General features: G+C 47.9%; 48 protein-coding genes and 1 other RNA gene (2 of these 49 cut by a window edge). 47 read left to right on the top strand and 2 right to left on the bottom strand.

Annotated features, from left to right (window positions below; translation table 11 throughout):
- The 17 genes from AC2TF5_RS20005 to AC2TF5_RS19925 form a co-directional block, all read left to right on the top strand.
- A protein-coding gene (locus AC2TF5_RS20005) for a hypothetical protein (protein ID WP_491298901.1) crosses the window boundary here: on the top strand, nucleotides 1-300 show its 3' portion. It extends 108 nt beyond the left edge of the window; only the last 300 of its 408 coding nucleotides appear in the window; the start codon falls outside the window, past its left edge; the stop codon is at nucleotides 298-300.
- Nucleotides 301-387: 87 nt separating this feature from the next.
- Nucleotides 388-2,205: a translation elongation factor 4 gene (gene lepA, locus AC2TF5_RS20000; RefSeq protein WP_491298900.1), complete on the top strand. Its 1,818-nt coding sequence runs from the start codon at nucleotides 388-390 to the stop codon at nucleotides 2,203-2,205.
- 151 nt (nucleotides 2,206-2,356) lie between these two features.
- Nucleotides 2,357-3,538, top strand: a complete 1,182-nt coding sequence (hemW, locus tag AC2TF5_RS19995) for a radical SAM family heme chaperone HemW (protein ID WP_491298899.1) — start codon at nucleotides 2,357-2,359, stop codon at nucleotides 3,536-3,538.
- A gap of 74 nt (nucleotides 3,539-3,612) precedes the next feature.
- Nucleotides 3,613-4,074: an N-acetyltransferase gene (locus tag AC2TF5_RS19990; RefSeq protein ID WP_491298898.1), complete on the top strand. Its 462-nt coding sequence runs from the start codon at nucleotides 3,613-3,615 to the stop codon at nucleotides 4,072-4,074.
- Nucleotides 4,075-4,215: 141 nt separating this feature from the next.
- Nucleotides 4,216-4,782 carry a hypothetical protein gene (locus AC2TF5_RS19985; RefSeq protein WP_491298897.1) on the top strand — a complete coding sequence of 189 codons (567 nt, stop codon included), beginning with the start codon at nucleotides 4,216-4,218 and terminating at the stop codon, nucleotides 4,780-4,782.
- A 156-nt stretch (nucleotides 4,783-4,938) separates the two neighbouring features.
- Nucleotides 4,939-5,973, top strand: coding sequence for a heat-inducible transcriptional repressor HrcA (gene hrcA, locus AC2TF5_RS19980; protein WP_491298896.1), 1,035 nt, complete (start codon nucleotides 4,939-4,941; stop codon nucleotides 5,971-5,973).
- Between the two features lie 13 nt (nucleotides 5,974-5,986).
- A complete protein-coding gene (locus AC2TF5_RS19975) occupies nucleotides 5,987-7,534 on the top strand; it encodes a TCP-1/cpn60 chaperonin family protein (protein WP_491298895.1) in 1,548 nt (515 codons plus the stop codon).
- Between the two features lie 54 nt (nucleotides 7,535-7,588).
- A complete protein-coding gene (grpE, locus tag AC2TF5_RS19970; protein ID WP_491298894.1) occupies nucleotides 7,589-8,203 on the top strand; it encodes a nucleotide exchange factor GrpE in 615 nt (204 codons plus the stop codon).
- Nucleotides 8,204-8,297: 94 nt separating this feature from the next.
- Nucleotides 8,298-10,136 (top strand): molecular chaperone DnaK, encoded by a 1,839-nt coding sequence (gene dnaK / locus AC2TF5_RS19965; RefSeq protein WP_491298893.1) that lies wholly within the window; start codon nucleotides 8,298-8,300, stop codon nucleotides 10,134-10,136.
- A gap of 108 nt (nucleotides 10,137-10,244) precedes the next feature.
- Entirely contained in the window at nucleotides 10,245-11,366 is a 1,122-nt protein-coding gene (gene dnaJ, locus AC2TF5_RS19960) for a molecular chaperone DnaJ (RefSeq protein ID WP_277883733.1), read from the top strand.
- A gap of 205 nt (nucleotides 11,367-11,571) precedes the next feature.
- Nucleotides 11,572-11,943, top strand: a complete 372-nt coding sequence (locus AC2TF5_RS19955) for a hypothetical protein (RefSeq protein ID WP_491302951.1) — start codon at nucleotides 11,572-11,574, stop codon at nucleotides 11,941-11,943.
- A 33-nt stretch (nucleotides 11,944-11,976) separates the two neighbouring features.
- Entirely contained in the window at nucleotides 11,977-12,177 is a 201-nt protein-coding gene (locus AC2TF5_RS19950) for a YfhD family protein (RefSeq protein WP_491298892.1), read from the top strand.
- A 173-nt stretch (nucleotides 12,178-12,350) separates the two neighbouring features.
- A complete protein-coding gene (prmA, locus tag AC2TF5_RS19945) occupies nucleotides 12,351-13,325 on the top strand; it encodes a 50S ribosomal protein L11 methyltransferase (protein WP_491298891.1) in 975 nt (324 codons plus the stop codon).
- A gap of 2 nt (nucleotides 13,326-13,327) precedes the next feature.
- A complete protein-coding gene (locus tag AC2TF5_RS19940; protein ID WP_491298890.1) occupies nucleotides 13,328-14,011 on the top strand; it encodes a site-2 protease family protein in 684 nt (227 codons plus the stop codon).
- A gap of 94 nt (nucleotides 14,012-14,105) precedes the next feature.
- On the top strand, nucleotides 14,106-14,876 hold the full coding sequence (locus AC2TF5_RS19935) for a 16S rRNA (uracil(1498)-N(3))-methyltransferase (RefSeq protein WP_491302950.1): 771 nt from the start codon (nucleotides 14,106-14,108) through the stop codon (nucleotides 14,874-14,876).
- Between the two features lie 2 nt (nucleotides 14,877-14,878).
- Nucleotides 14,879-16,222 (top strand): tRNA (N(6)-L-threonylcarbamoyladenosine(37)-C(2))-methylthiotransferase MtaB, encoded by a 1,344-nt coding sequence (gene mtaB, locus AC2TF5_RS19930; RefSeq protein WP_491298889.1) that lies wholly within the window; start codon nucleotides 14,879-14,881, stop codon nucleotides 16,220-16,222.
- A 91-nt stretch (nucleotides 16,223-16,313) separates the two neighbouring features.
- On the top strand, nucleotides 16,314-16,745 hold the full coding sequence (locus tag AC2TF5_RS19925) for an NUDIX hydrolase (RefSeq protein WP_491298888.1): 432 nt from the start codon (nucleotides 16,314-16,316) through the stop codon (nucleotides 16,743-16,745).
- Here the strand turns inward: AC2TF5_RS19925 and AC2TF5_RS19920 are convergent.
- Complete coding sequence (locus AC2TF5_RS19920; RefSeq protein ID WP_491298887.1) at nucleotides 16,742-17,716, bottom strand: Na/Pi cotransporter family protein; 975 nt, start codon at nucleotides 17,714-17,716, stop codon at nucleotides 16,742-16,744. The genes AC2TF5_RS19925 and AC2TF5_RS19920 overlap by 4 nt on opposite strands.
- A gap of 223 nt (nucleotides 17,717-17,939) precedes the next feature.
- Between AC2TF5_RS19920 and AC2TF5_RS19915 the strand changes: the two genes are divergently transcribed.
- From AC2TF5_RS19915 to rnpB, 30 genes are all read left to right on the top strand, one after another.
- The gene (locus AC2TF5_RS19915) at nucleotides 17,940-19,313 is read left to right on the top strand and encodes a class I SAM-dependent rRNA methyltransferase (RefSeq protein WP_491298886.1); all 1,374 of its coding nucleotides are present in this window, start codon (nucleotides 17,940-17,942) and stop codon (nucleotides 19,311-19,313) included.
- Between the two features lie 354 nt (nucleotides 19,314-19,667).
- Complete coding sequence (gene addB, locus AC2TF5_RS19910) at nucleotides 19,668-23,186, top strand: helicase-exonuclease AddAB subunit AddB (protein WP_491298885.1); 3,519 nt, start codon at nucleotides 19,668-19,670, stop codon at nucleotides 23,184-23,186.
- An 8-nt stretch (nucleotides 23,187-23,194) separates the two neighbouring features.
- Nucleotides 23,195-27,313 carry a helicase-exonuclease AddAB subunit AddA gene (addA, locus tag AC2TF5_RS19905; RefSeq protein ID WP_491302949.1) on the top strand — a complete coding sequence of 1,373 codons (4,119 nt, stop codon included), beginning with the start codon at nucleotides 23,195-23,197 and terminating at the stop codon, nucleotides 27,311-27,313.
- A gap of 92 nt (nucleotides 27,314-27,405) precedes the next feature.
- Nucleotides 27,406-28,584 (top strand): metallophosphoesterase family protein, encoded by a 1,179-nt coding sequence (locus AC2TF5_RS19900; RefSeq protein WP_491298884.1) that lies wholly within the window; start codon nucleotides 27,406-27,408, stop codon nucleotides 28,582-28,584.
- Nucleotides 28,581-32,033, top strand: coding sequence for an AAA family ATPase (locus tag AC2TF5_RS19895; protein WP_491298883.1), 3,453 nt, complete (start codon nucleotides 28,581-28,583; stop codon nucleotides 32,031-32,033). Before AC2TF5_RS19900 ends, AC2TF5_RS19895 begins: the two co-directional genes overlap by 4 nt.
- 254 nt (nucleotides 32,034-32,287) lie before the next feature.
- The gene (locus AC2TF5_RS19890; RefSeq protein ID WP_208915101.1) at nucleotides 32,288-32,650 is read left to right on the top strand and encodes a histidine triad nucleotide-binding protein; all 363 of its coding nucleotides are present in this window, start codon (nucleotides 32,288-32,290) and stop codon (nucleotides 32,648-32,650) included.
- Nucleotides 32,651-32,813: 163 nt separating this feature from the next.
- On the top strand, nucleotides 32,814-32,987 hold the full coding sequence (gene rpsU, locus AC2TF5_RS19885) for a 30S ribosomal protein S21 (RefSeq protein WP_005547957.1): 174 nt from the start codon (nucleotides 32,814-32,816) through the stop codon (nucleotides 32,985-32,987).
- Between the two features lie 16 nt (nucleotides 32,988-33,003).
- Entirely contained in the window at nucleotides 33,004-33,444 is a 441-nt protein-coding gene (locus AC2TF5_RS19880; RefSeq protein WP_208915100.1) for a GatB/YqeY domain-containing protein, read from the top strand.
- A gap of 207 nt (nucleotides 33,445-33,651) precedes the next feature.
- Nucleotides 33,652-35,016, top strand: a complete 1,365-nt coding sequence (locus tag AC2TF5_RS19875) for an NfeD family protein (protein ID WP_491298882.1) — start codon at nucleotides 33,652-33,654, stop codon at nucleotides 35,014-35,016.
- A 92-nt stretch (nucleotides 35,017-35,108) separates the two neighbouring features.
- Nucleotides 35,109-36,113: a flotillin-like protein FloA gene (gene floA, locus AC2TF5_RS19870; protein WP_491298881.1), complete on the top strand. Its 1,005-nt coding sequence runs from the start codon at nucleotides 35,109-35,111 to the stop codon at nucleotides 36,111-36,113.
- An 18-nt stretch (nucleotides 36,114-36,131) separates the two neighbouring features.
- Nucleotides 36,132-36,752, top strand: a complete 621-nt coding sequence (locus AC2TF5_RS19865) for a YqfB family membrane protein (protein ID WP_491298880.1) — start codon at nucleotides 36,132-36,134, stop codon at nucleotides 36,750-36,752.
- A 240-nt stretch (nucleotides 36,753-36,992) separates the two neighbouring features.
- The gene (gene yqfC / locus AC2TF5_RS19860) at nucleotides 36,993-37,286 is read left to right on the top strand and encodes a sporulation protein YqfC (RefSeq protein ID WP_491298879.1); all 294 of its coding nucleotides are present in this window, start codon (nucleotides 36,993-36,995) and stop codon (nucleotides 37,284-37,286) included.
- Nucleotides 37,283-38,476: a sporulation protein YqfD gene (gene yqfD / locus AC2TF5_RS19855; RefSeq protein WP_491298878.1), complete on the top strand. Its 1,194-nt coding sequence runs from the start codon at nucleotides 37,283-37,285 to the stop codon at nucleotides 38,474-38,476. The genes yqfC and yqfD overlap by 4 nt, the downstream gene beginning before the upstream one ends.
- Before the next feature lie 7 nt (nucleotides 38,477-38,483).
- Nucleotides 38,484-39,455, top strand: a complete 972-nt coding sequence (locus tag AC2TF5_RS19850; protein WP_491298877.1) for a PhoH family protein — start codon at nucleotides 38,484-38,486, stop codon at nucleotides 39,453-39,455.
- Between the two features lie 14 nt (nucleotides 39,456-39,469).
- Nucleotides 39,470-41,770 carry an HD family phosphohydrolase gene (locus AC2TF5_RS19845; RefSeq protein WP_491298876.1) on the top strand — a complete coding sequence of 767 codons (2,301 nt, stop codon included), beginning with the start codon at nucleotides 39,470-39,472 and terminating at the stop codon, nucleotides 41,768-41,770.
- Between the two features lie 2 nt (nucleotides 41,771-41,772).
- Nucleotides 41,773-42,270, top strand: a complete 498-nt coding sequence (ybeY, locus tag AC2TF5_RS19840) for an rRNA maturation RNase YbeY (RefSeq protein WP_491298875.1) — start codon at nucleotides 41,773-41,775, stop codon at nucleotides 42,268-42,270.
- Complete coding sequence (locus AC2TF5_RS19835) at nucleotides 42,270-42,671, top strand: diacylglycerol kinase family protein (RefSeq protein ID WP_491298874.1); 402 nt, start codon at nucleotides 42,270-42,272, stop codon at nucleotides 42,669-42,671. The genes ybeY and AC2TF5_RS19835 overlap by 1 nt, the downstream gene beginning before the upstream one ends.
- A 41-nt stretch (nucleotides 42,672-42,712) precedes the next feature.
- Nucleotides 42,713-43,120 (top strand): cytidine deaminase, encoded by a 408-nt coding sequence (locus tag AC2TF5_RS19830; RefSeq protein ID WP_491298873.1) that lies wholly within the window; start codon nucleotides 42,713-42,715, stop codon nucleotides 43,118-43,120.
- 66 nt (nucleotides 43,121-43,186) lie between these two features.
- Nucleotides 43,187-44,089, top strand: a complete 903-nt coding sequence (era, locus tag AC2TF5_RS19825) for a GTPase Era (RefSeq protein WP_491298872.1) — start codon at nucleotides 43,187-43,189, stop codon at nucleotides 44,087-44,089.
- A 156-nt stretch (nucleotides 44,090-44,245) separates the two neighbouring features.
- Nucleotides 44,246-44,386 (top strand): YqzL family protein, encoded by a 141-nt coding sequence (locus AC2TF5_RS19820; protein ID WP_208915088.1) that lies wholly within the window; start codon nucleotides 44,246-44,248, stop codon nucleotides 44,384-44,386.
- A gap of 36 nt (nucleotides 44,387-44,422) precedes the next feature.
- Nucleotides 44,423-45,178, top strand: coding sequence for a DNA repair protein RecO (gene recO, locus AC2TF5_RS19815; protein ID WP_491298871.1), 756 nt, complete (start codon nucleotides 44,423-44,425; stop codon nucleotides 45,176-45,178).
- A gap of 332 nt (nucleotides 45,179-45,510) precedes the next feature.
- Nucleotides 45,511-46,398, top strand: a complete 888-nt coding sequence (gene glyQ, locus AC2TF5_RS19810) for a glycine--tRNA ligase subunit alpha (RefSeq protein WP_208915086.1) — start codon at nucleotides 45,511-45,513, stop codon at nucleotides 46,396-46,398.
- Complete coding sequence (gene glyS, locus AC2TF5_RS19805) at nucleotides 46,391-48,466, top strand: glycine--tRNA ligase subunit beta (RefSeq protein ID WP_491298870.1); 2,076 nt, start codon at nucleotides 46,391-46,393, stop codon at nucleotides 48,464-48,466. The genes glyQ and glyS overlap by 8 nt, the downstream gene beginning before the upstream one ends.
- 244 nt (nucleotides 48,467-48,710) lie before the next feature.
- Nucleotides 48,711-49,184, top strand: coding sequence for a YaiI/YqxD family protein (locus AC2TF5_RS19800; RefSeq protein ID WP_491298869.1), 474 nt, complete (start codon nucleotides 48,711-48,713; stop codon nucleotides 49,182-49,184).
- A 40-nt stretch (nucleotides 49,185-49,224) separates the two neighbouring features.
- Nucleotides 49,225-51,042 carry a DNA primase gene (dnaG, locus tag AC2TF5_RS19795; protein WP_491298868.1) on the top strand — a complete coding sequence of 606 codons (1,818 nt, stop codon included), beginning with the start codon at nucleotides 49,225-49,227 and terminating at the stop codon, nucleotides 51,040-51,042.
- 41 nt (nucleotides 51,043-51,083) lie between these two features.
- Nucleotides 51,084-52,217 carry an RNA polymerase sigma factor RpoD gene (rpoD, locus tag AC2TF5_RS19790; RefSeq protein ID WP_491298867.1) on the top strand — a complete coding sequence of 378 codons (1,134 nt, stop codon included), beginning with the start codon at nucleotides 51,084-51,086 and terminating at the stop codon, nucleotides 52,215-52,217.
- Nucleotides 52,218-52,326: 109 nt separating this feature from the next.
- The gene (locus AC2TF5_RS19785; protein WP_491298866.1) at nucleotides 52,327-52,989 is read left to right on the top strand and encodes a hypothetical protein; all 663 of its coding nucleotides are present in this window, start codon (nucleotides 52,327-52,329) and stop codon (nucleotides 52,987-52,989) included.
- Complete coding sequence (locus AC2TF5_RS19780) at nucleotides 52,986-53,750, top strand: tRNA (adenine(22)-N(1))-methyltransferase (RefSeq protein WP_491298865.1); 765 nt, start codon at nucleotides 52,986-52,988, stop codon at nucleotides 53,748-53,750. Before AC2TF5_RS19785 ends, AC2TF5_RS19780 begins: the two co-directional genes overlap by 4 nt.
- Complete coding sequence (locus tag AC2TF5_RS19775; protein ID WP_491298864.1) at nucleotides 53,726-54,841, top strand: Nif3-like dinuclear metal center hexameric protein; 1,116 nt, start codon at nucleotides 53,726-53,728, stop codon at nucleotides 54,839-54,841. Before AC2TF5_RS19780 ends, AC2TF5_RS19775 begins: the two co-directional genes overlap by 25 nt.
- A gap of 132 nt (nucleotides 54,842-54,973) precedes the next feature.
- An RNA gene (gene rnpB / locus AC2TF5_RS19770) (RNase P RNA component class A) lies at nucleotides 54,974-55,377 on the top strand.
- A gap of 412 nt (nucleotides 55,378-55,789) precedes the next feature.
- Here the strand turns inward: rnpB and AC2TF5_RS19765 are convergent.
- A protein-coding gene (locus AC2TF5_RS19765; protein WP_491298863.1) for a S8 family peptidase crosses the window boundary here: on the bottom strand, nucleotides 55,790-57,671 show its 3' portion. 53 nt of this gene lie beyond the right edge of the window; only the last 1,882 of its 1,935 coding nucleotides appear in the window; its start codon lies beyond the right edge, outside the window; its stop codon occupies nucleotides 55,790-55,792.

Below are 57,671 nucleotides of genomic sequence, written 5' to 3'. Positions count from 1 at the left end.
CCTATGTCCGGGCAGGTTCAGCAGGCTCAGCAAGGTCAGGGCGACCTTCCGGTTCTTGATCATAAAGCGCAAGATGCAGCCTCCCAAGCATCGGCAGGGGAAACTATTGAACAGGTGGATGACCGTTATACAAAGGAGGAACAGCCGAAATTTGAACCAACCCCGCGTGACATTTTGCTGCCGGAAAGTTCAAAGCCGCCTGCAGATGTACTTGCCGACAAAACGGCGGGGCTCCTTCAGCAGCTCTCGAATCAAAGCATCCGCTGGGTAGTTTCCATGTTCGGTTCTATCACGGATTAAATGTAAAAAGTACTTGCCATTGCTGTGTGCACAACCAACTGTTATAATAAATTGATTCAAACATCTGGTGGTTGTTGGGGGTAAGGCATGACTGACGTACAAGTAAGACAACAAAAAATTCGTAATTTCTGTATCATTGCACATATAGACCATGGAAAATCGACATTGGCAGACCGTATATTGGAGTTCACGGGTGCGTTGACTACTCGTGAAATGCAAGAGCAGGTTCTTGACCAAATGGACCTAGAGCGGGAGCGGGGGATCACAATCAAGCTGCAGGCTGTTCATCTGAACTACCGTGCGGATGATGGTGAGGATTATATTTTGAATCTTATCGACACCCCGGGGCACGTTGACTTTACGTATGAGGTATCACGGAGTTTGGCGGCTTGTGAAGGCGCGCTACTCGTCGTAGATGCCGCTCAGGGCATCGAAGCCCAGACGCTGGCTAACGTGTATTTGGCCCTGGGCAATAACCTTGAAATCCTACCGGTCATCAACAAAATCGACCTTCCGAGTGCAGATCCTGATCGCGTGAAGCAAGAAGTCGAAGATGTTATCGGTCTCGATACGAGTGAAGCCGTCCTGGCTTCTGCAAAAGCAGGTATCGGGATTAAAGAGATTTTGGAACAGGTTGTCAAGCAGGTGCCAGCACCTACTGGTAATTCCGAGGAGCCGCTTAAAGCGCTTATCTTCGATTCGCACTATGACCCGTACAAAGGGGTTATTGTTTACGTTCGCGTTATTGATGGCAGCATTAAAGCCGGATCCAAGATCAAGATGATGGCTACCGGAAAATCATTCGAGGTCATCGAAGTTGGCGCGTTCAAGCCGCGAATGACTATCGTGGATGAGCTGCAGGTGGGCGATGTAGGATTTATCGTGGCAGGTATCAAGCATGTAGGAGATACTCAGGTCGGTGACACGGTTACCGATGCCAAAAAACCTACGGCTGAACCGCTTCCTGGTTATCGTAAAATCAACCCGATGGTGTTCTGTGGGCTGTATCCGATCGAAACATCAGATTACAACGATTTGCGTGAAGCACTTGAAAAGCTTCAGCTTAACGATGCGTCGCTCAGTTTCGAGCCGGAGACTTCCAGTGCATTGGGCTTTGGGTTCCGCTGCGGATTTTTGGGCCTGCTGCATATGGATGTTATCCAGGAACGTATCGAGCGTGAATTTAATATTCCGCTGATTACGACGGCACCAAGCGTTATTTACCGTATCACCTTAACGAACGGGGAGCAGATTCAGATCGATAACCCGTCGCATTATCCTGAGGTTGGTAAGGTCGATTATGTGGAAGAGCCTTATGTCAAGGCAGCCATCATTGTGCCTAACGACTTTGTGGGTACGATTATGGAACTGTGTCAGAATAAACGCGGTGAGTTCATCAACATGGAATATCTTGATACGACACGCGTTACGATTACGTATGAGATACCGCTCTCAGAAATCGTGTACGATTTCTTTGATCAGTTGAAGTCCAGTACGAGAGGCTATGCTTCGTTTGACTATGAACTGTCTGGATATCGTACTTCAAATCTGGTCAAAATGGACATTTTGCTCAATTCAGAGCAGGTGGATGCTTTGTCCTTCATCGTGCACCGTGATCGCGCATTTCATCGCGGCCGGGCTATATGTGAAAAGCTACGGGAGCTTATCCCGCGTCAGATGTTCGAGGTGCCGATTCAGGCATCTGTCGGAACGAAGATTGTGGCCCGTGAAACCGTTAAGGCAATGCGTAAAAACGTTCTTGCCAAATGCTACGGCGGCGACATCTCGCGTAAACGGAAACTGCTTGAGAAGCAGAAGGAAGGTAAGAAGCGGATGAAGCAGGTCGGAAGTGTTGAGGTACCGCAGGAAGCGTTCATGGCGGTTCTCAAAATCGACGACAACTAAGGTTTTTTCGAATGCTGAACAGATACAGAGGGATTACGAGAGGAAAGCCGATCAGGCTTTCCTTTTCTTTCATGATTAAGAAGTTTTAAAATTATGATATAAAGTATTAAGCTAACAGCTTATGAGCAGGGCTAAGCAAGGGAGGTTCTTTATGACGACGCCATTTATAGACGGAAACAGCAAGCGTACTGAGGCTGTATATATTCATATTCCGTTTTGCACGAATAAATGTTTTTACTGTGATTTTAATTCGTATGTTCTAAAGGGTCAGCCTGTCATGGATTATTTGCAGGCGCTTGAACGCGAAATGGAAATGACCGTTAAGGCATCTCCACCGGGAGTGATCAAGAGTATCTTTGTGGGGGGCGGCACCCCAACGGTTTTGAAGCCGAAGGAAATGGAGTATTTTCTGAAGACTGTACGTGATCATTTTCCTGAATGGGATAATAACATTGAATTTTCCATGGAGGCCAATCCTGGAACGACGGATCTGGAGAAACTGTCTGTCATGCGAGAAGGCGGTGTAAATCGTATCAGCTTTGGCGTACAGGCGTTTCAGAACGATCTGCTGACTGGTATAGGCCGAATTCATAATACGGATGACGTTTACCGCAGTCTTGAAAATGCGAAAAAAGCCGGGTTTGACAATATGTCGATTGATCTTATGTTTGGGTTGCCGAACCAGACGGTGGACATGCTGTCGGAGAGTGTTACAAAGGCTCTGGAACTGGGATTGCCCCATTACTCCATATACAGTTTGAAGGTAGAAGAGAACACGCTGTTCCATACCTTGTACCAGAGAAATCAGCTGCCTCTTCCGGATGAAGAAGCTGAGCTGAATATGTACCTTCTGCTTATGAACCGGATGAAAGAGGCGGGTTACAAACAGTATGAAATCAGTAACTTTGCCAAACCTGGCTTTGAAAGTAAGCATAATATGACCTATTGGCTAAATGAGGACTACTACGGTCTTGGGGCAGGCGCCCATGGTTATGTTGGTCGTCAGCGCCATATGAACATTAAAGGAGTCAATCCTTATGTTGAAGCTGTAAAAAGCGGTCTTCCGCGTCTCGATAGCTACGATATTTCCCCTGAGGAAGCGATGGAGGATTTCCTGATGGTCGGCTTACGGGTGCTTGACGGTATTTCCCGCAGTCGCTTTGAGCAGCAGTTTAACACTTCGCTGGACGTTGTCTTTGCGCGTCCGCTTCATAAGATGGTTAATGCAGGATTGCTGGATGCGACAGATGATGGCTATAAACTGAGTGAACAGGGAATATTGTTCGGAAATGAAGTATTTGCTGAATTTATAGGCAGTTTGTCAGGTAATTAATCTATTGAACTTCTATACGCTCTGTTGTATATTTATTCATAATATAACGGAGCGTATAAAGGGGAGAAAGAGAAATGCCGGCCGTATGCAGAAAAGCGAGAGTAGAGGATGTAGAACCTCTGTACCAGATGATTCAGGGATATGCGGAAAAAGGAATCATGCTGCCCCGGTCGCGGAATGTGCTGGAGAAGCAGATTGAAGAGTTTGTCGTAGCCGAATGGGACGGAACGGTCATTGGCTGCGGATCTTTATGCCAGCTTGGAAGTGATCTCGTAGAGATACGTTCTCTTGGCATTTCCGAAGGTTATAAAGGTAAGGGAATCGGCTCCATGCTGGTGGATTCTCTTATGGCCGAGGCCAAACGGAGAGAAATCCCGAAGGTGATGGCTTTGACATATGAGGTTTCTTTTTTTATTAAAAACGGCTTTGCCGTGGTGGAAAAAGAGATTTTCCCGGAGAAGGTGTGGACGGACTGTATTCACTGCAAAAAACAGCATGCTTGTGATGAAATAGCAGTTTTGAAAGTAATGAACTGACTGTTTCGAATCAAATAAAGTAACTGATTATTGCAAATAAAGGGCTGTTCAGTATTACGGGCAGTCCTTTTTTCATGGATGCGACTAACAACTTGCATCCGTCATCTGGTGGAATAACTTTATACATAAGGGGGGCTAATTATGAAAACAAAGATTTTTACATGGTCATTGGCATTGATGTTTCTAGTTTCATGGTTGAGTATCCCAGTTACGAACGCTCAGTCTTTAAAACCCCAGGATATTTTTAAGAAGAAGTATCCCAATGAAACCATAAGATTGATCAAAACGGCGGACGTGAACTCAGACAAGAAACAGGAATCTTTTATTTTGACGAACTCTGGCAATTTTTATTTGATTAATTCCAAAGGTATTATTGTGTTGATCAATACAGGGATTTCAGACGAAGAAGGTTATGAAGATTACAATATCCAGATTTACTCGGTTACTGCTAAAGAGAAGCATGTTGCCCTTACCGCCACTTATTTCCCTTCAAACACTCAAATGTATGTTTATCGTTACAAAGACGGAACATTAAAACAAGTTCTTAAAGTAATGGGCGATATTGATGTTCAAATTGATAAACAGGGTAAAGTATATCAGCTTTGGAAAAATTATAAACCTGAAGGTGGATGGAACTCGGCGGTAGGGATATTTACTTGGAACCCGAAAACAAATAAATACGTGGGCTCAGGTAAATACGTTCTTTAGTGTTGTAGCTCACGGGTCAAAATAGCTGTTCTTAAGATGCCGAACTGACTTGACAATACTCTGGTCGGTTTGGTATTTTTGTTATAGCGGTTAGCACTCGATGATGATGAGTGCTAACGACATGGAAAAACATGCAGTCAGCAAGGAGGGAGCGACATGTTAACAGATCGTCAACGCATGATTTTGAGTGCGATCGTCGATGACTATATCCGTTCGGCAGAGCCGGTTGGATCAAGGAGCATTTCTAAACGCGGAGATGTGGGCTACAGCCCTGCGACGATTCGTAATGAGATGGCTGATTTGGAGGACCTTGGTTTTTTGGAACAGCCTCACACTTCAGCAGGACGTATTCCTTCGCATAAGGGATATCGTTACTATGTAGATCACCTTACGTCGTCGTTTTCATTGAATCCTTCCGAACTGCAGATGATGAAAGCATTTTTTGCCGAGAAGCTGAATGTCATGGAGCAAATGATTCAGCATGCGGCCGGTATTTTGTCACAGATGACGAATTACACTTCCATCCTACTGGGACCGGAAGTTTTTCATACGTCTTTGCGTCATTTCCAACTTCTTCCTTTGGACGATAATACAGCCGTAGCTATTATTGTAACGAGCACCGGGCAGGTAGAGAACAAAACCGTTAGTATTCCGCCAGGTGTATCCGTATCGGAAATGGAGCAAGTGGTCAACCTTTTGAACAGTAAATTGGCAAATGTGCCTCTGTACAAGTTAAAGACCCGTCTGTACTCCGAATTAGGTCAGGAAATGCAGCGGCACATCGATCACTATGAGGAATTAATGAGTGTGCTTGAAGTTGCATTGGATAGTAAGGAACAGGACCAGAAGGTGTATTTGAGTGGAACAACCAATATGCTCAATCAACCGGAGTTCAAAGATGTGGATAAGGTACGAAACATTTTTGAACTGCTCGAGCAAACACCGACTCTAATGAAAATGATGACACCAACGCCGGGAGAGACTGGCATTCAGGTGCGCATCGGTACGGAGAACGACCACGAAGCCATTGCGAATTGCAGCTTGATCACAGCAACCTATTCCGCTAATGGCAAAGCGCTTGGAACAATCGGTATATTAGGGCCTACACGAATGGAATACGCCCGTGTGATCGGGATATTGAATATCCTTTCGCATGATCTGACAAGATTACTGTCACACTGGTATAAATAAGGGAGTGAGAGTGATGAGCCAAGGACAACAGCCGCATGGGGATGGCGATGAACGCCATTCCACGCTGATTAACAACAGCAATGCGGTTCGGGCTGTCACATCTGCCGTTGAGGGAACACTTGGCCCCAAAGGGCTTGATGTCATGCTGGTTGGGACCCGCGGCGAGGTTGTGATCACGAACGATGGGGTAACCATTTTGGATAAAATGGATGTAACTCATCCGGCAGCACGCCTTCTCATTCAAGTGGCTCGTGCCCAGCAAGAGAAAATCGGGGACGGTACTACAACCGCCACCGTACTTGCAGGAGCATTGGTTCAAGAAGGCGTAGCGCAAATTGTCCGAGGTGTTCCGGCATCGAAGGTCGTGGAGGGTATGAGACAAGGCGTTGATATGGCGCTTCGTTTTCTATCCGATCGGGTACGGGTAATTGATGGTCTGGACGACCCTTTGCTGGAACGAACGGCTTTTGTAGCCGGACGTGAACGGCGGGATATGGTGGATCTGGTCATGCAGGCCGCTTATAAAGCGGGAATTGACCGTTTAAGGGACCCATCTTATTCACTTGCCAGCAGTATTATCGCACTTGAAAAAGCGGAGAATGAGGTGTTCGAGGGAATACTGCTTCGGCAGAAGCCTTTGTTCACCCGGGAACTGCAGGAGTATAACGATGCAAAAGTGCTTGTGCTGCTGGATTCTCTGGAACCCGATGAGCTGGATGAAGAGGTACTGACCACTGAAGCTGGATTCGCCAGATATATGGATCTGCGTAAAGTGTTTGCTTCTGACTTGGCGCGTCTGTCGGAATTGTCTGTTAAACTAATTCTGTTGGAAAAAGGAATTCATCCAGACGCCGAGCAGTTTTGTCTGGATCACGGAATTATGGTCGTTCCCCGTGTATCACGGGCCGATATTCGCCGAGTCTGCGACATGACAGGGGCCGTACCGGTGCGCCGAACGGCGCTACATAAAGACCCTGAACAATTAGTGCCGATTCTAGGCTATACTCCTCGAGCCGTATATGATGAAACTTTGGAGCGTGTTCGTCTCCAAGGTAGCGATGCTGGAGAGCGTGTTGTTACCGTTATTGTCGGTGCCAGCACGTCGGAGGTTGTCGGTGAGGCAGCACGTATCGCCTGTGACGCAGCTTCAGCTCTTCAAGCCGCGGTGGCTGGTGGAGTGCTGCCTGGAGGCGGGACAAGCGAACTGGCTGTTTCCTACGAGTTGGAGCGTCACAGGGAAGTCCAAAAAGGTATGGAAGCATTCGGTATAGAAGCCGTTTCTACAGCATTGCGACGACCGATGTCACAAATATTGGTGAATGCTGGATATAACCCTTTGGAGAAAATGGAGGCAGTACGTGCTGCACAGATTTCCCTGGGGACAGATTCCATGGGAATTGACTGCGATACCGGCGTGGTTATCAACTATGAGGACCAAGGGATCGTAGATCCTGCTCCTGTTAAGCTTCATGGACTCCGTGCGGCAGGGGAAGTGGCATCAGCTGTTCTTCGCATTCACCATGTAATTAAGATGAGGGAGACAGGCAGTTCCGAAGAGTAATACGGGACTAACACACAAATATGAGTTTATGAATATTAGGAGGTGGAAGGCATCTTGAATAAAGACGAAGTAAACACAGTACAAGATCCAGTAAACGAAGAAAATATGGAACAAACTCATCATGCCGCATCGGAATCCGGTGAACATCCGGAGGTGCAGGAGTTTTCTAACGAAGAGAATGTTTCCCGAGAGGTTGATTCCTCAGAAGAGGGTGGCCTTCAGGTTGAAATAGAGAAGCTAAGAAATGAAATGTCGGAACATCAGCAGCGCACCCTTCGTGTCCAAGCTGATTATGACAACTTCCGTAGACGCACCCAAAAAGAAAAGGAAGAGTTGGCTAAATATGCTTCTTCCAAGTTGGTTACCGAGCTCTTGCCGGTATTCGACAACTTTGAGCGCGCATTAGCCGCTTCAGAGGATAATCCGGAATTTGAGTCATTCTCAAAAGGTGTAAGCATGATCTTCCGTCAGCTTGAAACGGTGTTGAATACGGAAGGCCTAACAGCTATGAACAGTGTTGGTCAACCGTTCAATCCTGAATTTCATCAAGCAATCATGCAGGTGGAGAGCGATGATTATGAGGAAGGTATCGTCGTTGAGGAAGTTCAAAAAGGCTATATGCTGAAAGACAAGGTGCTTCGACCGGCTATGGTTAAGGTAAGCATGTAATAGGCTTTATCCATTGTCGACTTTAAATAAATCATAACTGTAATGAACCACACACCCTTTTCAGTGTGTGAAATATGAAGGAGGATATTATCTCATGAGCAAAGTAATCGGTATTGACTTAGGTACTACCAACTCTTGTGTAGCGGTAATGGAGGGCGGCGAAGCTGTTGTCATTCCGAACCCGGAAGGCGCACGCACAACCCCATCGGTTGTAGGTTTTAAGAAAGACGGCGAACGCGTTGTCGGTGACACAGCGAAGCGTCAAGCGATCACCAACCCTGACCGTACAATCAGCTCGATTAAGCGTCATATGGGTACGAACCATAAAGAAACGATTGATGGCAAAGAATTTACACCTCAGGAAATTTCCGCTATCGTGCTGCAAAAGCTGAAATCGGATGCCGAGGCTTATTTGGGCCAAACCGTAACTCAAGCCGTTATTACCGTTCCTGCATACTTTAATGACAGCCAGCGTCAAGCAACAAAAGATGCCGGTAAAATCGCTGGACTTGAAGTACTGCGTATTGTCAACGAGCCAACAGCAGCAGCACTTGCTTACGGCATGGAGAAATCCGAAGATCAAACGATCCTCGTATATGACCTTGGTGGCGGTACGTTTGACGTATCCATCTTGGAACTCGGCGATGGCTTCTTCGAAGTTAAAGCTACAAGTGGTGACAACAGCCTCGGCGGTGATGACTTCGACCAAGTAATCATTGACTATCTGGTTGCCGAATTCAAAAAAGACCAAGGCATTGACCTGAGTAAAGATAAAGCTGCAGTTCAGCGTTTGAAAGATGCTGCTGAGAAAGCGAAGAAAGAGTTATCCGGTATTTTGACAACAACCATTTCCCTTCCGTTCATCACTGTGGCTGACGGCGTGCCTCAGCACTTGGAAGTAAACCTGACTCGTGCGAAGTTCGAAGAATTGTCCGCGTCCCTCGTGGAACGTACACTCGGACCAACTCGTCAAGCTCTTAGCGATTCAGGTATGACACCTAACGATATTCACAAAATTGTACTTGTAGGTGGATCCACTCGTATCCCTGCTGTTCAAGAAGCGATCAAGAAATTGACCGGTAAAGAGCCTCATAAAGGTGTTAACCCGGACGAAGTGGTTGCCCTTGGTGCAGCTGTTCAAGCTGGCGTTTTGACAGGGGATGTAAAAGACGTCGTTCTGCTTGACGTAACTCCGCTCTCCCTGGGTATCGAAACGGCTGGTGGTGTTTTCACCAAAATGATCGAACGTAACACAACGATTCCTACAAGTAAGTCCCAAGTGTTCTCGACTTATGCAGACAGCCAGCCTAGCGTTGAAATTCACGTTCTGCAAGGTGAGCGTCAAATGGCAGCGGGCAACAAAACTCTCGGACGTTTCATGCTGGGAGATATTCCTCCAGCACCGCGCGGTGTACCGCAAATCGAAGTTACTTTCGACATCGATGCCAACGGTATTGTAAACGTGTCTGCAACGGACAAAGGCACAGGTAAGAGTCAAAAGATTACCATTACTTCTTCGAGTGGTCTGAGCGATGAGGAAGTAGAACAAATGATGAAGGATGCCGAGCTTCATGCAGAAGAAGACCGTAAGCGTAAAGAGCTCGTTGAGGCTCGCAACAATGCTGATCAGCTCGTGTACACTACTGAAAAAACGCTGAAGGATCTTGGCGATAAAGTGGACGCTTCCGAAATCGATAAAGCGAACGAAGCGAAAGAAAAAGTGAAAAAAGCTTTGGAATCCGATAACCTGGAAGAGATCAACACTGCAACCGAAGAGTTGACCCAAATCGTTCAGGAATTGTCTGTGAAGCTGTATGAGCAAGCAGCTCAAGCTGAACAAGCTGGAGGAGCTGGTGAAGCTTCTCAAGAAGCTCCGAAGAAAGATAATGTAGTTGATGCTGAATACGAGGTTGTTGACGAGGATAAAAAGTAAGGTTAATCTGAATAGATCTGAGTCAAGGGAAAGTCAAAGCGCGAATCCCGCACTTTGACTTTCCTTTTGTCCAGCATTGTGAGTAATGAGTGAATTGGGGGTGGAACCGTGGCTGAAAAGCGTGATTATTACGAGGTGTTAGGCGTTGGCAAGGACGCATCGGATGACGAAATTAAAAAGGCATACCGAAAAATGGCGCGTCAATATCATCCAGATGTAAACAAGGCCGATGATGCCGAAGCTAAATTCAAAGAAGTTAAAGAGGCATACGACGTATTGAGCGATAGCCAGAATCGTGCGCGTTACGACCAATACGGACATATAGATCCTAACCAGGGAATGGGCGGCGGTGGTTTCTCCGGCGACTTCGGCGGAGGATTTGGAGATATTTTTGATATGTTCTTCGGCGGCGGTGGACGCCGTGACCCGAACGCACCACAGCGGGGGAACGATTTGCAGTACACGATGACCGTCGAGTTCAAAGAGGCTGTCTTCGGAAAAGAAACAGACATTACGATTCCGAGAACGGAAACGTGTGATACCTGTGACGGCTCCGGCGCGAAGCCGGGTACGAAACCGCAAACCTGCGGTGTCTGCCATGGTAGCGGCCAGCAGGAGGTTGCACAGAACACGCCGTTTGGTCGCATGGTGAACCGGCGTGCTTGTTCCAATTGTAACGGCACCGGCAAAATCATTAAGGAGCGCTGCAGCTCCTGTCATGGTAACGGTAAAGTCAAGAAACAGCGTAAAATCCATGTGCGTGTGCCAGCGGGTGTCGATGACGGTGCTCAACTGCGCATGACTGGTGAAGGCGAAGGTGGACTGCGCGGAGGACCAGCAGGTGATTTGTACATCGTCATCCGTGTGAAACCGCATGACTTCTTCGAACGTGAAGGAGACGATATCTACTGTGAAGTACCACTTACCTTTGCTCAGGCGGCACTCGGTGACGAAATCGAAATCCCGACGCTGACTGAAAAGGTAAAGCTGAAAATTCCGGCAGGCACGCAAACAGGCACCTTCTTCCGCTTGAAAGGAAAAGGAGTTCCACGTCTGCGCGGCCTTGGGCAGGGCGATCAGCATGTGAAGGTGGTTGTTATTACGCCAAGCAAGCTGAGCGAAGAGCAGAAGGAACTGCTGCGTCAGTTCGCATCTTTGGATGGAGAGCAGACCCATGAGCAAGAACAATCCTTTTTTGACCGTATGAAAAAAGCTTTCCGCGGGGATTAAATATAGCTGTGACTTAAAGCTCGGCCGAAATGGCCGGGCTTTTTGTTTTACCCTTAATTCAAGCCTGCTCTGGATGTTGGAAGACGAATCAGGTACGGGGCTACTCGTGCCCCGGAATAAAACGGCTCTGGATGAAGCACGCTAGGAAAGGTTCCGTATAGCATCGGATGGAACAATTTCAGAGGATAAAGCGCAGGTGAGTTTAGTGACTGAAAAAAATATTTTGGCGTATTTCAAAACCCCGGATGAAGCCCAAGGTGTAGCGCGTAAGCTACAGGCATTAAGAGTTGCGGATATGTCCATCGACCGGTTCAGTGCATATCCGGGTGGAGAACTGAACAATACCATGCAGCCTATGACGGGCGATATTGTCAGTTTGACATCGATGACCCTGAACTCTTCACTCACCAACCGTTCCTCAGGAATATTAGGTGCAGTAGATCCTTCAGCGAGCGGCATGAGTGACGGAAGTCAGGATGGTCCGGATGGGCGGGATATTCTGCTTACGGTAGTGTTGGATGAGAATGTATTCCATCAGGCAATGAGCATAATTGAAGATGCCGGAGGTATGGTGTAGGTAGCATAATCCAGCGGAAGGAGAATGAGCTAAATGCGTAGAAAGATGAAAGGAAGAATAGCAGATAAGACCGAAAAGTTGATTACACTCCAGTCTGCAAAAGCGGAGGATGTGGAATTTTCCGCTTTAGAGGCCGACCAAGACGATATGGAGGCCTTAAGCCGCAGTGAGGCAGCCGACAAGCGGCAACTCAAAGAGATGTTTGATAATCACGATAACGAAAACGAAAAATAGCAAGTACGCAGGTCACTTCTTGGCAAGTGTTCAAAAGGTCTCTTCAGCGGGATGGATTCGGCTGGAGGGGCCTTGTTTTTCTAGAGATAAATAATTAATCCTTAAATTTTGTAACAGGGGTCCTCAGTATAGTACAATATTACTTATGTAAAAACGAGGAGGATCACCTAAATATGTTATGGCATGAATTAACGATACATACTACAGAAGAAGCTGTAGAAATGATTTCTAACTTCTTGCATGAAGCTGGAGCCGGAGGTGTCTCGATTGAAGAGTCCGGCACGTTGAATAAGAAACGGCATACACCTCATGGAGAATGGTTTGGGGATGTTCCTTTTAATGATATTCCTGAAGGACACGCGGTCATAAAAGGCTACTTCTCCGAAGAAGTAAACCTTGAAGAGATCCGTAATGAAATCTCTCCGCGGGTTGAGGAGCTTTCGGAGTTCGGAATTGATACAGGTGATGTCCGTTATGAGATAAAGACGGTAAACGAAGAAGATTGGGCAACGGCATGGAAGCAGTACTTTAAACCGATTCGTGTCTCCGAGAGGCTTACGATCAAGCCGACCTGGGAGGAGTATACCCCTGAATCAGCCGATGAACGGATTATTGAGCTTGATCCGGGTATGGCGTTTGGTACAGGTGCACACCCAACGACCTCCCTCTGTCTTCGTGCCTTGGATTCCGTAATCCAAGGCGATGAAGAAGTTATCGATGTCGGTACCGGTTCTGGGATACTTTCCATAGGTGCGATTCATCTGGGCGCCTCCAAGGTGCTCGCACTGGATCTCGATCCGGTGGCGGTGCTCTGCGCGAAGGATAACACGCGCCTGAACGGTATGGAGGATAGAATTACGGTTAAAGAGAGTGATCTCCTCACGGTTATCACAGAAGGAAGCGGCTTTGAGGATCTTGGTGTTAAGCTTCCAGTAAAGGTTGTCGTAGCTAACATATTGGCCGAAGTTATTCTTCTGTTTGTGGATGATGTTTATGCGGCTTTACAATCTGGAGGTAGCTATATTGCTTCCGGTATTTATAAGAATAAATTCGATGTTGTTGAGCAAGCGCTGATTTCTTCCGGTTTTGAAATTGCGGACGTGTACCGTGAGGATGACTGGGTTGCGTTTGTGGCGAGGAAGAGGTAAAAATGGAATTTTTGGATCAACTGCTGTTTTATCCGCTGGAGCGGCTGCCTTTTTATTTATTAACCTTGATTATTGCGTTCACGCTGCATGAATTTTCCCACGCTTATTTCGCGAACAAGTTCGGTGATCCGACAGCGAAGCTGCTTGGAAGGGTCACGCTGAACCCTACGGTTCATTTTGACCTGCTGGGTATTATCCTGCTCCTCATTGCTGGTTTTGGCTGGGCCAGACCGGTGCCGGTCAATCGGGAGAACTTTAGCAATCCGCGGCGAATGGGTATTATCGTGTCAGCTGCCGGCCCTCTCAGCAATTTCCTACTGGGCATCGTAGGATGTTTGATATATGCCAGTATGTATCAATTTGGAGTCATTGATGGAATAAGCAACGCTAAGGCAGTTCAGGGCATTCATTTCTTTTTCGATACTTTTATCGTACTGAACTTCTTCCTGTTCCTGTTTAACCTCGTTCCACTGCCGCCGCTGGACGGTTACCGTATCGTTGAAGATCTGGTACCGCGCCGTGTACGCGCGAAGCTGCAGCAGTTTGAGCAGTGGTCCATCATGATCTTCTTGTTAATCATTGTGATTCCGGGTTTTCAAAATTACACGATTCGACCGCTCTATGATGCAGCTTATAAGTTATCTGTCTTTTTCCTGAATATGTTTAAGACCCTGTTCGGAGGCTGATTTGAAGCTTTATGCTAATGATTTTCTCTGGTCAGGTTGAGTGAAAAGTTGTATGATGAGGTTTGGCGATTTTGAGATAGGTGAGGATAAAGATATGCAGCGATATTTCGTTTCACCCGAACAGTTCAAGGAAGACCGCGTGGACATTACCGGGGAAGATGCCAGACATATTACGAAGGTCATGCGGGGCAAGCCGGGAGATACTTTCATCGTTAGTGACGGTGTATCCCGTGAAGCTCTGGTGGAGATTGAAAGTATAGAACAGACAAGTGTTATTGCCGTAGTAGTTGAGCCGATGGAGATGGATCACGAGCCTCGCCTAAAGGTGACGATTGCTCAGAGTCTGCCCAAGGGGGACAAGATGGAAACCGTCATCCAGAAATGTACAGAAATTGGTGCGGTTACATTTGTTCCGTTTTTATCCGAGCGCACTATTGTCCAGTATGACGCGAAGAAAGAAAGTAAACGTCTGGAAAGGTGGCGTAAGATCGCCAAGGAAGCAGCGGAGCAGTCTCACCGTAACATGATTCCTGCGGTCGAACAGCCGCTAACCTGGAAAAAGCTGCTGGAGACGTTTTCCAACTACGACGCCGTTTGTTTTTGCTATGAAAAAGAGCACGGTTCCCAACTTAGGGACGTGCTGAGGCCATTTACAGCGCAGGCATTACAGGAACCGGGATCGACCGCCAGTCTGCTGCTGCTCGTCGGTCCCGAAGGCGGGTTCACTGAAGAAGAATGCAGAAAGGCCGAAGAAGCGGGAGCTGTTTCTGTCGGGCTTGGACGCAGAATTTTGCGTTGTGAGACCGCAGGAATGACTGCGCTGGCATGCGCATTGTATGAATCCGGAGAAATGGGGGGAGTTTGAATATGCCATCCGTAGCGTTTTATACGTTAGGTTGCAAAGTCAATTTTTACGATACCGAAGCCATCTGGCAGTTTTTCAAGAATGAAGGCTACGAACAGGTGGATTTCGAACAAACTGCTGATGTTTATTTGATTAATACCTGTCATGTGACGAATACTGGTGATAAGAAGAGCCGGCAGATGATCCGCCGCGCCGTACGCCGTAATCCGGAAGCGATTGTGGCAGTGACGGGCTGTTATGCCCAAACTTCGCCTGCAGAAATTTTGGGTATTCCGGGCGTGGATCTTGTTATCGGCAATCAGGACCGCGATAAGATCATGAGTTTTGTTCACGAAATTGAACAACAACGCCAACCGATCAATGCGGTCCGCAACATTATGAAGACCCGTGCGTTTGAGGAAATGGACGTGCCCGATTTCGCGGAACGTACTCGTGCTTTCCTGAAAATCCAGGACGGCTGTAACAACTTCTGCACGTTCTGTATTATTCCATGGTCTCGTGGTCTGTCGCGCAGTCGTGATCCGAAGAGTATCATCCAACAGGCTGAACAGCTCGTTAGAGCCGGTTACAAAGAGATCGTGCTGACCGGTATTCATACCGGAGGATACGGCGATGATATGGAGGACTACTGTTTATCTGATCTTCTGTGGGATCTGGATCGTGTAGAAGGCCTTGAACGTATTCGGATCAGTTCCATTGAGGCAAGCCAAATCGACGACAAGATGCTCGAAGTGCTGAATAAATCTTCTAAGATGTGCCGTCACCTACACATTCCGCTCCAAGCAGGGGACGATACGGTATTGAAGCGTATGAGACGTAAATACACGACGGAAGAGTTCCTAACCAAGATGAAGTTGATTCGTCAAGCAATGCCTGATCTGGCTATTACAACGGACGTTATTGTAGGTTTCCCAGGTGAAACCGACGAAATGTTCCAGAATGGCTATGAGCTGATGAAGGAAATCGGATTTTCTGAAATGCACGTGTTCCCTTACTCCAAACGGACGGGGACTCCGGCAGCGCGTATGGAGGATCAAGTGGATGAAGAAGTAAAAAATGCGCGTGTTCACGATCTGATTGATTTATCTGAGCAGCTGCAGCTTGCCTACGCAGAGCAATTTGTAGGTCAGGTGCTTGAGGTTATTCCTGAACGGGAATATAAAGGATCGCCAAATGGTGGAAAAATGCAAGGATATAGTGAAAACTACCTGCAGCTTGTCTTCAATGGCAGTCCTGAACTTGAGGGACAAGTATGCCGTGTGAAGGTAACCAAAGCTGGAGTGAATGAGTGCGAAGGCGAGCTAGTTAGTGTCATCGAAAACGGAATGACGGCTGCTGCCCAGTAAATTGTACAAAAGACGGCTGCCATACCTGACAAGGATTTCATTTCCGTTAAAGGAGGTGAAATCCTTGTTGTACATGAAGGAGGATGCAGATATGAATCGAAAAGAAATTTCCGCAGGTGGTGTTGTGTACCGTCAAAAGGACGGAGCACTTCAAATTCAGCTGATTCAAGATCGTTATGGAAAAACTTCTTTAGCCAAGGGCAAGATGGAGGCCGGTGAAACTGTAGAGGAAACGGCTCTACGCGAAATATGGGAAGAGACCGGAATTGTCGGTGAAATTATTTCCCACGTCGATATTATTGCTTATAAATACAATCATCCCGAGTACGGAGTAGTCGATAAGGAAGTACACTATTATTTAGTAGAAGCCGGAGAAGGTACCTTGAAACCTCAGATTGAGGAGATTAACGGGGTCGACTGGTACGAGCCTCAAGCGGCTTGGAAAAAACAGTGCCAGAGCGGTTACGGTAATAACGATGTCATCCTGCGTAAGGCATTGGAGCTTCTAAAGATCAGTGTTTAGATGAATTTAGAAGCTTTCTGCCAAAAAGGCAGATAACATAGCGGCAGGGCGAGCAGGGAGCAGACGACGTTAAAAATGGTCTGAGCATGGGCGATTTGGCTACCCGGATTTGCTGCAAGCCAGCCGGAAACGGTCGTAAGCGTTCCGATAAAGGGTGCAAAGAGCAGCGCTCCGCCTATATTTAGCCCTAAATGCGACCAGGCTACAAAACGTCCAGCCTGGGTGCTGCCGATTGCAGCGATAAGGGTGGTTACACATGTGCCGACATTTGCGCCAAGCACTATGGCAACCCCGAGAATAGGAGGCAGTACACCGCTTACTCCCAGGCTCATGGCCATGGCGATAACAGCAGCGCTGCTGTGCATTAGAGCGGTGAGCGCCGCGCCGGCCACTATTCCCCAGAAAATGCTTCGTGATGCATGATCGAGGAACCATTGGAACAGGCCTAACTGCTGAAGGGAAGGACCGATGGATTGCATCACTCGTATACCTAGTAGTACAAGGGCAAATCCGGCTAAAGAGAGACAAAGAAATTGAGTCTTCTCAAACCTGCTCCGCATCTCGATAAGTCTGGATGGCAGCCGATCGTTCAGAATGACGGCTGCTGCCCAGACCATCAGCGAAAGAATGAGCAGAGGCAATGCTGCCTGTCCGATCTGAAGACTGATCAGCTCGGTTGTCAGGGTGGTGCCGATATTGGTGCCGAGAATAATGCCTAGTGTTCCTGCATAATTCAGGAGCCCGGCATTAGCGAAACCAATCGCCAGTACTGTGACAGCCGTACTGCTCTGCAGTAGAGCGGTGAGACCTGTGCTGGTCATCATTCCTTTTAACGGCGTGGACGTTGCTTTATTCAGCCATTGGTGGAGCATAGGGCCAGCAAAACGCTGAAGTGAAATCTCCATGACCTTCATGCCCAGCAAAAACACGACGAGACCGTAAGTGACTGGAAACCAGAGTGTTGAAAACATGAGATTCTCCTTTGTGAGGTCTGTCTTTGTTTTAGAGATAAAATGTGTAAACTTCGGAGCAAACAGCATCCTTATCTCGCAAGAAAAACTACCGCTAAACGCGGTCTTTCTACTGTGAAGATACATCGATAGACGTTTTTCTTATTAATTACGTATATGATCCCTTACGGACACACATGCCAGTGATTGTCCGAAGGGAAAGAAATCAGGGAGTGAAGTATGAATGCCATCGGTCATTTTGGATCGCAGCCGAAAGAAGAGATTGGAACAAAGTCATCCATGGGTTTTTAAAAGTGAAATAGCATCGGTTGAGGGAAATCCGGTACCTGGTGAGCTGGTTCAAGTGATGAATCATCAAGGCCGGTTTCTGGCCACAGGTTACTACAATCCGAAGTCGCAAATTACGGTTAGAGTTGTCTCTTACCAGCCGCTTGAGAAGATGGACCGTAATTTCTTTGTGTCCCGCTTTAAGGATTGTTTGAGACATCGCGAACGGTTTATCGGTGATGAAAATGCGTACCGGCTTGTGTACGGGGAAGCTGATTTTCTGCCTGGGCTGATTGTTGACCGCTTTTCTGACGTGTTGGTTGTTCAGCTGTTGACACTCGGTATGGATCAATGCCGTGACAGTATTGTCGAAGCGCTTGTGGAAGTGATGAACCCGGCTGGTATTTATGAACGCAGTGATGTTTCCGTAAGGGAACTGGAAGGTTTGGAGCAGCGCAAAGGAACCTTGTATGGGGAATGTCCACGACATGTTAAAGTTACCGAAAATGGCCTGAAGATTAAAGTCGATATTGAAGAAGGACAGAAGACAGGTTATTTCTTTGATCAGCGTGAGAATAGAGCCTCCATACAGCCGCTGATGACCGGATGGGGAGATCGGAGCGGAATTACACTGCAAGAACTTGAGCGGGACGGCCAAATGTTGCAGGTTCCAGTAAACAAAAGCGGTAAAGAGGTTACGTTCCCTTATTGGGACGGGGCAACCGTTCTGGAGTGTTTTTCCCATACGGGAAGCTTTACTTTGCATGCTTGCAAATATGGAGCCAAGAAGGTTACTTGTCTCGATATTTCCGAGCATGCCATTGATAGTGCCAGAGAAAACGTGGAGCTGAACGGGTTTCAAGACCGTGTCGAATTTGTCGTGGATGATGCTTTTCAATTTCTTCGTTCACAGGTTAAGGGAGTGGAGGAACGTGAAGAGCGTGCCCGGGGAGAGCATAAGGTGGATACTTCAAAACCTTTGACGGCCGGAGGTGGACGTACATGGGATGTTGTCATTCTCGATCCTCCTGCTTTTGCCAAGAGCAAAGGAGCGGTAAAGGGAGCGTGTCGCGGTTATAAGGATATCAACCTCCACGGTATGAAGCTGGTAAACGAAGGCGGATATCTCGTTACAGCAAGCTGTTCATACCATATGCGACCGGATCTGTTTCTAGAGACGATCAAGGAGGCTGCCCAGGACGCCGGTAAAATATTGCGGCTTGTAGAATGGCGTGCTGCCGGTAAGGACCATCCCCAAATTCTAGGTGTGGACGAGGGGCACTATTTGAAGTTTGCGGTGTTTGAAGTCCGCAGTAAAACGAATTTGTAGAATACTGGAGACTGCTCCATACAGCGATGTATTATCGTTGATGAGGCAGTCTTTTTTTGTCTGGAGCACAGCTAACGAACCGCTTAAAAGATAGAGCTATAACAACGGCTTAAATGACGGTTGCCCGTGTATGACTGTAATGGTAATAGAATCCAAACATATGTTCCTTCATTCGGCAGTTATGCTATACTAAATGCTATACTAATAGACACCGTCTTTATAAAAATATAAAGAAGTACAAGTTGGTAATTCAGTTTAGAAGATTTGTCCATGAAGAAGATCTGTCACTACTTTAGATGTTTAAATATAAGAAGTTTTTTTAGATTATAGCTTAGAGTTTTGAGGAGGCATGACATGTCGATTCGTTTTATCATCGGACGTTCGGGAAGCGGAAAGAGCACTGCAATAAGTGAAGAGATTACAAGACGGCTTGAGGAAGATCCTCATGGAAAGCCCATCATTTTGATCGTACCGGAGCAAGCATCCTTTCAGGCGGAGAATACGATTATCACCTCAGGCCGTATCAGAGGCATTCTTCGCGCTCAAGTACTCAGTTTCCGCCGGCTCGCTTATCGGGTTATGCAGGAGACCGGCGGCTCTGCCCGAGTCGCCATTAGTGAGGAAGGCAAGCGGATGCTGCTGTACAAAATTATCCAGCGACGCAAAGAGGAGCTGAAACTGTTCGGCGCATCCAGTGAAAAGCTTGGATTTGTAGGTAAACTTAGTGATTTGTACACGGAGATGAAACGATACTGCATTGACGCTTCCAGTGTTGAGGATCAGCTTGAGCATATGGTTTCCTCTACTGGAAGTCCTCCGATGCTGCGTCGCAAACTGGAAGATGTATTAACGCTGTACCGGGATTTTGAGCACGAGCTATCCCCGCTATATATGGATGAAGAGGATACTTTGGTAACGCTCGCCGAAGGGATTGCCTCATCGGAATATATCCGCAGCGCGGATATATGGATTGACGGATTCCACGGCTTTACACCGCAGGAATATGTGGTTCTCCGGGAGCTGATGCAATATGCTTCATCGATAACGACTGCGTTGACGTTAGATAAGCCTTATATGAATGGTGTGCTCCCGCATGAGCTGGACTTGTTCCACCCTACAGCTGTGACATACATAAAGTTGAAAGGTATTGCTGACGAATTGGGTTTGGAATCGGTACATACGGTGCTTAGCCCGGATACGCTACCGAGGTTCAAGGAACGTTCCGTGCTGGCACATCTGGAACGAGGCTATGACCGGAAAACTCGATGGCGTCCTCTGAACGGTGATGAAGTAGGGAAAACGGAAGGTTTGTCGCTATACGCTGCGGATAACCGTCGTGCGGAGGTGGCGGGAGCTATCCGCGAAATGCTGAGGCTGGCGAGGGAAGAAGGAGCAAGATTCCGCGAAATGGCGGTATTCGCCCGTAATCTGGCAGACTATGAGCATATGATCGGTCCGCTGTTCCGTGAATATGGTGTGCCATACTTCATGGACCAGAAGCGCAGTGAGCTTCATCATCCGCTAGTTGAGTTTATACGTTCTGCTCTGGATGTGATTGGCAAGCGCTGGCGTTACGAAGATGTATTCCGTTGTGTCAAAACAGATCTGCTTCTTCCTTTGGATGGTTCGCTTTCCAGAGAAGACATGGATGCGATCGAGAACCATGTACTCGCATCCGGCATCCAAGGCTCTCGTTGGAGTGATGGACGCCCTTGGAAAGGGATACCGAGTCTATCTCTGGAAGACGGAGACGGGGGAAGTCGGAGTCAGCAGGCAGAAGGGCTCCATATTATCGAACAATGCCGCGCCGCCATTACTGGGCCTCTTCATGCTTTTGAGAAGAGGATGAAGAAGGGGGCGACAGCAAGAGATAAAGCTACAGCGGTCTACAGGTTGCTGGAAGATGCTGATGTGCCAGGGAAGCTGGATCTGATGAGCCGGGCGGCACTGGATGCCGGCAGACCGGAAGAAGCCAGAGAGCACCGTCAGATTTGGGGGGCTGTACTGGACCTGCTGGATCAGATTGTCGAAATGATGGGTAGTGAGAAACTGAGTGCCGAGATGTTTACAGGAATGTTGGATACGGGCTTAACGGAGCTGAGAATGGCACTTGTTCCGCCATCCCTTGACCAGGTACTTGTGGGCAGTATGGATCATACCCGCTCCGGAGGCGTGAAGTATGTATTTTTATTAGGGGTTAACGATGGCGTTATTCCAGCACAATTCCAGGATGATGGAATATTGACGGAGCAGGAACGGGTTACTCTTGAGAGCTCGGGCATGGAGTTAGCCCCCAATATTTCCCGCCGTTTGCTGGATGAGCGTTTTTTGATATATACGGCACTAACTAGCGCCAGCCGCCAGCTGTGGATCAGTTACCCGGCAGCAGATCATGAAGGAAAAGCGCTGCTGCCATCTGAGGTGGTACGCCACATAAAAAGAATGTTCCAGCTAAAAGAGCAAGTGCTTTATGCTGAGCCTCATGGTGGGCAGTCTCCTGAGGAGCAGGGACGATTTGTGGCCGGAAGCGGAAAATCGCTGGCATTTCTTGTTGGCAGACTCCGTGACTGGAGAAATGGTGAAAGCCTGCCGTCTTTATGGTGGGAAGTGTATAACTGGTTCGCCCGCAATCCGGCATGGAAGGATCAATTGGGCAGCATGCTGTCTTCGCTCTCTTACCACAATGAGACACGGAGTCTTGCGGAAGAGACGAGCCGTCGTTTATACGGAAGCAAGCTACGGACAAGTGTATCCCGGATGGAGCGTTTTGTCGCGTGTCCGTTTTCGCATTTTGCATCCCACGGACTCAAGCTACGGGAGCGTCAGATGTACCGGCTGCAAGCTCCGGATATTGGGCAGCTGTTTCATGCCGCGCTTAGCGATATGGCGTCTCGCTTTAAGGATCAAGAACGGAGCTGGGGTGAGCTGAGTGCGGATGAATGCCTACGCGAAGCTGAGGCGACGGTAGACAGACTTATTCCTATGTTACAGGGAGAAATATTGCTTAGCTCCAAAAGATACGGATATATATCCCGTAAGCTGAAAAACATCGTCGGGCGCGCCTCTGTCATATTAGGGGAGCAGTCGCGCAGGGGGAGCTTTGAACCGGTCGGTCTGGAGCTGGATTTTGGGCCAGACAAGCCCATCCCGCCGCTTGTCTTCCAGCTCCCGAACGGGGTGTTGATGGAAGTGGTCGGACGGATCGACCGTGTTGATATGGCGCGCGGTGAGAATGGAATTATGCTGCGGGTAATTGATTATAAATCGAGCCAAAAAGATTTGCGATTGCACGAAGTGTACTATGGATTGTCACTACAGATGCTGACCTATTTGGATGTACTGCTCACGTTTGCGGAAGATTGGCTTGGAGAGAGCGCATTGCCTGCAGGCACGCTCTATTTCCATGTTCATGATCCGTTGCTTCAGTCACCCAATGGCATGAACCCTGAGCAAGCAGCAGAAGAACTATTGAAACGATTTAAGATGAAAGGACTGCTGCTGGCTGATCGTGAGGCTGTGTCCTTAATGGATTCTTTTCTTGAAAAAGGCCACTCTGCCATACTCCCTGTAGCCATCAAGGCCGACGGGAGTTTCTACAGCAGTGCGGCTGTAGCTACACCGGACCAATGGGATACGCTGTTATCGGCCGTAAGAGAAAATATTGTCACGATCGGTTCGCGTATTACGGACGGGGAAGTGGCAATTGAGCCGTATCGGATTCAGCAGGAGACAGCCTGTACACATTGCTCATACCGTCCTGTTTGTCAGTTTGATGAGGCGATGGAAGGCAGCAATTATCAGCTGCTTGGGAAGCCGGGTAAGGACCAGGTATGGGATCTGCTCGGTCAGATGAAAGGAGGAGACGGAAGGTGAACGGAATCATGACAAAGCCGGAGGGCAGTATGTGGAGCGATGACCAATGGAGAGCGATCGCGAAGAGCGGGAGCGACATCTTAGTAGCCGCTGCCGCAGGTTCCGGTAAAACCGCCGTGCTGGTCGAGCGTATCATCCGCAAAATAACGGATGAGAGCGCAGGCTTCAGCGTGGATCGTCTGCTCGTGGCCACATTTACTAAAGCGGCAGCAGCCGAAATGCGTGAGCGTATACGGGAAGCACTCGAGAGAGAGCTGGAGAACGACCCCGACAATGAACACTTGCGGCGCCAGCTCGCATTGCTGGGACGTGCCTCTATTACAACGCTGCACTCTTTCTGTATGGAAGTGATACGGCGTTATTATCAGCTGATACCACTTGATCCGGGCTTCCGGATATTGAATGAGCACGAAGCGGAACTGATGCGCCAAGACATTTTGGAAGAGTTGTTTGAGGAAAAATACGGAGATGCCGAGCAGGGAGGGACTTTCCTACAGCTAGCCGACTGGTTCAGCGGGGAGCGTAGCGATGATGCTCTATACCGGCTGGTTCAGCGGTTGTACAATTTTTCTCGCAGTCACTCCTGGCCTGATCGTTGGCTTCGGGATACCGCCGCAGAATTCCAAGTGGCAGACACAGCAGCGCTCGGTGAGACGGGCTGGGTACAGAGCATCCTTGCCGATGCGCGCCTGGCTCTTTCCGGAGCAGCGGGTCTGCTTGAACAGGCGCGTTCCGTAGCCCTTATGCCGGGAGGACCGGCTACGTATGCTGCCAATTTGGATGAGGATAAAGCATTGGTGGATTCTCTGCTTGCAGCGGTCAACAACGATCCATGGGAGCAGCTGTATGATCGGTTTCGGGATGTTTCCTTTGGCAAACTGAAATCCGTCCGCAAGGATGAGGTGGTTCCTGAATTGCAGGAACGGGTCAAGGAACTGCGGGACAATGTGAAAAAAACAGTGAATGAGCTTAAAACAGCTCTGTTTGGGCGTCCGGCCTCTGAATTTATGTATGAGCTTCAGATAGCAGCTCCGCTTATGAGTGAGTTGGTGGAGACGGTTATTACATTCGCTGACAGATACCGTGCAGCCAAAGCGGCCAAGAGCACAGTGGACTTCAATGACCTGGAGCATTACTGTCTCCAGATTCTAAGGCATCCGGACTCGGATCCGAGTCACCTTATGCCATCCGATGCTGCACTAGAATACCGCGAACAGTTTGATGAAGTGCTGCTCGACGAATATCAGGATACCAACAATGTGCAGGAGGATATTGTTCGTCTGATCTCCCGGGAGTTTCCCGGAAACCGATTTATGGTCGGGGACGTCAAGCAAAGTATCTACCGTTTCCGATTGGCTGAGCCGGGATTGTTTCTGGATAAATACAAGAATTACGGATCAGAAGCTGCATCAGGGTCTGAAAACGCCGAGCATCTCCAGGGTTCTTCTGGAATCCGGATCGATCTCGCACGGAACTTCCGCAGCCGAATGGAGGTTGTGGACGCCGTTAATATGCTGTTTCGGCAGATCATGAATGAGTCCGTAGCTGAAATTGCGTATGATCAACGGGCAGAGCTCGTGTGCGGTGCATCCTTCCCACAATCAGACTTAAGGAATGAAGATGGTGTAAATGGTGGTCCTGGACAGAACCCATATGCTCCGGAACTGCTGCTGATTGACCGCCTTGGCCAGGAGTCTGAGGAACCGAAGGATGAGGAAGGCCCGATCGAAGGAATTTCTTCTGAAACGGAGCGGCTGGAGATGGAAACCGCACAGCTGGAGGCTCGTGCGATTGCCCGTCGGATCCGAGAGATGACCGGGGAAAATGGGAAGCCGCTGATGGTGTATGATAAGCTGCTTAAATCGATGAGGCCAGCGCAGTACGGTGATATGGTTATCCTGCTCCGATCTGCTATGGTGTGGGCCCCCTTAATTATGGAGGAGCTCCGGCAGGAGGGGATTCCTTCATTCGGCGAACAGAACAAGGGATACTTTCAATCGATTGAAGTTGAAATCATGCTTTCTTTACTTCATGTGATAGACAATCCGCGTCAGGATATTCCTCTTGCTTCTGTTTTGCGGTCACCGATCGTTGGATTAACGGAAGAAGAACTGGCACAGGTTCGCCTTTGTGCATCAGGAACGTTTTACGATGCACTTTCAGAAGCCGTTAGCACATTCGAGCCTGCGCTGCCTCAAGGGGTAGGGATTGATACTGGCCGTTGGTTTACGGGTATAGAATTGTCGGGGTTTGCTGAGGCGGCGGCAGGTCTGGCTGATATTCAAGACATCAGAGAAAGCTCAGGGATCACATCGGACTCTCCAGATCAGAGGCCAGTGATATCCGCTGAAATGTTCGGAAAGCTGAAGAAGTTCATGGAGAGACTCCACAGCTGGCGTAAGGAAGCGCGTCAGGGAAGCCTCAGTGACCTGATATGGCACATCTACAGTGAGACGGGGTATTTGGACTGGATCGGTGGTCTGCCGGGTGGCACCCAGCGCAGAGGCAATCTGACGGCGTTATATGACCGGGCTGTTCAGTACGAACAGGATACCTCATCCAGAGGGCTGTTCCGCTTCCTGACGTTTATCTCACGTCTGCGGGATAACGGTGGGGATCTTGGCGCAGCAGGCGGGACAGAGAGCCAGGGCAATGCCGTTCGTCTGATGACGATTCACAAAAGTAAAGGCTTGGAGTTTCCAGTTGTGTTTGTTGCCGGAATTTCAAAAAACTTTAATCAGCAGGATCTGAATGTTCCTTTCCTGATGCATAAAGAGCTAGGGTTCGGCCCGAAGTATGTGGACGAGAAGCTGCGGGTCAGTTATCCGACACTGCCGAATCTGGCGATTCGTCGCAGGTCGCAGCTGGAGCTTCTGGCCGAGGAAATGCGTGTGCTTTATGTGGCGCTAACCAGACCGAAGGAGAAGATGATTTTGGTCGGAACCGTTAAGGATCTGCCGAAAAAAGTGAGCAGTTGGGCTCAAGCGGACAGTACACTCGAGCTGCTTTTGCCTGATTATATGCTGGCTAGAGGACGCAGCTATCTGGACTGGATCGGACCGGCGATTATACGTCATCCATCTGCCGGAGGGCTTCGGGAAGCTGTAGGATTGCAGTCTCTGGAGCATACAGCTCTGTCTTCGGACAATAACGACTGGATCATTCATATGGAGAAATCCGATTCTTTGTCCGGAACAACGATCGTGAACGATGAAGAGGAAATCCCTGAAGCTGAACGGGCCGAGAAGGAGTCGGCACTGCGCAACTTGGAGCCTGTTGCCGATATCGGTTGGAAAGAAAAGGGCAGTGTACAGGAAATGAGACAGGATATTTACCGCCGTCTAAGCTGGTCATATCCCTTTGCGGCGGTGAGCGGGATATCTGCGAAAACGTCTGTCACAGAAATGAAAAAGCTGCTGGCTATGCAGGATAATCCATCACTCGATATGCTAGAGGAAGCTACAATCCGCAGACAGCAGGAAGAGAAGCAGGTGGATGCGAGTTCATTCACGCTGCATCTGCGGCGGCCCAAATTTATGGAAGACGCCACATTGACTCCTGCAGAGCGGGGAACGGTTTATCATACGGTTATGCAGCATTTGCCTATCAGAAGCAGTACGGATCTTTCGGTCGTTGAGGGGACCATTGCGGAGTTGACGGAGAAAGAGATTATTACGAGAATACAGGCTGATGCCGTAACTCCGGAACATATTTTGGGAATCCTTCATTCTTCAGTAGGTGTGAAGCTTCTTGAAGCGCAGCAGATCTGGCGCGAGATGCCGTTCTCTTATGGTCTGTCAGCATTAGAAGCTTATAAAAATCTGTCTTTTCTAGGCTTTGCAGAAGGTAAAGATGAATCCTCAATTCGTGATGCCCAGCTTCTTAACGATGAGACCGTCTTAATCCAAGGGGTCGTGGATTGCTTGTTTCGTCTCGATGATAAGCTGATTTTGCTGGACTATAAAACAGATCGTATACTGGAACACCGTGGAGGCATCGAATCATTAACGGAGCATTACCGTTTTCAGCTGGAGTTGTACAGTAAGGCGCTTCAGGATATTTTGGGTGAACCTATCCATGAACAATGGCTCTACTTTTTCGATGGGGGCCATGCAGTGCTCTTATAGATTATCAATGGATTTTGCAATTTTTAAAGAATATATATTTTCTTTGAGCTTATTTAGCGTTCAGGGACAGTGGGAGAGGGGAACTAGGAGTTATGCGGATTTTGCATACGGGTGACTGGCATTTGGGCCGGACGCTTGAAGGCCGGAGCCGTTTGGCTGAGCAGGAAGCATTTTTGGACGAGCTCGTAAGGATGGCGGATGATCAGCATGCGGATCTCATATTGATGGCAGGTGATGTGTATGATTCCGTTAATCCGCCTGCAGCGGCGGAGCAGTTGTTTTATGATGCTGCCGCACGGTTAACTGATGGAGGACGGCCGCTTGTCGTCATTGCGGGAAACCATGATCAGCCCGAGAGGGTGTCGTCTGTGACACCGCTTGTGGCAAAACGCGGTATCACCTTGGTTGGGCTTCCCTTGGCGGAAGCTGTTACAGTAACAGCTTCCAGAACAGGAGAAATCGCCAAAATCGCAGCTCTCCCGTATCCATCTGAGGCAAGATTGAATGAGTTGCTAACCGCAGACGGCAACGAGGATGATCTCCGCCGTGCGTACAGTGAACGAGTGGGGAAGTTAATGCAGATGATGGCCCGCGATTTTTCACCGAAGACGGTCAATCTGGCCATGAGTCATATTTATGTACTCGGCGGGCTGGAGAGTGAATCAGAGCGTCCCATTCAGGTGGGGGGGGCTTACACGGTCGATCCTTCGGCTCTGGCGGTTGGTGCCAGTTATACGGCCCTCGGCCATCTTCACCGCCCGCAAGCTGTCAAAGGTGAGGGGATAATCCGTTATAGCGGATCGCCTTTGGCCTACAGTTTTTCGGAAGCGGGTCAAGCTAAATCGGTGACCATGGTAGATGTTTCTCCTGGCAGCACTTCGGTCGTCGAGGAGCTGTTTTTGAGCAGTGGACGTCCACTCGTTCGCTGGAAGGCGAAGGCGGGGCTACAGGAGGTGTACCGGTGGCTTGAGGAGGAGCGTGATCCGGATGCTTTTATAGATCTAGAAGTTTCACTGACCGAAGCAATGGGAATGGCAGACATTCAGCGCCTTCGCAAAAGTCGCGACGGTATCGTACACATCCGGCCAATATACCCTGAGATGGAAGCGTTGGAACTGAATACGGAGCGCTCTAGGCTTCCACTGCCTGATTTATTCCGTAAGTTCTACCAGCGGCAGACCGGAGGTGCAGAGCCGGAGAACAGCCTGGTTGATCTCTTTATGGAGCTTGTGGATGAAGAAGAAACAGAAGTAGCGGGGGTGAGTGAATGAAGCCGATTTTACTCAAAGTAGCCGGTCTTCAAAGCTACCGGGAACCGCAGGAAATCGATTTTGAACAGCTGTGCGAGACTGGATTATTCGGTATATTTGGACCAACTGGGAGCGGTAAATCGACATTGCTGGACGCCATTACTTTGGCGATGTACGGCAAGGTGGAGCGTGCGGTAAACGGCACGCAGGGCATTATGAATCATTCGGAGGACAGCTTGGCCGTTTCCTTTACCTTTGAGCTGGCCTCTGCCGATGGTCCAGAGCGATACCGTGTGGAACGCCGATTTAAACGGGTTAATGAGCTGTCGATCAGCAATACGATCAGCCGATTTGTAGTAATCACGGACGAGGGGGAGGCCGTAATTGCGGACAAGCTGGCCGACGTTACCCGGTGTATTGAAGAGAAAATAGGTCTGAAAATGGATGATTTCACTAGAGCGGTCGTGCTTCCCCAAGGAAAATTTGCCGAGTTCTTGTCACTAAAAGGCAGCGAACGGCGGCAAATGCTTCAACGGCTGTTTCATCTGGAGCGCTATGGTGACCAGCTTGCCATGAAACTTAGCCGCAGGGTGAAAAATAACGATGGGGCATTAAAATCGGTCGAAGCGGAGCAACAGGGTCTTGGGAACGCAGGCAAGGAAGCGGTAGCAGAAGCCGAGAAGGTGATGTCGGATGCGGTGGTGCATGCGGAGGAATCTAGAAAAAATTTCAAGGCAGCTACTGATCGAAGTGAAGCTTTAAGCAAAGTCCGCGAACTGGATATGGAGCAGCGCCGTCTAAGAAGCAAGCTGGATGACTTATCGGCACGTGAAGAGGAGATTAAGAGTTATGAAAAGCAGCTGGAGCTTGGTGCGGCTGCAAAACTGCTTATCCCGGCTCTGGATTCGCGCCGAGAATCTGCGAAAGCCCATGAGAATTTGCTCGCTAAAGCGGAACTGCTATTTAGGCAATCGGAACAGTCAGAAGTAGCGGCTGAACGTGCTTGTACGGCAGACGACGCTGCTCAGATGCTTTTATCTGCAGAAGAGCCTAAACTTCTACTTCGGGCTGAGCAGTTGGAACAGGCGGCTGTTCTTCAGCGGGAAAGGGATGCTCTTCACCTTGAGCTTATCGCTCTAAATGATCAGCGATCCAAGGCCAGAAAGTCATTGGATAGTATTAATGAGCAGCTTCATAAGGAACAGGAGCTGCTTGAAAGAGGAAGAAAACGCCGTGAAGAGCTTCAGGAGGATCTGAAACAGCTTGAGACTAGGGCACAGGACCGTCAAATGTTGCATGAGGCTATGCAGAAGCGGCAGTCGCTCCTATCGGCTGAACAACAGTTATTCAAAGCGGAGACTGAGTCTAAAGAACATAGCATACAACAGCAGCACATCGAGCGTGAGCTGAAAGAAACCTTGTACATCGAAAAAGAAATACAGCGTCAGCTGGAGCAGCTTGCTCAGGAATCTGAACAGTTTAGACACTCGGCTACCGATGCTTCAAAGCTGGCGGATCAAGCAGCAGAGAAGGCGGCAGAAGCGTCTAGAGCTATGAATGAATCCTTCCGTGAACAGCAGCTTCACGCCTTGTCGCTTTCATTGACTGCCGAGCTTCGTGATGGAGAAGCCTGTCCTGTATGCGGTAGTCTGCACCACCCTGCGCCGGTTCAACCAGATACCCTCTCAGATCAATCCGGTGAGCTGCAGCAGGAACGCCTTCGTCAGGTACAGGAAGAGATTCAAGAGCTGCGGCTGGTCCTTCGCCAGCAGTTAAACGAAGCATCGGGATTACCTGTTCCGGCTACTGTCCAGGAAATGTCAGACTCTATGACGGATAAATCTAAGAGTAATGCCTTAACAATTGCATTCTCCGAAGCGGCTGTTGGATTAGCGCTAGAGCATAATGACGGTCTATCGCAAGTTGCAGAGCTTGAAAAGCTTCAGCATTTTGTATCCACCTTGAAAGCATTTGCTTCTACACAAGCGGAGGCTTTGCATCAATGCCGGGAAAAGACTTCAATATACCAACAGAAACTTGGTTCCCTGCAGCAGGAGTTGGCCAAGCGGACAGCTTCTGCTGAGAACGCGCGCACTTCGTCCGAACAGTTTGGGAGAAAACTGAGCGAATTGAGAGAAGATATTAACGTTTTAAAGAAAAAGTGGGGTGAGAGTAGCCCCGGTCTTGATCTACAGGCTGTGGAGTTCCGCTTTAAAGAAATGCAGGAACGGGATGCCAAAGCCGAATCCGTAAAGGATGGACTTGACCGGAGTGTACCATTTCTGGAAGAGAAGAAGCAGGCTGTGTTGAATCTTGAGAGTCAGATCCGTGAACTTGAGAAGCAGCTCATTCAATGGGACGCACAGCATCAGGGCAAGCAGGAGCTAATGCAGGAGAAAGAGGAGCGGCTTCAGTCGTGGATAGGAGACCGTTCCGCTCAAGAACTGCTGCAGGAATGCAAGCAGCGGCTGCAACATTTGAAATCCGCTGCCGATCATTCCCGGCAGGAACGCCGCAAGGCGGAAGAGATGAAGCAACAGGCTACTAAAGAGACGGCTATCGCTAAGCAGGCCGCGGATTCCGCTGCCGAGCACGCGAAGACGGCGGAACAGAGATGGCTTGCCCAGTTGGACGACTCGCCGTTTGCTACCGAAGAAGGGGTTCTTGAGGCGTTCATGACTCCACAGGAAGCTGACAAATGTGCTGCTCACGTTCAAGCTCACCGTGAAGGGCAACGTGAATGGTCACTGCGGCTGAAGGATATCGAACTGAAGCTGAACGGAGCAACGTTCAGTGAAGAAGATTGGCAGGAATGTTGCCAAAGTCTCGAGCAGTGCCAGCAAGCAGATGAAGCGGCAATACAGTCGAAAGCCCGCGCTGAGCGGGATTTGGAGGACCTCAGGCAACGCCATATCCGGTTTATGGAGCTGGAAGAGCGCCGAAGTTTACATTCCATAGAGGGAGAGCGTCTGTCGAAGCTCCAATCCTGTCTGCGTGGAAATGCGTTTGTGGAATATGTTGCAGAAGAACAGCTGATGCAAGTCAGTCAATCGGCTTCAGAGCGGCTGCGGTTTCTTACAAAACAGCGTTATTCTCTGGAGGTCGATTCGGGAGGTGGATTTGTTATTCGTGATGACGCGAACGGGGGAGTCCGCAGGCCGGTTTCAACGTTGTCGGGCGGAGAAACGTTCCTGACATCTCTCTCCTTGGCGCTGGCGTTATCTGCTCAAATTCAACTCAGAGGGCAGTATCCTCTCCAGTTCTTTTTCTTGGATGAAGGGTTTGGAACATTGGACCCTGAGCTGCTTGATACAGTCATTACTTCTCTGGAAAGACTGCATAACGATCAACTCACCGTAGGCATCATCAGCCATGTGCCTGAGCTGAGGGCACGTCTGCCCCGCAAACTGGTTGTACGGCCTGCTGAACATTCCGGCGGGGGATCGAAGATTGTTTTGGAGACGATGTAATCACATTTATACCCCGTGATATTTTTCACAGAGACAGCTGCAAGCGGCTGTTATAATACAGCTAAGCCGACATTCTTATATAGAAGCACCTCGGCGGACGTATGGATAGGAGATTCCTCTTGTATCATACGCCCGCTTGCTGGACAGCTGAGTTCCAGCTGACCGGGTGCTTCTATTTTTTTTTGCCTTCATTGGACGGATTTATGGGTTTTCTTGTATGATGAGAGCATGATAACCTTAGAGGAGGTACAGTTATGGATAACTGCCTGTTTTGCAAAATTATTAATGGAGATATCCCTTCCAAGAAGGTGTTGGAGAATGATCGGGTGCTCGTGTTTCATGATATTCAGCCGGCCGCTCCGGTTCACGTGCTGATCATACCCAAAAAACACATCGCTTCAATGAACGATGTTCAAGCGGCAGATTTGGAACTGATTGGCGACATTCACAAGGCGGCACAAGAGGCTGCTGCTGAACTGGGAATCGCGGAGAGCGGTTATCGCCTAATCAATAACTGTGGACGCGACGGCGAACAAACCGTCCATCATTTACATTATCATTTGCTCGGAGGAGCACGTCTTGGAGCCCTGACAGGGATCTCTTCTTCCCATGCTTAACCATCATAGGGCGGCGATTTCATAATATAGAATACATATTGCCTTTGAAGCTTTTTAAAAATGAGCTGTCAAGGTTGACACCTTATTTCTGTTTGCCCTATAATGAAGAATGATGAACCGTGTTATTGCTCTTGGACGGTCTGGTCGGAGGGAGGGAAAACTGGTGTCTGAAACGAAAGTTCGCAAAAACGAGACAATTGATGCTGCACTTCGTCGCTTCAAACGTTCCATTGCTAAAGATGGCGTCTTGGCTGAAGTGAAGAAACGCAAGCATTATGAAAAGCCAAGCGTAAAGCGCAAGAAAAAGTCCGAGGCTGCTCGTAAGAGAAAGTTTTAGGGGGATATGAACTAGCATGAATCTTAGCGAACGATTGAACGAAGATATGAAGCAAGCGATGAAGAGTAAGGACAAGTTCAAACTCTCCAATATTCGAATGGTTCGTTCGACGATTAAAAATCTTGAAATAGATTTGAAAAGAAGTTTGGATGACAACGAAGTGCTTGATATTATTAGTCGTGAGATCAAACAGCGCAAAGATGCCCTCCAAGATTTTGAAAAAGCAGGTCGTGACGATCTTGTCGCAAATGCGAAAGCAGAAATTGATTTTCTTAGCGCCTACCTCCCGGAACAGCTTTCTGAAGAAGAAATTAAAGTCATTGTACAGCAGACCATCCAGGAAACCGGTGCTTCTTCAAAAGCCGAGATGGGTAAAGTAATGAGCGCTCTCATGCCGAAAGTTAAAGGGCGTGCAGACGGAAAGCTTGTCAACCAAGTTGTTCAACAATTTCTGTAACAACATAAGCGGAACACTCCTTGATTTATCAAGGGGTGTTTTTTCGTATATACACTCATAAATTTTGAAACCGAATACAAGTTTATTCGTAGTAACTACCATAAGTCGGGATGCTGATACATAAGTTATCCCGAGGTGGTTCGCATCGGTTATAATATCGGTATATGCGTATTACTGACATAATATGTCGTAAAGGAGGGGGATATAATGGGTAAGGGAGAATTTTGGGGTAGGCGCTTTTGGGCGTTTGCAGGAGTACTAACACTGATACTAATGTCTGTGGGTATGTACGTCATTCCTGTAAAGTCAGCTGCGGCCGCTAACATTGGTTCAGTGTATGTCATCCCGGTTGAGCAGAAGATCGAGCGTGGATTGACCAGCTTCATGGAACGAGGTTTCAAAGAAGCCGAAGAGATGGAAGCGGGATTAATCGTGCTTGAGATTAATACGCCTGGCGGTCGCGTGGATCAAGCTGGCGAAATTGCCAATTTGATAAAGAGCACTAAAATTCCTACAGTTGCTTATGTTCGTGGGGATGCTGCATCGGCCGGAAGTTACATTGCACTTAACGCGGATAAGATTGCAATGGCACCGGGAAGTATGATTGGTGCCGCGTATATGGTAGACGGTAGGGGTAATCGTGTTGAAGACGCCAAGATGGTCGCCTGGTGGAAGAGCAAGATGGCGAGTGCTGCAGAGGCTAATGGACGTAAAACCGATATCGCCGAGGGAATGGCTGATATTAATATGAAGGTGGAAATGCCTGAAATCGGAAAGACCAAAAAGTCGGGCGAGATTATTGCACTATCGGCAGACGAAGCTTTAAAGGTGGGTTATGCGGATAAGAAAGCCGACAGCACGAATGAGGTCATTGAATGGATGGGTTATTCTACAAATGATCTGTTTCATATGGAACAAACCTTCTCAGAGAAGCTGGCAACGTTTCTGACGCACCCTGTCGTGATGACACTCTTGCTCTTTATAGGTATCGCCGGGGTTATCATTGAAGTCATAGTACCTGGCTTCGGAGTACCTGGTATATTGGGTACGGCAGCTTTCGTGCTCTATTTCTTTGGTAACTCTGTTGCCGGATTTGCTGGATCGGAAACCTGGCTGCTGTTTATTATCGGTATCGGCCTGCTTGTGATGGAACTGTTTGTGCCAAGCTTTGGTATATTGGGGGTTGTTGGTTCAGGCAGCCTGATCTTTGGCGTAGTACGCGCGGCATACAGTACATCACATGTGGCGCTTTCTTTGGGAATAGCAGTTGCCTGCGCGCTGGTAGCCATTGTAGTTGTTGCACTGGTGTTTAAAGAGCGGGGAATATGGAAGAAATTCATATTAAGTGAAAGCCTCACGAAGGAGCAGGGATACATTCCTGTACAGGATCGGGATGTGCTGATTGGACTTGTCGGTAGAAGTATTACACCACTTCGGCCATCCGGAACAGTTGAGCTTGACGGACACCGCATTGATGTGGTTACTGATGGAAGTTTTATTGATTCCGGCCGTCCTGTTCGTGTCGTGAAAACCGACGGAACCCGGATTGTAGTTGAAGAAACAATGGAGTAAGACAGTAGTAAAAATAGGTATTTAGTTGATTAACCTGCTTTATTTGGTAAGATGGACATAACAAATATTTAGTATGGAGGATGATGTGTTAGATGGATAGTTCTTTAATTACCATTCTACTGATCGGGGTCGTAGCGATCATCGTACTGAGCGTGTTTTTCAGCTTCTTCCCGCTGATGCTCTGGATCTCGGCTATTGCTTCCGGTGTTCGTGTCGGAATTATTACGCTGGTGGCCATGCGACTGCGTCGTGTAACCCCAAGTCGTATCGTGAATCCGCTCATCAAGGCAACGAAAGCCGGTTTGGGATTGAATATTAACCAGCTGGAAAGTCACTACTTGGCGGGAGGTAACGTGGACCGCGTTGTTAATGCGCTGATCGCAGCGCAGCGTGCAAACATTCCGCTTGAATTCGAACGTGCTGCTGCGATTGACCTCGCAGGACGTGACGTGCTTCAAGCCGTACAGATGAGTGTAAACCCTCGTGTTATCGAGACGCCTACCGTTGCGGCTGTTGCCAAAGACGGTATTGAAGTGAAAGTTAAAGCTCGGGTTACCGTTCGCGCGAATATCGATCGCCTCGTCGGTGGTGCGGGTGAAGAGACAATTATTGCCCGTGTCGGTGAAGGTATCGTTACTACGGTTGGTTCCTCAGCGTCTCATAAAGACGTATTAGAGAATCCAGATCTTATTTCTAGAACTGTTCTGTCCAAAGGGCTGGATGCTGGTACAGCATTCGAAATTCTGTCAATTGACATCGCGGACGTAGATGTAGGCAAGAACATTGGTGCTTACCTGCAAACCGAGCAAGCTGAAGCCGATAAGCGGATTGCTCAGGCAAAAGCGGAAGAGCGTCGTGCAATGGCTGTTGCGCAAGAGCAGGAAATGAAAGCAAAAGTTGTGGAAATGAGAGCGCGCGTGGTTGAATCCGAATCCCAAGTACCTTTGGCTATGGCTGAAGCACTTAGAAGCGGCAAACTTGGTGTTATGGATTATATGAATCTTAAAAATATTGAAGCGGATACCCAAATGAGAGGTTCCCTTGGCAAGATGAGCGAGAATTCGGACGGACCGGACACTCCTAAAAATAACAAGTAGAGATGAGGCGAGCCACTGATGGAATGGATTCTTGATAATATATACATCGTGGCGGTTATTGTTTTCTTTATCCTCTCCTCGCTTGGTAAATTAGGCAAGGGCAGTAATGAAAACAAGCCGAACCGGATGCCTACCTTCGGAGGAGGGGGGGATTCAGCCGAACAGGGGCCAAGATCAGCTAAGGCAGCACGCCCAGGACAGCAGGTTCGGCGCGTTCAGTCGCGGCCCGGTACAGAAGTTCCGACGGGTCAGGCAGCCGATAAGCGGTCAAACGATCAGTTCGATGACGATGAAAATGAGGAGTTTAACACGTACTACGAAGAACGGGAGAGAACTTACGAGTCTTCTGCTGATTTTGAATCTCGGTATGATGTTCTGTCGGAATTGGATGATCCTCACACGGCCAGAGACAGCATGGAGCAGCGCAAGCGAAACATGCAGGCAGAGCTGGACCAGATCCATAAACAACTGGATAGAATGACCTCACACATACCAGAATCATTGGTTGAGGTTACAGATACCGGTGGTAAATCGCAGCGAAATGAGTCGAATCTTGCTGATCAGGCTAGAAAAGGAGTTATTTGGTCCGAAATTCTGGGGCCTCCCCGCTCCAAAAGACCTATGGGACGCCGTCATTAGGGGAATCTGAGGATATTAGACGGCAATAAAAGTATGAACACGAAGACCGCTTTCGTCATTGACGAAAGCGGTCTTTTTTGCATTGGAATTAACCTAAAATCTTTGAGCGCCTACCCACGTGTTCGCTGAAAGCGTGTATGAATATCTTCCATTTCAACGGTTCGAGAAGCCGTTCAACTTGCATAAAAAGGGCTTACTGCTCATAAGGTGTACAGTACAGGAAGGGGGGAAGGCCTTCATATGTCCCGCATCAGCCGCAAGCTGCAAAAATGGACTCAGGAAATGCTCGACTTGCCGCAGGATCTATTGTTCGACTTGCCGCGGTTGACCCTGATCGGCAATAAAGAGCTGCATATCGAAAACCACCGCGGTGTCCGCCATTTTTCCGCGGATAAGCTTATATTGTCTCTTAACCAGGGCTCTATGGAAATAACGGGATCTGGTCTCTCCATCCGAGCAATTCAGAGTAGTGAAGTAACGATTGAAGGCACGATTAATAATATCCAATACATAGGAACGGGGGAGAGACCGTGAACATACCGACAATGATATTTTTACGTGGTTATTTAAAGCTTACGGTGCGTGGGGAGCATGTAGAAGCATTTATTAATGCATTGGCGGAGGCGGGAACTCCGGTTTGGGATGTAAGACCAACAGGGACGCATTCCGCAGAGTTCAAACTGCTACTTATCGATTTCAAGGGGCTGCGCCCTTTGTTAAAGCGGACAGGCTGCAGAACTCGCATCCTTGAACGGTACGGCTTGCCGTTCCGTGCTTTACGGTTGCTGAAACGCAAAGTGTTTGTGGTTGGAGTGGTCATGTTTTTTGCGATCCTTATGGTTTTATCCTCTATGGTATGGAACGTGAGTGTAGAAGGGAATAAGACCATAGCTTCCGAGGACGTACTGGAGGTAGCGAAACAGGAAGGGTTATACCCTTATCAATGGATTTTCAGACTGAAATCACTGGACAAGCTTTCTACTAATCTGACGACCCGTTTACCCGGAACCTCGTGGGTTGGTGTGGAGAGAAATGGTACGAGCATCCGGATTCAGGTTGTCGAGGCATCGGTTCCCAAAAAGCCTGAGCTGTTAAGCCCGCGGCATCTTGTAAGCACCAGTGATGCCGTGATTACTCATATTTACGCAGAGAAGGGTATCCCGAAGGTTCAGATCAATTCTCGGGTGAAGAAAGGAGATATCTTGATTTCGGGTATTTTAGGGGATGAGGAGAATGCGAAATCCGTTGTTGCTAAAGGGGAAGTGAAGGGGCTTGTATGGCATGAATATCAGATCGAAGTGCCCCTTGTGAAAAAACGGAAAATATATACCGGTGAAGCATCCAAAAAGTCTTACTTGGTCCTTGGAAATCGTGCTGTTCAGTTGTGGGGGTACGGGGATGTTCCGTTCGAGAAACATGAGACGCTGACAATGTATGATCCGCTAACATGGCGCTCGCGAGCACTTCCGATCGGCTGGATGACCGAAAAGGTGATGGAGGTAAGTGAGAGCAGTCAAACTGTGACAGAGGAAGAAGCCAAGAAAGAAGGATTAGAGGGCGCATATCGGGATATTTTGGCTAAATACGGTTCAGAAACCAGGCTGGTGAGCCAAAAAATTTTGCATGATAAGAAAGAGAATGGTAAAGTTTATATGAAAGTACTTTTTGAGGTGGAAGAGACCATCGCAAAAGAACTTCCCATAGTATACAATCAAGGAGAATGAGGCTAATTTGTCACAGCAAACGACCAGCATTCAGATTTATTTGCAAAGCGCGTCTGAAGGACTCTCTTTGTTCGGACCGCAGGATTCTTTTTTAAAGATTATCGAATCGGAAATTCCCGCCAGGATCGCTTCAAGAGAAGCCATTATCAATATCTCCGGTGAGCAGCGTCATGTGGAAAGTCTTCAGCAGCTGTTTGATGTTCTGCTTCAGCTTGTTCGCAATGGCTATATCCTGACCGAGAGAGATGTCCTTTATGCGGTTGATTTGGCAAAGGATCTGCGTGCTGATCAGCTGTTGGATCTGTATAAAGGTGAGATCACGACGACGTTCCGGGGTAAACCGATTCGAGTGAAGACGATCGGACAGAAACATTACGTTACCAGTATTAAGAAAAAAGATGTCGTGTTTGGCATCGGACCGGCAGGTACAGGGAAAACCTACCTTGCTGTAGTATTGGCAGTAACTGCGCTTAAGGAAGGCACGGTGAAACGGATTATTCTTACTCGCCCGGCAGTCGAAGCTGGTGAAAGCCTTGGTTTTCTTCCAGGCGATCTTCAGGAAAAGGTCGATCCATATCTAAGACCCCTATATGATGCGCTGCACGATGTTATGGGACCGGATCAAGTAGTGAAAGCTCTTGAAAGAGGGCTGATTGAGATTGCGCCGCTTGCTTATATGCGGGGACGGACGCTGGACGATTCATTTATTATTTTGGATGAAGCTCAGAATACGACGCCTGAGCAGATGAAGATGTTTTTGACACGGCTCGGTTTTGGATCAAAAATGGTCATAACGGGAGACGTAACCCAGATTGACCTGCCAAGGGGTAAAAAATCAGGTTTGGTCGAAGCGAAAACCATCCTGAACGAGATTGATGATATCGGATTCGTCTACTTTGCGGAGCAGGACGTTGTACGGCACTCTTTAGTACAAAAAATCATCGTTGCATATGACAAAGCTGCAGAAAACCAAGATTAAAGGGGATTGTCGCTATGGCCTCCAAAGAACCATCGACAGACAAGTCCATATCTGTTAAAAACTACGGTTGGAAATATAGCGTGGCGACACGCTATATTCTGTTTTTATTGCTTGCGCTACTCTTTTATATCAGTCTCTCGGTAAAGCTGCTCCCTGAACGTTATGATATTCAGGTTGGTACGCGCAGTGAGAAGAGCATTGCTGCCCCTGTGCAAATTGAGGACAACAAGGCGACTCTGAAAGCCCAGGAAGAGGCAGCCGAGCGGGTACAGCCCATATATACATATATACCGCTGCGCAATGATGTGTTGGTTACCCAACTGTTTGAGCGCATTGACCGTTTGAATCAGGATGAGGTTTCCGTGCAGGACAAGATCGCGATCTACCGGCAGGAAATCCCGCAGCGCGTTGATGATTTCGTGAGTAACTTTATTGCAAGCAACAAAGGCACCGAAACGTATCCACCCGAGCTGCTTGAAGAAATGAAGAAGGTTATTGATCAACAGGCTTACCGCATACCGGAAGAGACATTTATCAAAATTCCGAGGCTAAATCCTGATGATATAACCCAGATAAAGTCGGTAGCGAGGGATATCGTATCACGTCTGATGAATGAGATTGTGGATGCGCAGACAGCCAGAGCTAAGGTAGCTGAGCTTGTTAGTGCTAGCAAGCTCAATGACCGAACTTCAAGAGAAGTTGTTCAGGAACTTGCACGTGCATCCATCACGGCCAACAAGTTTTATAACGAAGTGGCTACCAAGGAAGCCAAGGTTGCGGAACGGGAAAATACGCCGCCTGTGTTTATCAAGCAAGGTGATGTTCTTGTTGAGAAGGGTCAACTTATAACGCCTGAGCTGTATGAACTGCTCGGTAAAAACGGGCTGCTCAAGGATGAGGTTAACTATTGGCCTGAGCTGGGCATTCTGCTGTTTTCCATCTTGCTATCACTTGGAATCCTGATGTTTATCCGTCAGTCGGATATGAATATGTTCAAGTATAATAATTCCCAAGTTCTTATGATGGTGCTGATCTATGTCATTACGCTAATCTCTATGCATCTGGCTGGAGTTCTGCAAAGTGAGGCGCGTACGTACATCGGTTATTTAGCGCCGGTTGCGATCGGGGTTATACTGGTGACACTGCTTTTGGACATGCATTTGGCTTACTTTAGTGCGATCATATTCAGTATTATGGCGAGTGTCATACTGAATGTGGACAAAGGTGAAGTGTTCGATTTCAGCTTCGGATTTTTTGCCATAGTGACATCCTGTGTGGCAATCTTTTCGATTCACCGGGCTAGTCAGCGTTCCACCTTGCTTAAGGGTGGGATTATGGTCTCACTGTTCGGGGCAATGTCGGTTCTGATCATGATGCTGATTCAGGATTCCTCTTGGACTAGAGTAGAATCTTTATATGCTTTAGCGTTTGCGATTGCCGGCGGCATTCTGACAGCCGTGCTCGTTATTGGTCTGATGCCGTTCTTCGAGGTTACCTTTGGTATTCTTTCGCCGCTTAAGCTTGTGGAGCTGTCGAACCCGAACCATCCGCTACTTCGAAAGTTGCTGACGGAAACGCCAGGAACCTATCACCACAGTGTTATGGTTGGTAACCTGTCAGAAGCAGCGGCTGAAGCAATCGGGGCTGACGGATTGTTATGCCGAGTGGGATCCTATTATCATGATGTCGGCAAAACAAAGCGTCCTATTTACTTTATTGAGAACCAGAACAACATGGAAAATCCTCATGATTCCATTGATCCCAAGCTGAGCAAGTCAATTATTGTGGCTCATGCTCGGGATGGCGTGGAAATGCAAAAGGATTATCAGCTACCTAAGCCGATCCGTGATATTGCAGAACAGCATCATGGGACAACGTTTTTACACTTTTTTTACCACAAGGCACTTCGGCAGGCTGAGGAGCAGGGAATTGAACCAGATTTCACTGAGGATGATTTCCGCTATCCGGGACCGAAGGCACAGTCTAAAGAAGCGGCCGTTGTTGGAATTGCTGACAGTGTAGAGGCCGCAGTTCGTTCTCTGCGAAAGCCAACGGTGGATCAAGTGGAATCAATGATCGAGAAGATCATTAAAAGCCGTTTGGATGACCATCAATTTAATGAGTGCGATCTGACGATGAAAGAACTCGATATTATTGCCAAGACGTTGAAGGAAACCGTCATGGGTATTTTCCACTCCCGGATTGAATATCCAGAGGAGATTAAGAAGCCGAAGCAGGACAGTTTGCCAAAACAACAAGAACCGGCGGATTCCGGAAATTCGGACTCCAAAGAAGACAAAAGAAGGAGCATTTGAGGATGAGTCTGCAGCTGGTATGGAACAATGAACAAGAGGATTTTGTCATTTCTGATGAACTGATCTCTCTTCTCGAACGGATTCTGCAACAAGCTGGAACGGTCGAAGGGATAACAGAAGGTGAGGTAGACCTCACCTTTGTTGACGACGGTCAGATTCATGAACTGAATAAGGAATACCGTGGAATTGACCGGCCGACAGATGTTCTATCTTTTGCTATGAATGAGGAGACGGACGAAGAGCTTCAGATCATTTACGAACTGGATGACGAAAATGAGCTCGGAGACGTGCCTGATGTACTGGGAGATATTATTATCTCTGTTCCGCGGGCTAAGCTACAAAGTGAGGAATACGGCCATTCACTGGAACGTGAGCTAGGCTTTCTGTTCGTTCATGGCTTCTTGCATTTGCTAGGGTACGATCATCAGGATGAGGCAAGTGAAGCCGTTATGATGGGGAAACAAGAAGCGGTTCTAGCTGAAGTGGGGTTGACCCGTTAGTGAAACCGCAAAGGTCTTCCCTACGGTCCACCTTCAATTATGCAGTTCAAGGCATCATTCACGCCTTTAAAGCCGAAAGAAACATGAAGATTCATACAGCAGCTGCTGTTGTAGTATTTACAGCCGCGGCTCTGTTGGGGCTGACACCAGTACGTTGGTTGTTTCTGGGGCTTGCCGTAACCTTAGTTATTACGGCGGAATTGATAAATACAGCGGTGGAAGCTGTGGTTGACTTGGTATCTCCTAACGTTCATCCCTTGGCCCGTATTGCCAAGGATACAGCCGCAGGGGCGGTGTTGATTACCGCTCTGTTTGCTGTAGTTGTCGGGATCATGGTATTTTATGAGCCGATCATATCCTGGATTGGATCTATCGGCAGCGGTTTTGATCATTCACAATAATGGGTATAGAACAACGATTTCGATTCTCAGGAGGGATTGTCATGGACACAAGAGCATTGATGCAGGAAGCGATTAAGGCACGCGCGCGGGCCTACATTCCTTATTCGAATTTCGGTGTTGGCGCGGCTCTGTTGGATATTAACGGTGAAGTTCACCATGGCTGCAATGTTGAAAACGCAGCTTACGGACCGACAAACTGCGCAGAGCGAACCGCACTGTTTCGGGCGATTGCTGACGGACATAAGCCAGGTAGCTTCCAAGCGATTGCCGTGGTAGGGGATACCGAAGGACCTTGTGCTCCATGCGGCGTATGCCGGCAGGTGCTGGTGGAGTTGTGCAAGCCTGACATGAAGGTTATCCTGGGCAATATGAAGGGCGATATCCAGGAGACGACTGTGGGGGAACTGCTGCCTGGGGCGTTTGGTCCTTGGAATTTGGAATCTAAGTAACATGTAATACTAGTAACTCGCAATACAAGCTGCAGAAACAATAGAGGAACTATCGCGGAGGAATATATGCAGAAAAAAACGTTTAAATCGGGTTTTGTAGCTATTATCGGTCGGCCCAACGTCGGTAAATCGACGCTTATGAATCAGGTGATTGGTCAGAAGATCGCCATCATGTCGGATAAGCCACAGACAACTCGCAATAAAATACACGGGGTATATACGACAAACGATTCACAGGTCGTATTTTTGGACACACCCGGGATTCATAAACGCCAATCTAAACTCGGGGACTATATGAATCAGACCGCGCTTGGAACATTGGGCGAGGTGGAGGCAGTGCTGTTCCTGGTGGATGCTTCAGAAGGCTTTGGCGGGGGTGACCGCTTTATCGCCGAGCAGCTGAAGCAGATCCGTACACCGGTAATTCTCGTCATGAACAAAATTGATAAAATTGAACCGACGGCTCTGCTGCCGCTAATTGAAGAATATCGGAAGCTGCTTGATTTTGCGGAAATTGTACCGATCTCGGCCAAAATGGGCAACAATGTAAATACACTGCTGGATCAGATCCAGAAGTATTTACCACCGGGCCCACAGTATTATCCTGAGGATCAGGTAACGGATCATCCGGAGCAGTTCGTCTGCGCCGAATTGATTCGCGAGAAAATACTGCATATGACCCGGGAAGAGGTACCTCATTCTATTGCTGTCACCATTGAAGATATGCGTGTGGAGGAGAATGGAACGGTTCATATATCTGCTGTTATTTTTGTGGAGCGTGATTCTCAAAAAGGAATTATTATCGGAAAGCAAGGCTCATTGTTGAAGGAAGTTGGCCGACAGGCACGTCAGGACATCCAGCGATTGCTTGGCTCCAAAATTTTCCTTGAGTTGTGGGTGAAAGTTAAAAAAGACTGGCGTAACCAAGAGCGCGTTCTTCGGGATCTCGGGTTTCATCGCGGAAAATAATCATACTCAGTATATTGAGTGCGTGTCATGATTATAATTGAGCTGCTGTTATCGTACTTGGACTCCTGCCAACAATTGCAAATCATAAATCCAGTGTCAAAGCACATCCTATTCTTGTAGATGCAGACGCCATTTCCGAAGAAAGGATGAATACGAATGCGAGATTTTTCGTGGAAGTATTTTGCAATGACTGGAGATGTCGATGCTTATTTGTTGTATAAGGAGTCCGATGGCAGTACGGAACTCGCAAGCACGACCGCAGAAGAAGAGGCTGTAGAATATGAAGAGAACGAATGATATTTGGCTGCTTCAGGAATGGTTGGGGGATAAGGCATGCTACACAGGGCGGAAGGGATCGTCATCCGCAGCATGGACTACGGTGAAGGGAACAAGATCATTACACTTTGCACCGAAAAATCAGGCAAAGTAGGGGTTCTGGTCCGTGGAGCGAAGAAAATAAAGAGCCGTCATGCTGCTCTGACACAGCCCTTCACTTATGGAGAATACGTGTTTTTTAGGAATGGAACCGGGCTTGGAACATTAAATACCGGAGAGATTATTGAGTCTCATCACATTCTCCGGGAGGATCTCATGAAAGCTGCCTACTCCTCATATGCCTGCGAGCTGCTTGATCGGGTGCTTCAGGATGAGGAGACGGGTGCTTTTTGGTTTCATCAGTTGAAAGCTTGTCTTACGGCACTTCAGGAAGATAAGGATATACAAATAATAATCAATCTGTACGAAATGAAAATACTACAGGCAGCCGGTTATGGCCCGGAATTGGACGTCTGCATCTCTTGCGGTCAGGAGAGGGCTGACGAAGAGATGTTAGTCAGTCCAAGGCTTGGAGGTGTTCTGTGCCGGCGCTGCAAGCATCTGGACCCTCCGGCTATGTCCGTATCTCCCAAGACGTTGAAGCTGCTTCGGGTGTTTGCTCGACTTGATCTCAGAAGGCTGGGTAATATTGATGTAAAGGACACCACCAAGGCAGAACTTAAAGCGATCATGAGAGCGCTGATGGATATGCAGCTCGGTTTACGGTTAAAGTCGCAAAACTTTCTCGATCAAATGGACAAATACGACATTTGACGTCCGGAAAAAAATTAGGTATCATATGTTAAAGTTTCTAATTTGAATATTGACATGCGTTGAACGGAAAAGTAATGGGTTTTGGTCCAATTTTTACAGCGAGCTGGTGATAGTGGGAGTCCGGCGGAAGAAATCCATGAACATGGCCTCCGGGAGCATGCTGTACGTGATAAAGTGGGTCCTTATTGGGACCAAGTAGGGTGGAACCGCGGGAAGCTACAGCTCTCGTCCCTATGTCTGTACAACAGACATAGGGCGAGAGCTTTTTTGTTGTGCAGAGCGAATACAGAGACGAAATAGGATTTAAAAACGGTGTGAAGGAGCTAAATGTCATGAATTTTCAGCAAATGATTTTGACGCTGCAGCAATTTTGGGCGGAACAGAATTGTATTATCGTACAACCGTACGACACGGAAAAAGGCGCAGGAACAATGAATCCGATGACCTACCTGCGATCAATTGGACCGGAGCCGTGGAATGTAGCTTATGTGGAGCCTTCCCGCCGCCCGGCGGATGGACGATACGGAGAAAATCCAAACCGATTGTACCAGCATCATCAGTTCCAGGTCATCATCAAGCCGTCTCCGGACAATATCCAAGAGCTCTACCTGGAAAGTTTGAAGCGTCTCGGTATTGAACCGCTGGATCATGATATCCGCTTTGTAGAGGATAACTGGGAAGCGCCAACGCTGGGCGCTTGGGGGCTTGGCTGGGAAGTATGGCTTGATGGTATGGAAATTACACAATTTACGTACTTCCAGCAGGTCGGAGGCATAGACGCGAACCCGGTAGCTGTGGAAATCACTTACGGTATGGAACGCTTGGCATCCTATATCCAGGACAAAGAAAATGTGTTTGATCTGGAATGGGTTGACGGAATTACGTATGGTGACGTGTTCAAGCAACCGGAATTTGAGCATTCCAAGTATACCTTTGAGGTATCCGATGTGAAGATGCTGTTCACGCTGTTCAACATGTATGAGGAAGAGGCCAACAAGGCGATGAGCCAGCATTTGGTGTTTCCGGCATACGACTATGTTTTGAAATGTTCTCATACGTTCAACCTGCTTGATGCCCGTGGCGCGATCAGTGTGACGGAGAGAACGGGTTACATTATGCGTGTCCGGAATCTGGCCCGCCAAGTGGCAGCTACTTATTTGGAAGAACGTGAAAAGCTTGGATTCCCGCTGATTAAGAAAGGAGGCGCTGATCGTGGCTAAGGATTTATTGTTTGAAATCGGACTGGAAGAAGTACCTGCGCGTTTTCTACGTACGGCGATGGAGCAGCTGGAAGATAGAACGGTCAAGTGGTTAGAAGCATCCCGGGTTGCATTCGGTGAAGTGAAGTCGTATGCGACGCCGCGCCGACTGGCTGTACTTGTAAAGGATGTAGCGGAGAAACAGACGGACGTTAGTGAGGAAGTCAAAGGACCTTCGCGTAAGATTGCGCTGGATGAGAACGAAAATTGGAGCAAAGCGGCACTTGGTTTTGCGCGCAGCCAGGGTGTTGAACCCGACAGCTTTACGTTTAAGGAGCTGGGAGGCGTTGAGTATATCTACGTAACGAAGAACAGTATCGGCGTGAAGACCTCTGAGATTTTGGCTGAAGGATTGAACGGCATTCTCACCTCGATGACATTCCCTAAGAACATGAGATGGGGCCAATATGAATTCAAATTCGTCCGTCCTATCAAGTGGATTGTCGCGCTGCTCGGTTCTGATGTGATTGACATGGAGATTACGGGAGTAAAGTCCGGCAATGTAACGAGAGGCCACCGATTCCTTGGCGGCGAAGCCGTCATTCCGGAAGCTTCGGCTTATGTGGATGTGCTTAGAGGTCAGCATGTCATCGTTGATGTAAAGGAACGTCAAGAGATGATCGTATCCCAAATCAACGCTCTCGCTCAGGAAAAAGATTGGAATATAGCCGTAAAGGAAGATTTGCTGGAAGAAGTTCTGTTCTTGGTTGAAACGCCGACGGTACTGTTCGGTACTTTCGATCCATCGTTCCTTCAAATTCCGCAGGATGTTCTCATTACGTCCATGCGCGAGCATCAGCGTTACTTCCCTGTTCTAAATAAACAAGGCCAGCTGCTTCCGTACTTTGTTACAGTCCGCAGCGGTGACAGCCGTTCCCTTGACGTTATTGCTAAGGGGAATGAAAAGGTACTGCGTGCCCGCTTGTCTGACGCCAAGTTTTTCTACGAAGAGGATCAGAAGCTGCAAATTAAGGAGGCTCTCTCCAAGCTTGAAAGCATCGTGTTCCATGAGGAGCTGGGAACGATCGGTGATAAAGTCCGCCGGATCGGCCGCATAGCCGACAGCCTTGCTGTAAAATTGGCTGTACCTGCGGAGGCAGCCGACTCGGTCAGCCGTGCTGCAGATATTTGCAAATTTGATCTGGTAACCCAAATGGTTTATGAGTTTCCTGAACTCCAAGGTGTTATGGGTGAAGACTATGCGCGTAAGGCTGGAGAGAAGGAGAGCGTAGCGAAAGCCGTGTTTGAGCATTATCAACCGCGCTTTGCAGGAGATGCTGTGCCTTCCACTCACGTAGGATCAATCATTAGCATAGCCGATAAAATCGATACGATTGTAGGCTGCTTCTCGATAGGTATCATTCCTACAGGTTCTCAAGATCCATATGCTCTGCGCCGTCAAGCACAGGGAATTGTACAGATTATTCTGGAGCACAAACTGCCTGTTACGTTGTCCGATGTGTTTGGAATTGCCCTTTCTGTCCATGAAGATATTCGTGTGCTGAAACGCTCAAGCGATGAAATACGCAAAGATCTTTATGAATTCTTCAATCTGCGTGTTAAGAAGCTTTTGTCTGAGGAACAAAGATATGATGTCGTGGATGCCGTTATCTCGGCGGGATTTGATAATGTCGTTTCGGTTGTATCACGTGGGAATGCACTTATGGATGCAATCAATAGCACAGACGATTTCAAAACCATTGTGGAATCCTTTAACCGGGTAAGCAATTTGGCTGCTAAAGCCGGAAAAATTGCCGTTAATCCAGGTTTGTTCACAGAAGCAGAAGAGAGCAAGCTTCACGAGGCATGGCTGGCAATCCGTCAGCCATATGAGGTCGCTATGACAGAGTCAAACGGTGAGCGTGCCTTGTCCCTGCTCAGCGGACTTAAGGAGCGAATCACGGGATTCTTTGATTCCGTTATGGTTATGGCCGAGGATGAAGCAGTAAAGGCAAACCGCTTGGCTCTCCTGTCCGGTATAGACAGAGATTTGAAGCGTTATGCTGATTTTGCCAAACTGGTGTGGTAGTTGCAGTATGACTGCTAAGTCTTGCTTGATTTCCAGTAATAGCTAATGGAGCAGAACTGAAGATTGAATGTGTTAATTGACGAAAGCGGGGCCTTTATGAGAGGGCGGCCGCTTTCGTTATTCCTTGGCCCCATTGGAAAAAAGAGGATTGCCTTATATAGAGTTCAAGAAGAAGGATTTTAATCCTTATAAGACGTATATAATATATATAGCGATATTATTAATTCGAAATCCGGTGATGCCCATGACGTTAACACGTCCAATACACATCGTTGTAGATGGTGATGCCTGCCCTGTTAAGAAAGAAATCGCCGAGACAGCCAGAGCGTTCCACGTTCCTGTCCTGCTGGTATCCTCCTACGATCATCTGCTCCGTGAAGAGGAGGGAATCCAGACCGTTCAGGTGGATCGCAGTGATCAGAGTGCCGACTTGTACATTGCCAACCACATAGCGCGCGGTGATATTGTCGTTACGCAGGATTATGGATTGGCTGCACTGGCCTTATCAAAATCCTGTCAAGTGCTGTCGTTTCGTGGACGGATATTCAGTGATCAGGATATCGATTTTTTGCTTGATTCCAGGCATCACCAAGCCAAGGCGAGAAAAGCGGGGCATTACGGCAAAGGCCCCAAGAAAATGATGGATGAGGACCGGAGAATTTTTCAACATAAACTGACAAAACTTTTGCAGAAATTGCAGGAGAACGAACACTCATAGCGAATACTATTTACGTGCTAAAGAGATGAAGGTGGTTGGGATGAGTACCGGTCAAGGAAATATATCGGATGAGGTCATCGAGGCAGTACTAGCCCGAAGCGATATTGTCGACACGGTCAGCAAGTACGTGCATCTTACCAAACAGGGGAAATACATGAAGGGTTTATGCCCCTTCCATTCAGAGAAGACCCCTTCCTTTACGGTTACACCGGAGCGCCAAATCTTTTACTGCTATGGCTGCGGCAAAGGCGGTAATGCCATTAAATTTAGAATGGAAATCGAAGGATTTTCCTTTCCCGAAGCTGTAAAGACCATGGCAGAAGAGAATGACATCGCCTTACCGGAAGGTCAGGGTGGTCCAGTCATCCCGCGCAATCCGGAGAAGGAGCGTTTATATGAGGCTTATGAGTTGACTGCCAAGCTGTATCATTTTCTTTTGAAAAATACAGAGCACGGCAAGGAAGCGATGGCTTACTTACGCTCACGCGGTATGAATGACAAAATTATAGATCAATTCCAAATTGGTTTTGCACCCGACCGATGGGACACACTGGTTCAATTTTTGAGTAAGCGAACCTTTGATTTGAAAGAGATGGAGAAAGGCGGGCTGCTGTCCGCAAGACATGAGAGTGAGGGTTACCTGGATAAATTCAGAGGAAGGGTAATGTTCCCGATACATGACCGGAATGGCAGAGTGATTGCTTTTGCCGGCCGGATCTTAGGGGAGGGACAGCCTAAGTACCTGAATTCCCCGGAGAGCTTGTTGTTTAACAAGAGCCGCACTTTGTACAACCTGAACCAGGCCAAGACGTCCATACGCAAATTGCGTCAGATCGTATTATGCGAAGGTTACGGCGACGTTATATCTACCTGGGAAGCGGGTTTTCACAATGTAGTGGCAACGATGGGGACTTCTCTGACAGAGAACCAGGCAGCACTTATGAAGTCCATGGCAGAAGAAGTCGTTGTAACTTATGACGGAGATAAAGCTGGGTTGGCTGCTGCAATGAAAGTCATACCACTGCTTGAAAATGCCGGCCTCAGAGTAAGAATTTCGGTTATGAGTGACGGATTGGATCCAGATGACTACTTCCGCAAGTATGGTACGGAGCGGTTCAGACATGTGGTGGAGTCAGCCGTTTCGACCACGAAATTTAAACTTATATATCTGAAAAAAAACCATATACTGCTAGAAGAAGAAGGCAAGATATCGTATGCGAAGGAAGCACTTCCGATCATTGCCGTCCTGAATTCTTCAACCGAACGCGAAGTTTATTTGAGGGAGTTATCTTCAGAACTTAACCTTTCTTATGAAAGTCTCAAGCAGGATTGCAATCTGTTGAGACAATCGTTACAAAAAAAGATGGACAGTGGGGATAATAAGGAAAAAAGGTGGAATAATGGTAGGCATAAAAAAGGGCAGATTTCCGCTCCAACGCTACTGCCGGCGTATCATGCTGCAGAACGGCGGTTATTGTCTCTGATGCTTCAGGATGCTGAGGCAGCCCGTTATGTGGGCGATAATCTTGGAGAAGCGTTTAATATTAATGATCATGCAGCGATTGCTGCTTATCTATATGCTTATTACGCACAGGACAAACCACCGGATATCAGCCGGTTCATGTCATCGCTTCATGATGATCGGCTTGAGATGACGGTTAGCTCTATTTCCATGATGGATAATCCTACGGACTGGAATATTCAAGTACTCGATGATTGCATACGTGAAGTACTAAAATATCCTAAGCAGAAACAGATTGATCAGAAAAAGGAAGAAATGATGAAGGCGGAACGTTCCGGTGATTTTATGCGTGCCGCGCAAATTGCAAGTGAGATTATTGCCCTAGAGAGACAGTGACGGCCCAGCTTGAATGTTTCTAGGGAGGAGGGAGTCGAAAGATGGCGAATGATCAGCATACTGAACTAGAAACGGAATTTACACTGGATCAAGTAAAGGATCAGTTGATTGAACAGGGTAAAAAGAGATCCGTACTGAGCTACAAAGATATTATGGAGAAATTGTCTCCTTTTGATCAGGATCCCGAGCAAATGGAGGAATTCTACGAGCAACTCGGCGATTTGGGGATTGAGGTAAATAACGAGAGTGATGAGGAAACCAGTCACCGCCAATCTGACGATCAAGATGAGAACAATAACGACGACTTCGGTGGATTTGATGACGACTTGTCTCTGCCTCCGGGTATCAAAATCAACGACCCTGTGCGTATGTATTTGAAAGAGATCGGACGCGTACCATTGTTGTCTGCAGATGATGAAGTGGAATTGGCAAAACGGATTGAGAATGGGGATGAAGAAGCGAAGCGACGTCTCGCTGAAGCTAACCTCCGTCTCGTTGTAAGTATTGCCAAGCGCTATGTCGGTCGAGGAATGCTGTTCCTGGATTTGATTCAAGAGGGCAATATGGGACTGATCAAAGCCGTCGAGAAATTCGATCACAAAAAGGGTTATAAATTCAGCACGTATGCTACATGGTGGATTCGTCAGGCCATTACACGTGCGATCGCTGACCAAGCCCGTACCATTCGGATTCCCGTTCACATGGTGGAGACGATCAACAAATTGATCAGAGTATCCAGGCAGCTATTGCAAGAGCTCGGACGTGAGCCGTCTCCTGAGGAAATTGCAGCGGAGATGGAGCTGAGCGTTGAGAAAGTCCGCGAGATTATGAAAATTGCACAGGAACCAGTTTCCTTAGAGACACCAATCGGTGAAGAAGACGATTCCCATTTGGGAGACTTTATCGAAGATCAGGAAGCTCTGGCACCTGCCGATGCGGCGGCTTACGAACTGCTAAAAGAGCAGTTGGAAGATGTGCTGGATACACTCACAGAACGTGAGGAAAATGTGCTTCGTCTTCGTTTTGGACTTGATGACGGACGGACAAGAACACTTGAGGAAGTCGGCAAAGTATTTGGTGTTACTCGTGAACGGATACGTCAGATTGAGGCCAAAGCGCTTCGTAAACTCCGCCATCCGAGCCGCAGCAAGCGTCTGAAGGATTTTCTGGAATAGGAGTAAGTCATTGGACCTTCTGCAAATTATCGCAGTAAGGTCCTTTTTCTTAGCCCTAAAACGAAAGGTCGCGTCTAATATGGAATCAAGCTCCTAATCAGGGAGAAACTTGAAATTATGGTTTCTTTGTTTTGGGATTATTTCCTTCATTTGTTTTATTGGTCTTTATTTTAGCTCTTTTCCCTGGTCATTGCAAATTGCTTCCATCTTTTTTGTCACAACATTCTGTTATGGAATTGCTGCAGTGTTCAGGAAACACGGTCATACTTTGTGGGGATATATGGGCGCTGCCGCTGGAAGTCTTCTGATGCTTGCAATGGGAGTAGCTGTCATACATATACAAGAAGTTAATGACCAATATTGGGTGCCATTACTGATCTTGATTTGCAGTTTTATATGGTGTTTGGTAGGGTATTGGTTAAACATGAGTTTGCTCCAATATTGTGGCTTTTTGGGCTGGGCAGTTCTGTATGCCAAATTATCCGCATTTATTGCTCCCGAGATGTCGTCGATAGAGGTTGAGCTTTGGTGGTTACCTCTGAGTGTGCTTGCAATTGGACTGACCTGGTTGGTGCATTATAAGTTTAATCGCCTGTCACCTGCGTTGTTTGCAGTAGGAGTAACCTTTTGGTTCATCCCTCAGGTTGATCTGATTCTCCTGAGAGGGGAGACACCACAGGATCAGCTTTACTGGATACTGATCAAGGCTTTGATAGCGTTCGTGTTGTTATTTGTATTACGAAAAAAATGGATTGCGTGGGTGTCATCATGAAATTATCGAATCGATTACAGTTAATATTGGATCATATTCCTCCTGGAAGCCGTCTTGCGGATATCGGCTCCGATCATGCACTTCTGCCAACAGCAGCCGTTCAGTCAGGGATCTGCGTCTCGGCTGTAGCAGGGGAAGTGAATGCAGGACCATATCAGGCAGCTGCCAAACAGGTAAAAGAAGTTGGGTTAACGGAGATTATCACCGTACGCCGTGGAGACGGTCTAGAAGTATTGGAACCCGGTGAAGTGGATGTGATAACCATTGCCGGTATGGGAGGAGGACTAATTGCCTCCATTCTTGATCGTGGGTTGGACAAGCTCAGCGGTGTCAGCAGATTGGTGCTTCAGCCGAATGTAGGTGAAGATACACTTCGCCAGTGGCTGTTGGAGCATGACTGGTTACTGATTAACGAGCATATTTTGGAGGAAGACGGTAAGATTTACGAGGTGTTTATCGCTGTACCAGAGGGACAGTCTGACCTCGACATTACGAATGAGACCTTGTATAAGGAACGCATTCTCGATGAAGGCGTTGTTCTTTCGCCGAAATGGCTGCTTCGGTTAGGACCGTGGCTGATACAGAGACCGACTTCTGTGTTTCATGCCAAGTGGAGATCAGAAGTAGATAAGCTGAACAGTATTCTCCGTTCCTTATCTAAATCTGAACTGGCCTCAGCAGAGGAGAAATCGCGAGAGATTACAGCAGACATTAAACATATACAGGAGGTGCTGGCATGTTTGCTAAAGGACAAACTGTAATACAATATATGGAACAGCTGGCTCCGAAGCATGTAGCCATGCCGGATGACCGGATTGGACTGCAGCTCGGTACTTTGCAAAAGGAAATCAAGACCGTATTAATCGCACTGGATGTGAATGAAGAAGTGGTGGAAGAAGCCATCGAACTGGGGGCAGATCTGATTATTGCCCACCATGCGATTATTTACCGCCCGTTGAAGCAGCTGCAAACAGACACGCCGATGGGTAAGGTATACGAGAAGCTGATTAAACATGATATTGCCGTATACATAAGCCACACTAATCTGGATGTGACGGAAGGTGGAATGAACGATTGGATGGCTGAAGCGCTAGGTATGGAAAACACAGTGCCGATTCATGATGTTCATACAGAGCAGCTATCCAAGCTGGTTGTATTTGTGCCGAAGAGCCACCATCAAGAAGTATTGGATGCGGTATTGAACGCTGGAGCCGGTTGGATCGGCAATTACAGCCACTGCAGCTTCAACATTGAGGGCTTTGGTACCTTTATTCCTAGAGAAGGGACGGATCCATTTATAGGTAAGCAGGGGCAAATGGAGCGGGTGGATGAAGTCCGAATCGAGACAATTGTTCCGCTAAACATCCGTAACAAGGTGGTACAAGCGATGCTCAAAGCCCATCCTTATGAGGAAGTGGCTTATGATCTGTATCCGATGGATCTAAAAGGCCGATCCCTCGGCTTGGGCCGGGTTGGAAAGCTGAGTCAACCGGTAACACTTGCTGCAATGGTGGACATCGTTAAAGAACAGCTGGATGTACCTCATGTCCGTGTTGTAGGGGATCTCAATCGCATGATCAAAAAGGCTGCTGTCATAGGCGGCTCGGGTGGCAGCTTTGTGAATAGTGTATTGTTTAAGGGAGCGGATGTCCTGGTAACAGGAGACGTGGATTATCATACAGCTCAAGACGCTTTAGCAGCTGGCCTCGCCATTATTGATCCGGGCCACAACGCTGAGAAGATTATGAAGTTGAAAGTAACGGAATGGATGGAGAGCAAGCTACAAGAAAATCGTTATGATACCCGGGTGGTAGCTTCAAGCATTAACACAGAGCCTTTCCGTTTTATTTAAGCTTGAAATTGCTGGGTTAGAGCGGTGGAAAGTCATGATTTAACAACATTAATGGAACAATCCTCTTGAAATGCTAACGATTATGGGTTGTATCCGCTCCGAATACCTTGTATACTATCAAGTGTTGTCCGGAAAGTTTAACAGACAATCGCTGGCGGCGAGAGCCGCGAGAGGAAAGTCCGGGCTCCATAGGGCAGGGTGCTGGATAACGTCCAGTCAGCGCGAGTTGAAGGATAGTGCCACAGAAATGGACCGCCGATGGCCGCTTTGCGCGGCACAGGCAAGGATGGAACCGAGGTGTAAGAGACCCCGAGGAACGCTGGTGACTTCGTTCCTGGTAAACCCCACTTGGAGCAAGACCTAATGGGACGTAGCTTCTTTCGAGGAAGCAGCCTTAGCCCGAGGCGCGTCCAGGTTGGTCGCTGGAGCCGTTCAGTAATGACCGGCCTAGATAGATGATTGTCGCTTATGGTGGCAGGGTAGTTCCCGTTATGACCACGAAGAGCACAGAACCCGGCTTATGGTAAGCTTTCCTAACTGCAACAGTTATTATAGTTTCACCCAGGTATATGCATGATTATAACGCGTATTTTTCCGGATGATCTTTTTAGATCTGCCGGGAGGGTACGCGTTTTTTCGTGCCCAAGCGTTTGTCCACCGGTGTCTCCAATCATATGTGAGCCAATCATAATTGTTAAAGATCATTTTGTACCACAAATCGTACCTGTCATTCATCCGATTAAAGTTGTAGATAAGGTGCATTGTGTTCCTGTACAACATCATGTTTGGACGTTCTCCAGGGAAAGTGAAGAAGTAGTACGAGACGTTACAGTTTCCGGCAGATCGCCGAAGAAACGTCCCGCTCGAGTTTCACGCGCCCGGCACAAGAAATAAATAAGAAAAACTTAAAAAAGCAGCTTCCCCTATAAAAGCGGAAGCTGCTTTATTTTACTTGTTATCGCTTGGACTCAACCTGTGAAGCTCTTCTTGTAGCCGCTGGAGGATATGTTGCGGCCATAGCTGCAGAGGTACACTCTGATTGCTGGCAGCCTGCAGGGATCGGAAAACATCGACTTGACCGTTACCGTAGTACTTGTCTTTCCCTTTTTCACCAAGATCAATGGCTTGAGAAATCATGAGATCCATCACTTCCCTGTTGGTCAGATCAGGATTCATTGAACGGATGAGTCCGGCCATTGCAGCCACATGCGGACTTGCCATAGATGTACCGGATAGAGATGCGTACTGATTACCAGGGTAGGTGCTGGCGATATTTGTACCTGGTGCGGTGACATCGAGATAATCCCCATAGTTGGAATAGTCGGCTCGGCTCATATCCTGATTGGTGGCTCCAACCGCGAGCACTTCTGGATAAGCTGCCGGGAAACCCGGGCGCTCCGTATTGTCATTTCCCGAAGCGGCTACAAGCAAGACGTCACGGTCATATGCATATTTAATGGCATCATGTAGAAATTGCGAATCCGCATAATTACCCAAGCTCATGTTAATAACCTTAGCGCCATTGTCGGTTGCCCAAATAATGCCCTCAGCGACTGCATAGGTTGTACCTGATCCGCTGCCGTCCAGCGATTTCACAGGCATGATTTTGTTATACCAGCTCATACCTGCTACACCTTCTCCGTTGTTTACCAATGCGCCGATAATGCCAGCTACATGTGTGCCATGCCCCACATCATCAGTAGGCATTTTTTTTGGATTCACAACGTTATAACCCTTAACGAATTGTCCACTCAGATCTGTATGATCAAGGTCTACACCCGTGTCAACCACAGCAATAATGACGTCCTCACTGCCTTTGGACAAGTTCCAGCCCCGATTTGTTTCGATAGCAGGGAGGTTCCATTGGTACTGGGAAAAAAGTAAGTCATTTGGAATATTAGCCTTTTCGAGCGTTGGGTCATCGGAAGTTTTGTCATTCTTCACACTGGTTTTGGTACTAAATCCGTTCGTTAAATACATGTAATGCGGCTCTGCGTATTTAGGGTTCCATTTCTCAGTAAAATAAGTGTGAAGAGCTTTATAATCCATTCGATCAGAACGAAAAATATAAGCATAGCCAAGTTTACGAGGAGTTCCGGCTGATATCTCCTTGGAGATTTGTTTCAGTTCCAGATCCGTTGGCTCATGTTGGAATCGGATTACAATTTCATTCTCGTAGAAATGACTCGCTTTTTCGTTGTCATGTCCGGTCTTGACTGTAATATCCCGGAGTGTATCCGTGTGAACGGACTCAACTCTGAACTTTCCTTCTTTTGGATAAGGAATCAATCGCAAATTTTTCTTTTGATGGTCTGATACTTGCATCAGCACTTTCATGCTGATTAGAGCAGCGGCACCGTACTTATGATCCGCTGAAGGCTCTGCAATAATAAAGAACGGCTTACCTGCTACAGTAAATTTTGGAGATTCATACCCTTTTCCACGTTGAAGATTTTGCTCAGCTTGTCGCAGATGCTGCTCTATTTGGTGTTTGTCTTGGGTACTCCAGTTTTGGGTCTTGCCGTCCACTTCGATTTGCTTTCGTTTTTTCAAGTCGTACCATACAAATTTTTCACAATGATCGTGTGTACGCTGATGCTTCTGTACAAATTGCTTTATTTGTTGCGGATTGTGGGACTTCTCCTGCTTTAACATAGCCTGCAGGTGCTGCTTTGCATCCATTCGGTTTAAACGATCGGTAGTATTCAGGTCCCCCTCTATAGCTGTTAATTTAAACCGATTCTCTCCCTTGGGTGGTAACGGCTTGTTTTGTGTTCCGGAAGCTTGCTCCGGAAGATTAGGGTCAGGAATCAGCAAAAAGACGACGAAC

The sequence above is a fragment of the Paenibacillus sp. JNUCC 34 genome (genome assembly GCF_058269055.1).
The sequence above is the reverse complement of the archived record's forward strand: the minus strand, read 5'-3'. Positions and strand labels throughout refer to the sequence as shown.

Excerpts from the sequence above, each read along its gene's own strand:
- lepA (WP_491298900.1), top strand. The coding sequence starts at position 388 with ATGACTGACGTACAAGTAAGACAACAAAAAATTCGTAATTTCTGTATC.
- hemW (WP_491298899.1), top strand. The coding sequence starts at position 2,357 with ATGACGACGCCATTTATAGACGGAAACAGCAAGCGTACTGAGGCTGTA.
- AC2TF5_RS19990 (WP_491298898.1), top strand. The coding sequence starts at position 3,613 with ATGCCGGCCGTATGCAGAAAAGCGAGAGTAGAGGATGTAGAACCTCTG.
- AC2TF5_RS19985 (WP_491298897.1), top strand. The coding sequence starts at position 4,216 with ATGAAAACAAAGATTTTTACATGGTCATTGGCATTGATGTTTCTAGTT.
- hrcA (WP_491298896.1), top strand. The coding sequence starts at position 4,939 with ATGTTAACAGATCGTCAACGCATGATTTTGAGTGCGATCGTCGATGAC.
- AC2TF5_RS19975 (WP_491298895.1), top strand. The coding sequence starts at position 5,987 with ATGAGCCAAGGACAACAGCCGCATGGGGATGGCGATGAACGCCATTCC.
- dnaK (WP_491298893.1), top strand. The coding sequence starts at position 8,298 with ATGAGCAAAGTAATCGGTATTGACTTAGGTACTACCAACTCTTGTGTA.
- AC2TF5_RS19950 (WP_491298892.1), top strand. The coding sequence starts at position 11,977 with ATGCGTAGAAAGATGAAAGGAAGAATAGCAGATAAGACCGAAAAGTTG.
- prmA (WP_491298891.1), top strand. The coding sequence starts at position 12,351 with ATGTTATGGCATGAATTAACGATACATACTACAGAAGAAGCTGTAGAA.
- AC2TF5_RS19940 (WP_491298890.1), top strand. The coding sequence starts at position 13,328 with ATGGAATTTTTGGATCAACTGCTGTTTTATCCGCTGGAGCGGCTGCCT.
- AC2TF5_RS19935 (WP_491302950.1), top strand. The coding sequence starts at position 14,106 with ATGCAGCGATATTTCGTTTCACCCGAACAGTTCAAGGAAGACCGCGTG.
- mtaB (WP_491298889.1), top strand. The coding sequence starts at position 14,879 with ATGCCATCCGTAGCGTTTTATACGTTAGGTTGCAAAGTCAATTTTTAC.
- AC2TF5_RS19925 (WP_491298888.1), top strand. The coding sequence starts at position 16,314 with ATGAATCGAAAAGAAATTTCCGCAGGTGGTGTTGTGTACCGTCAAAAG.
- AC2TF5_RS19920 (WP_491298887.1), bottom strand. The coding sequence starts at position 17,716 with ATGTTTTCAACACTCTGGTTTCCAGTCACTTACGGTCTCGTCGTGTTT.
- AC2TF5_RS19915 (WP_491298886.1), top strand. The coding sequence starts at position 17,940 with ATGCCATCGGTCATTTTGGATCGCAGCCGAAAGAAGAGATTGGAACAA.
- addB (WP_491298885.1), top strand. The coding sequence starts at position 19,668 with ATGTCGATTCGTTTTATCATCGGACGTTCGGGAAGCGGAAAGAGCACT.
- addA (WP_491302949.1), top strand. The coding sequence starts at position 23,195 with ATGACAAAGCCGGAGGGCAGTATGTGGAGCGATGACCAATGGAGAGCG.
- AC2TF5_RS19900 (WP_491298884.1), top strand. The coding sequence starts at position 27,406 with ATGCGGATTTTGCATACGGGTGACTGGCATTTGGGCCGGACGCTTGAA.
- AC2TF5_RS19895 (WP_491298883.1), top strand. The coding sequence starts at position 28,581 with ATGAAGCCGATTTTACTCAAAGTAGCCGGTCTTCAAAGCTACCGGGAA.
- AC2TF5_RS19890 (WP_208915101.1), top strand. The coding sequence starts at position 32,288 with ATGGATAACTGCCTGTTTTGCAAAATTATTAATGGAGATATCCCTTCC.
- AC2TF5_RS19880 (WP_208915100.1), top strand. The coding sequence starts at position 33,004 with ATGAATCTTAGCGAACGATTGAACGAAGATATGAAGCAAGCGATGAAG.
- AC2TF5_RS19875 (WP_491298882.1), top strand. The coding sequence starts at position 33,652 with ATGGGTAAGGGAGAATTTTGGGGTAGGCGCTTTTGGGCGTTTGCAGGA.
- floA (WP_491298881.1), top strand. The coding sequence starts at position 35,109 with ATGGATAGTTCTTTAATTACCATTCTACTGATCGGGGTCGTAGCGATC.
- AC2TF5_RS19865 (WP_491298880.1), top strand. The coding sequence starts at position 36,132 with ATGGAATGGATTCTTGATAATATATACATCGTGGCGGTTATTGTTTTC.
- yqfC (WP_491298879.1), top strand. The coding sequence starts at position 36,993 with ATGTCCCGCATCAGCCGCAAGCTGCAAAAATGGACTCAGGAAATGCTC.
- AC2TF5_RS19845 (WP_491298876.1), top strand. The coding sequence starts at position 39,470 with ATGGCCTCCAAAGAACCATCGACAGACAAGTCCATATCTGTTAAAAAC.
- ybeY (WP_491298875.1), top strand. The coding sequence starts at position 41,773 with ATGAGTCTGCAGCTGGTATGGAACAATGAACAAGAGGATTTTGTCATT.
- AC2TF5_RS19830 (WP_491298873.1), top strand. The coding sequence starts at position 42,713 with ATGGACACAAGAGCATTGATGCAGGAAGCGATTAAGGCACGCGCGCGG.
- era (WP_491298872.1), top strand. The coding sequence starts at position 43,187 with ATGCAGAAAAAAACGTTTAAATCGGGTTTTGTAGCTATTATCGGTCGG.
- AC2TF5_RS19820 (WP_208915088.1), top strand. The coding sequence starts at position 44,246 with ATGCGAGATTTTTCGTGGAAGTATTTTGCAATGACTGGAGATGTCGAT.
- recO (WP_491298871.1), top strand. The coding sequence starts at position 44,423 with ATGCTACACAGGGCGGAAGGGATCGTCATCCGCAGCATGGACTACGGT.
- glyQ (WP_208915086.1), top strand. The coding sequence starts at position 45,511 with ATGAATTTTCAGCAAATGATTTTGACGCTGCAGCAATTTTGGGCGGAA.
- AC2TF5_RS19800 (WP_491298869.1), top strand. The coding sequence starts at position 48,711 with ATGACGTTAACACGTCCAATACACATCGTTGTAGATGGTGATGCCTGC.
- dnaG (WP_491298868.1), top strand. The coding sequence starts at position 49,225 with ATGAGTACCGGTCAAGGAAATATATCGGATGAGGTCATCGAGGCAGTA.
- rpoD (WP_491298867.1), top strand. The coding sequence starts at position 51,084 with ATGGCGAATGATCAGCATACTGAACTAGAAACGGAATTTACACTGGAT.
- AC2TF5_RS19780 (WP_491298865.1), top strand. The coding sequence starts at position 52,986 with ATGAAATTATCGAATCGATTACAGTTAATATTGGATCATATTCCTCCT.
- AC2TF5_RS19775 (WP_491298864.1), top strand. The coding sequence starts at position 53,726 with ATGTTTGCTAAAGGACAAACTGTAATACAATATATGGAACAGCTGGCT.